The sequence below is a fragment of the Lelliottia sp. SL45 genome, assembly GCF_026672535.1.
Classification (GTDB): domain Bacteria; phylum Pseudomonadota; class Gammaproteobacteria; order Enterobacterales; family Enterobacteriaceae; genus Enterobacter; species Enterobacter nimipressuralis.
Genome location: NZ_JAPPRH010000002.1, coordinates 286,695 through 344,365 on the forward strand (window position 1 = coordinate 286,695; position 57,671 = coordinate 344,365).

Genomic DNA, 57,671 nt, shown 5'->3' on the forward strand with positions numbered 1-57,671 from the left:
AACCGCTCACCATCGAGGTGAAAGACACTTTCCCGGAAGGCTCCGTGGTACGGGATTTCTACAGTCAGCAGACGGCCACCGTACAGCAAGGGAAAATCACCCTGCAACCCGCCGCGAACAGTAACGGTCTGCTCCTGCTTGAACGGGCAGAAACCGACAAAGCCGCGCCATTCAGCTGGCAAAACGCCACCGTCTACTTTGTGCTGACTGACCGCTTCGTGAATGGCGATCCGTCTAATGACAACAGCTATGGCCGCCACAAAGATGGCATGCAGGAAATTGGCACCTTCCACGGCGGCGATCTTAAAGGACTCACCACTAAGCTCGATTATCTCCAGCAGCTTGGCGTCAACGCCCTGTGGATTAGCTCGCCGCTGGAGCAGATTCACGGCTGGGTTGGCGGCGGCACCAAAGGCGATTTCCCGCACTATGCCTATCACGGCTACTACACGCAGGACTGGACAAAACTCGACGCCAACATGGGCAGCGAAAACGATCTCCGCCACCTGGTCGACGAGGCGCACAAGCGCGGTATCCGCATTCTGTTTGACGTCGTAATGAACCACGTCGGCTACGCCACGCTTGCGGATATGCAGGAGTATCAGTTTGGCGCGTTGTACCTGCAGGGCGATGAATTGAAAAAAACGCTGGGCGAACGCTGGACCGACTGGAAGCCCGCGGCCGGGCAAAGCTGGCACAGCTTTAACGACTACATCAATTTCAGCGACAAAGCCGGGTGGGAAAAGTGGTGGGGCAAACACTGGATCCGCACCGATATTGGCGATTATGACAATCCTGGCTTTGACGATCTGACCATGTCGCTGGCCTTTTTACCCGATCTCAAAACCGAATCGACCACCCCTTCCGGTTTACCGAATTTCTACCGCCATAAGCCGGACAGCCACGCCGAAGCAATCTCCGGTTATACCCCGCGCAATTATCTTACCCACTGGCTCAGCCAGTGGGTGCGCGACTACGGCATTGACGGTTTCCGGGTGGATACGGCTAAACACGTTGAACTGCCCGCCTGGCAAGAGCTGAAGGATAAATCCACCCAGGCGCTGAAAGCGTGGAAGCACGCTAATCCGGACAAAAAGCTGGATGATGCCCCTTTCTGGATGACGGGTGAATCCTGGGGGCATGGCGTGATGCAAAGCGACTATTACCGCCATGGTTTCGATGCGATGATCAATTTTGACTATCAGGAGCAGGCCGCCAAAGCCGTCGATTGTCTGGCAGATATCGATCTCACCTGGCAGCAGATGGCGGAAAAATTACAGAGCTTCAATGTCCTGAGCTATCTCTCGTCTCACGACACGCGCCTGTTCCGCGAAGGTGGCCAACGCGCGGCAGAACTGCTGCTGCTCTCTCCGGGGTCGGTGCAGATCTATTACGGTGACGAATCAGCGCGGCCATTTGGCCCAACCGGTTCCGATCCGCTGCAAGGCACACGCTCAGACATGAACTGGCAGGACGTCACCGGTAGCCAGGCTTCGGGCGTCAAACACTGGCAAATTCTCGGGCAGTTCCGGGCGCGCCATCCGGCTATTGGCGAGGGTACGCAAACCACCCTCTCCCTCGCGCAAGGCTACGGTTTTGTGCGCCAGCACCAGGACGATAAAGTGATGGTGGTCTGGGCCGGAAATCACTAACGCCTGCGGCGTCCCCTTCAAGCGGAGGGGACGTTCTTTAATCAGAATAATTCACCACACAAATACAAATCAGCAAAACAAAACAACGATCCGCCCCTCTTCCCTCGATTTGCACCCGCACGATGCTAGCGTTATGGTTACCCACTTTCATTATAAGAATGCCAGATCACCTGTTATGACGTTTTCACTTTTCGGCGATAAATTCACCCGCCATTCAGGCATTACCCGCCTGATGGAGGATCTCAACGACGGGCTGCGCACACCGGGCGCCATCATGCTCGGCGGGGGAAATCCGGCCCAAATCCCGGCCATGAACGACTACTTCCACAACCTGCTGGCGGAGATGCTGCAAAACGGCAAAGCCACTGATGCGCTGTGCAATTACGATGGCCCGCAAGGCAAAACCGAACTGCTGACGCTGCTGGCAGATATGCTGCGCGACGAACTGGGTTGGGATATCGAACCACAGAATATTGCACTGACAAACGGCAGCCAGAGCGCATTTTTCTACTTGTTTAACCTTTTTGCAGGACGTCGCGCCGATGGCAGCACCAAAAAAGTGCTGTTCCCGCTGACGCCGGAGTACATCGGCTATGCCGACTCCGGGCTGGAAGAGGATCTATTCGTCTCCGCTCGTCCTAATATTGAGCTACTGCCCGAAGGCCAGTTCAAGTATCACGTCGATTTTGAACACCTGCACATCGGCGAAGAGACGGGCATGATTTGCGTCTCACGCCCGACCAACCCGACGGGCAACGTCATCACTGACGAAGAGCTGATGAAGTTAGACGTGCTGGCCAATCAGCACGGTATTCCGCTGGTTATCGATAACGCCTACGGTGTGCCGTTCCCCGGCATTATCTTTAGCGAAGCCCGTCCGCTGTGGAATCCGAACATCGTCCTGTGCATGAGCCTCTCGAAACTCGGCCTGCCGGGCAGCCGCTGCGGCATCATCATCGCCAATGAAAAAATCATCAGCGCCATCACCAATATGAACGGCATCATCAGCCTGGCGCCAGGTGGAATGGGCCCGGCCATGATGTGCGAAATGATTAAGCGCAACGATCTGCTGCGCCTGTCGAATGACGTGATAAAGCCGTTTTACTACCAGCGCGTTCAGGAAACCATCGCGACAATTCGCCGCTATTTGCCTGAAGATCGCTGCCTGATTCATAAACCTGAAGGGGCGATTTTCCTCTGGCTGTGGTTTAAGGATCTGCCGATCACCACCGAGCTGCTGTATCAGCGCCTGAAAAAGCGCGGCGTGTTGATGGTGCCGGGGGATTACTTCTTCCCGGGGCTTGATAAGCCGTGGCCGCATACGCATCAGTGTATGCGAATGAACTACGTGCCAGACCCAGAGAAAATCGAAGCCGGGGTGAAAATCCTGGCTGAAGAGATCGAGCTGGCCTGGAGTGAAGGCGGCCACTAACGGCGTACCCGCAGAACAACAAAAAAAAGCCAGATTCTCCATCTGGCCTTTTTTTTAGCACTTATCCGCGCACGGTGAACCCAAGCTCTTGTGAAATCGCTTCAGCGGTTTCGCGCAGCGGTTTAAGCAGATTCTTTTCCCCCACCTGCTTCATGCGTGAGGTCGAAAGGGAAATCGAGATGGCATACGGCACCCGCCCGTGAATATCGAACACCGGGACCGCAATGCAGGACACGCCCAGCTCGTTCTCTTCTTTATCCATCGCCATGCTGCGAGAGCGGATCTCCTCCAGCTCGTCGTACATCGCACTCAGCTCGGTGATGGTATTACGGGTCAGGGGCTGAATCTGCTCCTGATGGCTCTGCCAGTAGCTCGCCACGTAATCCTGATGGCCGAACGCCATGTAGATTTTCCCCATTGCAGAACAGTAGAGCGGCATGTGCTGGCCGATATAAGCGCGCGTGCGCAGCATCCCCGTCGTCGGTTCCAGCTTGTAGATCAGAATCGCATGGTCATCTTCCCGGCTGGAGAAGTTCACCGTTTCGCCCGTCACAATATTCAGATTTTCCAGATGGGGCGCCGCCACGTGAATGATATTGAGCGACGACAGCGCTTTTTGCCCCACGGCGATAAATTTCGTGGTCAGACGATAGCTGCCCGCCGCAGGCGCGGGGGTAACGTAGCCGCACGACTGCAAACCCTGCAGTAACCGATGCACGGTGCTTTTATTCAGGCCGGCAAGTTCAGATAAATGCGCAAGCGGACACCCGTTCGGATAGTTACTGAGAATTTCAATCAGCATCAGGCCGCGAAACAAGCTCTGGCTGCCTGCTGGCCTCTCTTTTTCTTGCGTCATCTCGCTCTCTTTCATGCTCATTACGTCGTTCTCCGTTAATCGCGTCCTGATGGTAGCGCAAAGTGTGGTTCAGTTCACGATCTCAGCATTAAAAACACAATTCGTTGATTTTACTACATTTTGAAAAACATGAATGTCGTTGATCTGACAAAAATTGATCGCTATATTTGAAATCAGATTTCGCAATGTGAAATTTAGAGATAAAAAAGCACTCACACACGCCCCTCATACGAACAGGAGAACAGGGATGAAAGTGACCTTTGACGAGTTGAAAGCAGCATTCAATCAGGTGCTGCTCAACCGTGGCGTCAAGGCAGAAACCGCCGATGCCTGCGCAGAGATGTTTGCGCGCACCACCGAATCAGGCGTCTATTCACATGGCGTTAACCGTTTTCCGCGTTTCATTCAGCAGCTGGACGCCGGGGACATCATTCCTGACGCGCAGCCGAAGCGCATCACCACGCTGGGAGCCATTGAGCAGTGGGACGCCCAGCGCTCCATCGGCAATCTGACGGCCAAAAAAATGATGGATCGCGCAACCGAGCTGGCCTCGGATCACGGAATTGGTCTGGTGGCGCTGCGCAATGCCAACCACTGGATGCGCGGCGGCAGCTACGGCTGGCAGGCCGCTGAAAAGGGCTATATCGGAATTTGCTGGACCAACTCTATCGCCGTCATGCCGCCGTGGGGCGCGAAGGAGTGTCGCATCGGCACCAACCCGCTGATCGTCGCCATTCCATCAAATCCCATCACCATGGTGGATATGTCGATGTCGATGTTCTCCTACGGCATGCTCGAAGTGAACCGTCTGGCAGGGCGCGAGCTGCCGGTAGACGGCGGGTTTGACGACGAAGGCCATCTGACCAAAGAGCCGGGTGTGATTGAGAAAAACCGCCGCATTTTACCGATGGGCTACTGGAAAGGTTCCGGTCTGTCTATCGTGCTGGACATGATCGCCACCCTGCTGTCCAACGGGTCCTCCGTGGCGGAAGTGACGCAGGACAATAGCGATGAATACGGTGTGTCGCAGATCTTTATCGCCATCGAAGTGGACAAGCTGATCGACGGCAAAACTCGTGATGCCAAACTGCAGCGCATTATGGATTTCATCACCACCGCTGAACGCTCTGACGACGACGTCGCCGTGCGCCTGCCGGGGCATGAATTCACCCGTCTGCTGGAAGAGAACCGTCGCAATGGCATCACCATTGATGACAGCGTATGGGCGAAGATCCAGTCGCTGTAAGGAGTGACGTATGATATTCGGACATATTTCACAGCCCAATCCTTGCCGTCTGCCGCAGGCAATAGAACGGGCGCTCGCGTTTCTACGCACCACGGATTTCACCACGCTAGAACCTGGCGTGGTGGAGATCGACGGGCGCGCTATCTTCGCGCAGGTTCTCGATCTCACCACCCGGCCGCATCACGAAAACCGCCCGGAAGTCCATCGCCGCTATCTGGATATTCAATTTCTGGCATGGGGCGAAGAGAAAATAGGTTTTGCGATCGACACCGGTAATAACGAAATAAGCGAATCATTACTGGAACAGCGCGATATTATTTTTTATCACCAGATGGAAAATGAATCACTGATTGAAATGATTCCGGGCAGTTACGCCATATTTTTCCCGCAGGATGTTCATCGCCCGCAATGTCATAAACACAAGGAGTCGGCCATTCGTAAAATTGTCGTCAAAGTGGCTGTCAGCGAATTAATGTAATTTTTCTGAATTAGACAGGAAAGCCAAATGACTCACACCGGTTTTATTATTGGTGCGTACCCCTGCGCACCCTCGTTTCACCAGAAAGGGGAACAGGAAGAGCGCGATTTCTGGCGTCAGTTAGCTGATACGCCCGATATTCGCGGTCTTGAACAACCGTGCCTGGACAACCTCCACCCGCTGGGGGATGAGTGGCTGTTTCGCCACACCCCAGGGGACTGGCAAATTGTGGTCACGGCGGTGATGGAAACCATGCGTCGGCGCGGCGCCAACGGCGGGTTTGGCCTAGCCTCCGCCGATGAAGATCAGCGTCGTGAAAGCGTGACATTTTATCGTCATCTGCTTGAGAAAATTGTCGCCGTTAACGCCCGCTTCCCCGGGAAAGTGATCGCCCTGGAAATGCAGGCCGCACCGCAGTCTGGCAACGCTTGCGTTGCGCAAGCCACCGAGGCGTTCTCTCGTTCGATGAAAGAGATCGCCGCCTGGGACTGGCCATGCGATCTGGTGCTGGAACACTGCGATGCTATGACAGGCCGCGCGCCACGAAAAGGGTTTCTCCCTCTTGAAAACGTTCTTGAGGTGCTGGACGACACGGATATCAGCGTTTGTATTAACTGGGCGCGCTCAGCCATCGAAGGGCGCGACACTGGACTGCCTGTCGCGCATGTTCAGGCCGCGCAGAAGGCAGGAAAGCTCGGCGCAGTGATGTTTTCTGGCACCACGGCGACGGGCGATTACGGCGACTGGCAGGATCTTCACGCGCCATTTTCGTCGTTCTGCCCTGACAGTTTAATGACGCCTGAAAAAGTCACTGAGCTATTTACTGCGGCGAGCGCCGCAACATTGAAATTCTCCGGTATCAAATTACTGGAAATAAATGCTAATGCTGACGTCAGCCATCGCATTGCCATTTTGCGCGACGGTATTAGCGTTATGAAAAAAGCAGCACAATAAAAATAAAAACCTGTATTCCCGAGCCGATTACCTTAATGAGACATTAATTATGACTATTTCTTCTCGTGCTCTACATGCGGATATTCCGCGCCAACGCTGGTTAAGAATAATTCCCCCTATTCTTATCGCCTGTATTATCTCTTATATGGACCGTGTCAATATTGCCTTCGCCATGCCAGGCGGTATGGATGAGGAATTAGGGATCACCGCCACCATGGCGGGGCTGGCAGGCGGAATATTCTTTATCGGGTATCTGTTCCTGCAAGTTCCCGGCGGCAAAATCGCGGTGCACGGCAGCGGTAAAAAATTCATCGGCTGGTCGCTGGTGGCCTGGGCGGTGATCTCCGTGTTGACGGGCATCGTCACCAATCAGTATCAGCTGCTGGCACTGCGCTTTTTACTCGGTGTCGCCGAAGGCGGAATGCTGCCGGTGGTACTGACCATGATCAGCAACTGGTTCCCGGACGCCGAGCGCGGTCGCGCCAACGCAATCGTGATTATGTTCGTACCCATTGCCGGGATCATTACCGCCCCGCTCTCCGGCTGGATCATTACGGCTCTCGACTGGCGCTGGCTGTTCATCATTGAAGGTCTGCTGTCCCTGGTGGTGCTGGTTCTCTGGACGCTGACCATCTATGACCGCCCGCAGGAGGCGAAGTGGATTTCCGCCGCCGAGAAAAACTATCTGGTTGAAACGCTGGCCGCCGAGCAGCGCGCTATCGCAGGCAAAGAGGTGAAAAATGCCTCGCTCAGTGCGGTGCTGTCGGACAAAACCATGTGGCAGCTGATCGCCCTTAACTTCTTCTACCAGACCGGTATTTACGGCTACACCCTCTGGCTGCCAACCATTCTGAAGGAGCTAACCCATTCGACGATGGGCCAGGTGGGGATGCTCGCCATTCTGCCGTATGTCGGCGCGATTGCCGGGATGTTCCTGTTCTCTTCCCTCTCTGACCGCACCGGCAAGCGCAAGCTGTTCGTCTCCCTGCCGCTGATCGGTTTTGCTCTGTGCATGTTCCTCTCCGTGGCGCTGAAAGAAAACATCTGGCTGGCCTACGCCGCGCTGGTGGGTTGCGGTTTCTTCCTGCAGTCGGCAGCGGGCGTCTTCTGGACCATTCCGGCACGTCTGTTCAGCGCAGAAATGGCCGGTGGTGCGCGCGGTGTGATCAACGCGCTTGGCAATCTTGGCGGCTTCTGCGGCCCTTACGCGGTAGGCGTGCTGATCACCCTTTACAGCAAAGATGCGGGAGTTTACTGCCTGGCGATCTCCCTGGCACTGGCCTCGCTGTTAGCGCTGCTGCTGCCGGCGAAATGCGATGCCGGCGCACAGCCCAATCCAACGGTGAATCCGCACAAACGTGTGGCCTGAAAACGCCGGGTGGGCTGCGCTCACCCGGCAACGACAGAGAATCGCAAAGATGAGTGAAAAAGAGCCCTTCTGGCTGGGTATCGATTGTGGCGGTACTTATCTGAAAGCCGGTCTGTACAACAGCCAGGGTAAAGAACAGTGCATCGAACGGTGCGCGGTCGCCACCCTTAGCCCACGTCCGGGCTATGCGGAGCGCGATATGTCCCTGCTCTGGCAGCGCTGCCACGAAACCGTCGCCGCACTGCTCAAACGCACGGGTGTTCGTGGCGATCAAATCAAAGGCGTAGGCATCTCCGCGCAGGGTAAGGGGCTGTTTCTGCTGGATAAACAGGATCGCCCCCTGGGCAACGCCATTCTCTCCTCCGACCGGCGGGCGCTTGCGATCGTGCAACGCTGGCAGCAGGACGAGATCCCCGAAAAGCTCTACCCGCACACGCGGCAAACCCTGTGGACCGGGCACCCGGCCTCGTTGCTGCGCTGGGTTAAAGAGCACGAGCCGAAGCGCTACCAGCAAATCGGCTGCGTAATGATGGCGCATGATTATCTGCGCTGGTGCCTGACGGGCAAAAAGGGCTGCGAAGAGAGCAACATTTCCGAATCCAATCTCTACAACATGAACACGGGTGCCTACGACCCGCAGCTCACCCGCTGGCTTGGGATCGCTGAAATCGACGGCGCCTTGCCGCCTATCGTCGGCTCAGCAGAAATTTGCGGTGAAATCACCTCTCAGGCAGCCTCCCTGACCGGTCTTGCGGCGGGTACGCCCGTCGTGGGGGGCCTGTTTGATGTGGTTTCCACCGCGATCTGCGCCGGGCTGCACGACGAGCACACGCTCAATGCGGTGATGGGCACCTGGGCTGTCACCAGCGGTATTGCGAATGGTATTCGCGATAACGAACCTTTCCCTTACGTCTATGGCCGCTACGTTCATCCGCAGCAGTACATCGTTCACGAAGCCAGCCCGACCTCCTCCGGCAATCTCGAGTGGCTCACGGCACAGTGGGGCGAACTCTCTTTTGATGAGATCAACCAGGCCGTCGCCAGCCTGCCGAAAGCGGCAAGCGACGTGTTTTTCCTGCCGTTTCTCTACGGCAGCAACGCCGGGCTTGAGATGACCAGCGGCTTCTACGGCATGCAGGCGATCCATACCCGCGCCCACCTGCTGCAGGCGGTGTATGAAGGGGTGGTGTTCTGTCACATGACCCACCTCAACCGCATGCTGGAGCGCTTTACCGATGTGTCTGCCCTGCGCGTCACCGGCGGCCCGACCCATTCCGATGTCTGGATGCAGATGCTGGCAGACGTCAGCGGCCTGGCGATTGAACTGCCTCAGGTCGAGGAGACCGGCTGCTCCGGCGCGGCGCTGGCCGCCCTCGTCGGCACCGGGGTTTATCCCGACTTCTTTACCGCGCAGCAAAATCTCAAACACGCCATCCGCGTCGTTGAGCCGGATATGCAGGCTCACGCCGCCTATCAGCATAAATATCACCGCTATCAGCAATTGATTTCAGCATTGCAGGGTTATCACGCCCGAATTAAGGAGCACGACCTATGAGCCGACCATTACTGCAGCTGGCGCTCGACCACACCAGCCTTCAGGCCGCCCAGCGCGATGTCTCGCTGCTGCACGACCATGTCGATATCGTCGAAGCGGGCACCATTTTGTGCCTGACGGAAGGCCTTTCAGCCGTCCGCGCATTGCGCCAGCAGTGCCCGGACAAAATCATCGTCGCCGACTGGAAAGTGGCTGACGCCGGTGAAACGCTGGCGCAGCAGGCCTTTGATGCGGGCGCAAACTGGATGACCATCATCTGCGCTGCACCGCTGGCAACCGTTGAAAAAGGCCACGCGGTGGCTGCCGCACGCGGATGTGAAATCCAGATGGAGCTGTTTGGCAACTGGACGCTGGACGACGCCCGCGCGTGGCACCGCGTTGGAGTTAAACAGGCGATTTATCACCGTGGGCGCGACGCCCAGGCCAGCGGCCAGCAGTGGGGAGAAGAGGATCTCGCGAGGATGAAAGCCCTGTCGGATATCGGCCTGCAGCTTTCTATCACCGGCGGCATCACCCCGGCGGATTTAACGCTGTTCCGGGAGATTAACGTCAAAGCCTTTATCGCCGGACGGGCACTGGCAGGGGCCGCTAACCCACCACAGGTGGCACAGGCGTTCCACACGCAAATCCGCGAAATCTGGGGAGAATAACCATGCGTCAGCATCCTTTAGGGATTTATGAGAAAGCGCTGTCGAAGGATCTCTCCTGGCCGGAGCGTCTGGTGTTAGCCAAAAGCTGCGGCTTTGATTTCGTCGAAATGTCGGTGGATGAAACCGACGAGCGCCTCTCACGGCTGGAGTGGAGCACCACGCAGCGCGCCTCGCTGGTCGAAGCCATGCTGGAAACCGGCGTCGCCATCCCGTCCATGTGCCTGTCGGCGCACCGCCGCTTTCCGTTTGGCAGCCGCGATGAAACCGTGCGCCAACGCGCCCGCGAGATCATGACTAAAGCGATCAAACTAGCGCGGGATCTGGGGATCCGCACCATCCAGCTGGCGGGTTACGACGTCTATTACGAAGAGCACGACGCGGGCACGCAGCAGCGTTTTGCCGAAGGGCTGGCGTGGGCGGTGGAACAAGCCGCCGCCGCGCAGGTGATGCTTGCAGTGGAGATCATGGATACCGCGTTCATGAACTCCATCAGCAAGTGGAAAAAGTGGGATGAGATGCTCGCCTCGCCGTGGTTTAGCGTCTATCCGGATGTGGGCAACCTGAGTGCCTGGGGCAACGATGTCACCGCCGAGCTGACCCTCGGCATCGACCGAATCGCCGCCATCCACCTGAAAGACACGCAGCCCGTTACCGAACAAAGCCCGGGACAGTTTCGCGATGTGCCGTTTGGCGAGGGCTGCGTCGATTTTGTCGGCGTGTTCAACACCCTGAATCAGCTCAACTATCGCGGGGCGTTTTTAATTGAAATGTGGACCGAAAAAGCGAAAGAGCCGGTCCTGGAAATTATCGAAGCGCGGCGCTGGATCGAAGCCCGCATGCAGGAAGGAGGCATGACATGCTAGAGCAACTCAAAGCGGAGGTCCTGGCCGCTAACCTGGCGCTGCCCGCCCACCAGCTGGTGACATTTACCTGGGGCAACGTCAGTGCAGTCGATCGCGAAAGCGGTCTGATGGTCATCAAACCCTCTGGCGTCGAATATGACGTCATGACCGCAGACGACATGGTGGTGGTGGAGATCGCCACCGGCAAAGTGGTGGAAGGCAGCAAAAAGCCATCGTCCGACACGCCGACGCATCTTGCGCTCTATCGCCGCTACCCGGAGATTGGCGGCATCGTCCACACCCACTCGCCTCACGCGACTATCTGGTCCCAGGCCGGGCTGGATCTCCCCGCCTGGGGCACCACCCATGCGGACTATTTCTATGGCGATATTCCCTGCACGCGGCTGATGACGCCCGCAGAAATTGCGGGCGAATATGAGTATCAGACCGGGGAGGTGATCATCAAAACCTTTGAAGAGCGCGATCTAAGCCCGATGCAGATCCCCGCCGTGCTGGTCCACTCTCATGGTCCGTTTGCCTGGGGTAAAGATGCCGCCGATGCGGTTCACAACGCCGTGGTGCTGGAGGAGTGCGCTTATATGGGCCTTTTCTCGCGCCAGCTGACGCCGCAGCTGCCGGTCATGCAACAAGAGCTGCTGGATAAACACTATCTGCGCAAGCACGGGGCGAATGCCTATTACGGCCAGTGATCAGCCGGAATTAATATGCTCCTTACAATACCGCCGTTTCCAGACGGCGGGTGTTAGCCCGGTGTGTTTGCGAAAGATCTGGCGAAAATACCCGACATCATTAAAGCCGCAGCGATTGGCCACCTCCGTGAGTGAGGACGCGTCATCAAGCAGCAGTTTCTCCGCTGAGCGGACGCGCTGGCGATGGATCGCCTCGGTCAACGTTAAATGAAAGGTGCGACGAAACACGCGCCCCAGATAATCCGCATTACAGTGCAGCTCTTTTGCCAGCTGCGAGGTCGAAAGGGGCAGATGAAATTGCGTGCGGATAATTTGTTTGGCTCTCCACGCGATCGACGTGCCTGCTTCGTCCTGAATTTCCTCGTTTCCCACCGAAAACGAAATTTGCTGCAAAATCAGCAGCAGCATTAATTCCAGCGCCACGCTTCGCTGTAATTTCTCCTGCTCCGTCAGGAACTGACGGAAAAGAGACACCACATAAGAAGCCTCACGAACACGGCAATGTTGTTCGATGGCGAGCTGCGTAAAAGCGTCTGGCCTGTGCGGCTCAGCCGCAACGTCAAAATGCAGCCAGTAAAACCGCAAATCGGCCGGGAAATCTTCGGTTCCCACGTGGCGACGGTTGGGCCATAAAACCAAACTCTCACCCGCTTTTACCTCGAAAACCGTATTTTCCTCCTGAATCGTTAACGTCCCTTTTTCGACAAAGATGATTTCCCACGAGGTTAATTTACGGGCGGGATGACGGCCAACGCCCCGGGAAATAAATAACCCGCCGTTTTGAACGTGAATCGGAAGCGCTATGGATAATTCGAGCATCGGTATTCAATTTCCCGCTTTAAATTCTATTGATAATCACCTTTCACATTGATTATTAATGAATAATTGTATTTGCGCCCGATCGAAATCACATTTTCATCATCAGGTCGGAATCGTCATCTTTTTATACTTTTCCCTTCCCTTGTTGGCGCTGACTTTCAGTGCAGAATGAATTGGGTACCTTGCAGAACATAATAAAATCCCCTTCACGAGGAGTTATCGAATGACTTCCACTCCGATTACGCAAACCGATGTCGTACAACAGGCCGCCGACGAGCGCCTGTCAGTGCGCGAGAAGATTGGCTACGGCCTGGGTGATGCTGGCGGGACGGTAATTACCTGCCTGATCATGAACTTCCTTACCTTTTTCTATACCGATGTCTTTGGCCTGACGCCGGCGCTGGTCGGTACGTTGTTTATTGCCCTGCGCGTATTTGATGCCGTTTCTGACCCCATCATGGGGGTGATTGCCGACCGTACCCAGAGCCGCTGGGGACGCTTTCGCCCGTGGCAGCTGTGGATCGCCTTCCCGATCGGGATTATCGGCGTCCTGACGTTCACCGTGCCGGAAGCCAGTATGGGGGTGAAAATCGCCTGGGCGTTCGGCACCTATCTGCTGCTTTCCGTCGGCTATACCGCCATCAACGTGCCCTACTGCGCACTGATCAACACCATGACCACCCGCCACAGCGAGGTGATCTCCTGCCAGTCATGGCGCTTTGTGCTGTGCGGCGTGGCAGGCTTTTTGGTCTCCGTGGGCCTGCCGTGGCTGGTCGCGGCGCTGGGCCAGGGTAACGTTGCGCAGGGCTATCAGCTGGGTGTCGGCGTGCTGTGCGCCATCGCGGTGGTGATGTTCCTGTGCTGTTTCTTCTGGGTACGCGAGCGCGTCCCGCTGGCCCTGATGGGGCGCTTTACCCTGCGCGAACATCTGGCCGGGCTGCGTAACAACGATCAGCTGCTATTGATGCTGGTGATGTCTTTCCTGCTGATTAACGTCTTTAACATTCGCGGCGGCGGATACATGTACTTCATCACCTACGTGCTGGAGGGCAGCACTGCCTATACGTCGCTGTTCTTCACCATGGTGACCTTTGCCGCCATTCTCGGCGCAGTGATCGTCAGCCCGCTCACCCGTCGTATTGATACGGTGAAACTGTACTACACCACCAACCTGGTGCTGGCCGCACTGGCATTCGCCATGTGGTTCCTGCCAACTGGCCCGGCGTATCAAACCCTGTGGCTGGCAGTGATTTTGGGCAACGGCGTGATCCTCGGCTTTACGCTGCCGTTGCACTTCTCGCTGATGGCTTTCGCCGACGACTACGGCGAATGGAAAACCGGCGTGCGCTCGTCAGGGATGAACTTCGCCTTTAACCTCTTTTTCATCAAGCTGGCGTGGGCCTCAAGTGCCGGGATCATCAGCCTGGTGTTTATCTTCGTCGCCTATCAGCCCGGTGCGGGCAACCAGACCCCGGCTTCGCTTTCTGGCATTACAACCATGGAAACGCTGCTGCCCGCCCTTTTCCACCTGCTGCTGGCCGTTTCAATACGCTGGTGCAAACTCACTAATCCGATGATGTCGCGCATCTCTACCGACCTGCGCCAGCGTCACGTTCAGTCCTGAGGAGAACAACATGTCCATCATGGAACCCGACCTGCATAAGCTCAAAATTAACGATCCGTTTCTCGGCCAGTATCAACAGCTGGTACGGGACGTGGTCATTCCCTATCAGTGGGATGCGCTGAACGACCGCATCGCCGAAGCGGAGCCGAGTCACGCCATCACCAATTTCCGGATCGCTGCCGGGCTGGAAGAAGGGGAATTTTACGGCATGGTTTTCCAGGACAGCGATGTCGCCAAATGGCTCGAAGCCGTGGCGTGGTCCCTGTGCCAGAAACCCGATCCTGAACTTGAGAAAACCGCCGACGAGGTCATTGAACTGGTGGCCGCTGCCCAATGCGACGATGGCTATCTGAATACCTATTTCACCGTGAAAGCACCTGGCGAACGCTGGACTAATCTTGCAGAGTGTCACGAACTGTACTGCGCAGGGCATATGATCGAGGCGGGCGTGGCGTACTTCCAGGGCACCGGAAAACGCGCGCTGTTAGACGTGGTCTGCAAACTGGCGGATCATATCGACCGCGTGTTTGGCCCCGGAGAAAACCAGCTGCACGGCTATCCCGGCCATCCGGAAATCGAGCTGGCGTTAATGCGCCTGTATGACGTCACCCAGGAGCCACGCTATCTGGCGCTGGTGAAATATTTCGTCGAAGAGCGCGGCGCGCAGCCGCATTTTTACGATATCGAATACGAAAAGCGCGGCAGAACATCGCACTGGCACAACTACGGCCCGGCGTGGATGGTCAAAGATAAAGCCTATAGTCAGGCGCATCAGCCTCTCGCGGAGCAGCAAACCGCCATCGGGCACGCCGTGCGTTTTGTCTATCTGATGACTGGCGTTGCGCACCTTGCGCGGCTGAGCGATGACGAAAGCAAACGTCAGGACTGCCTGCGTCTTTGGAATAATATGGTGCAACGGCAGCTCTATATTACGGGCGGAATTGGCTCGCAGAGCAGCGGCGAGGCCTTCAGCAGCGACTACGATTTGCCCAATGATACGGTCTATGCCGAAAGTTGCGCCTCGATTGGTCTGATGATGTTTGCCCGCCGGATGCTGGAGATGGAAGCGGATAGCCAGTATGCCGACGTCATGGAGCGCGCGTTATATAACACCGTGCTGGGCGGCATGGCGCTGGACGGTAAACACTTTTTCTACGTGAACCCGCTGGAGGTCCATCCAAAAACGCTGGCTTTCAACCATATCTATGATCACGTCAAACCGATTCGTCAGCGCTGGTTTGGCTGCGCCTGCTGCCCGCCGAATATCGCCCGCGTGCTGACTTCGCTTGGGCACTACATCTATACCGCACACCCCGAGGCGCTGTTTATCAACCTCTACGTCGGCAACAGCGCGGCCATTCCGGTCGGAGACCACGAGCTGCAACTGCGTATTAGCGGCAACTATCCGTGGCAGGAGCAGGTGAAGATCGACATCACCTCGCCGGTTGCGGTTGAGCACACTCTCGCCCTGCGTCTGCCCGACTGGTGCGCCAGCCCGCAGATAGCGCTGAACGGTGAAGCAATAACAGGCGACGTGCGTCGGGGATATTGTTATCTCACCCGTCGCTGGCAGGAGGGGGATTCTGTGACCCTCACGCTGCCGATGCCGGTGCGCCGGTTATACGGCAATCCACAGGTGCGCCAGCAGGCAGGCAAAGTAGCGTTGCAGCGCGGCCCGCTGGTCTATTGTCTGGAAGAGGCGGATAACGGCGCGGGGTTACATAACCTGTCGCTGCCCGCCGACAGCACCTTCCGCGTGTTCGAAGGGAAAGGATTGTTCTCGCATAAGATGCTAATTCAGGCTGACGGCATCTCACAACGCGCCGTTGAGACCGAGCCGCAACCGCTCTGGCAATACGACCGCACGCCCACTGCGCCACACACTCAGACATTAACGTTTATTCCGTGGTTTAGCTGGGCCAACCGCGGCGAGGGCGAGATGCGGATATGGGTGGATGAGGTGTAAATCTCATCGCTCATATATTTTATATTTTGAACCCGGTTACACCGGGTTCTTTTATTTTATCTTTCTGTACAACTGTGATCGCGCCCTCGGATTCGTTTTTTTAGCCTCAACCCACCGCGTACCTTATTGAATAACACTATGTTTAATGATATCCCATAATTACACACAGCTAAAAATAAGGATATCAAATGGATTTCACAGAAAGGCTCAATGCTTTATCAAATAAAATTAAGCAGCAAACGGGCGTTATTATTACAGAGGAAGCAACAAAAACTGCGTTTGTCATGCCCTTTATCCATAATGTTTTAGGTTACGATGTTTTCGATCCTTCAGAGGTCACTCCCGAGTTTATCTGTGATGTTGGAACAAAAAAAGGCGAAAAAATTGATTACGCCATAATGAAAAACAATGAAGTTCAGATACTTATTGAGTGCAAGAAAATTGGTGAACCGTTAAACATTAACCACGCCTCTCAACTTTTTAGATACTTCCACGTTACAAATGCACGTATCTCTATATTAACAAACGGTCAGATTTATCGGTTTTATACTGATCTCGACGCACCCAACAAAATGGACGAGAAACCATTTTTAGAAGTCGACCTTCTGGATATTGATGAAAATATTATCCCAGAACTGAATAAGCTAACCAAATCCTCTTTTGACCTCGAATCAATCATCAATGCTGCTGGCGAACTCAAATATGTTAGCCAAATTAAAAAGATACTTCACAACCAGCTAAATAATCCTGAAGATGATTTTGTGAAGTTCTTCGCATCCAGGGTTTACGATGGAATACTCACACAAAAAGTCAGGGAGTCTTTCCTCAATCTTACGAAGAAGGCAGCCAGCCAATACATTAACGATCAGGTTAACGAAAGACTTAAATCTGCCATCACAGGAGTTACTTCCCCTATCCCAGGTACGCAAAATGAGCAGCAAAGTACCGAGGAAGAAGTTCAAAAGGATGACAAAGATATAGAGACAACCCTTGAAGAACTTGAGGGCTACCATATTGTGAAAGCTATCACTCGGGCGGTACTTGATGCACCACGTATTACCCAGCGGGATACAAAAAGTTACTTCGGGGTGCTGGTTGACGATAACAACAGAAAACCTTTGTGCCGTCTGCATTTCAACCGTTCTCAAAAATACATTGGTCTCTTCGACATCGAGAAAAATGAAACACGCCATCCCATTGCATCTGTTGATGACATCTATTCCTTCGCGGATATCTTAAAAGCGACAGCAAATCTCTACATATGACGATGATCATCCAGGCAGCACACGCTGTGCTGCCTCGGCAAGAAAGGCGCTTCGGGTGCTGAACTGCGGATGCTCGCTAATAAACGCGTCGATTTTCACTAATAAACGGCGGGGGAGCGTGATATTGATGCGCTCTGCTCTGCCGTCAAATTGCTGCATATTGATCTCCACCAGCAAAAACACCCCGGTACAACCGGGAAAAAGCCGCTCGCGCGGCCATCGCGTCGGTATGAATATAAGCCGAGTAAAACATTACCACTCCTGCAAATTGACTGTTGGATATCCCTCGACTGTGACACACCCAGCCAGGCACTTGAGATCACGATAACCTATTGGCTAAGCGACTTCAGTGGAAAAAAATCAAAGCGGGAAAGGAGATCGCAAAGAGAACAGGCAAACGAGAGAGTTACAGCAGATTGTGGAGGCAGGCTCGTAATACCCGACGACGCTAAACCTGCCCGGTCTGGCTACCGCAGGCCGGGCAAGCACAGCACCACCGGGAAAGTAGGTGAAGCAGCCTCATCCTTGAGGCTACTTTTTAAACTTAGAAGCGCCAGCTCATGCCGGTCATCAGCACGAAACTGTCTTCGCGGTCGATCATTGGGCTGTTTTTAACGTCATCCGGCAACACGGTGTAAACCGCGCTGGCATTCAGGAACAGGTTATTGGTCAATTTGTATTTCGCGACCAGGCCCACGTACGGGTTCCAGCTATCGCCCGCGGTGTATTCGTTCATACCGCTGTGGCGAGACTCTTTGCCGGAAACACCGTAGTAGTAGTCGTTGAAGCTTTCGTCATAGTAAAACACACCCACGGACGGAATCAGGGTCAGACGCTCCATGCGGATCGGGTGGAAGTAGGAAATTTCACCCACCACGCCGCCACTTTCGTCCATGGCATCCGCCGCGACGCCAAACTTCAGGCTACCCCAGCGCTCGTGGCGATAGTAGGCGCCCCCCAGAAATGCAGATGCTTTGCGCTCATCGAGCTGCTTCATCGCGTGGTCGTCATTGTCATCGGGATCAAAATGCAGCGGCATCCAGGACGCCGTCAGGCTGAGTTCATTCTTACTGTCTTTCCACAACGCCCAACCGGCGGTGGTCTGGCGCACGTAGAAATTATCGCCTTCATAACTAATGAGTGGAACCGCAGTCGTATTTTCGTTATACCCTTTGTAAGGCGATTCATTGAAAACAGCGCCCGCACCCAATGAAAATTCACCCGCCATTGCTGATGAAGCGAAAAATAAGGTTGTGGTGATGAGCAAATTCTTTTTAGTAATCATTCCCTGTATCCATTAAACGCCTAACAAACGAGGCGAATAATAATGGTTACAAATTTGCCGATGCAATGAATGTGTTTATATAATATTATATATGAAATCATATAGATGAGCGTACGTGATGAATAATTTACAGATTAAGCCGCGTGAATTAAAAATTATTTCCGTTATTGCCGCCACCGGCAGTATCGGAGACGCCGCCGCGTTGTTAGGCATGGCGCAGGCCAATGTCAGTAAATATCTCGCAGATTTTGAAACCCGCGTGGGTTTGAAAGTTTTTGAACGTACCACCCGTCAACTGGCGCTCACGCAGTTCGGCGAGGTGCTGCTCCCTTATATCAACGCATCACTTGATAAAAATAATCAACTCATTAATTTTATTGCCGATTATAAACATGAAAAAAGCGGACGCGTCACGATTTACGCGCCTACAGGTATCAACACCTATCTCGCTCGCCATGTGATCCATCTTCTCGAAGAGATCGGTGATATTCGTATTTGTTTAAAAACCTATAACCCTAATCGTAATGAATTATCTGAAGGCGTCACGTTTCCTGACGACTGCGATATCTTAATTACCTATGCACAACCCAAAGATGAAAGCCTGGTGGCTTATCAGCTAACCAAATATTCCGTTACCGCCTTCGCCACGCCAGAATATATTAAAAAGCGTCCCATTAACGGACCCGATGATTTAATTAAACACTCCTGTATTTTGTTAGATTCCATATTAGTGGATGATGCTAATATCTGGCGTTTTCGCGTTCATGGCAGCGACGAAGTGCGCGATTATAAAGTCACCGGTAATTATATTTGTGATAATACACAAACGGCGCTGGAGCTTGCGCGCAACCACCTTGGTATCGTGTTTGCGCCAAAAGAGAGCCTGAAAAGCGAGATTGAGCAGGGCATCTTAATGCCCTGTTTTTCTCATCAGGAGGAGTGGTGGCTCGATCTGACGGCGATTTTCCGCAAGCGCGAATATCAGCCGTGGCGGGTTCAGTACATTCTGGATGGCGTGCTGAACAGTCTGCGAGAGCGAATTAAGCAGGCCGTCCCAGGGGCGACCCGCTCTGATTAATTAGAACAGTCCCAGCGGCTTGTCGGAATAACTCACCAGCAGGCATTTCGTCTGTTGATAGTGATCCAGCATCATCTTATGGGTTTCACGTCCGATGCCCGATTGTTTATATCCCCCAAATGCCGCGTGGGCCGGATAGGCGTGATAACAGTTAGTCCAGACACGCCCTGCCTGAATACCGCGTCCCATTTTGTACGCCAGATTACCGTTGCGACTCCAGACCCCGGCACCCAGCCCGTATTGCGTATCGTTGGCCAGCTCGAGCGCATCCTCCATGGTTTTAAAGGTCGTCACCGCCAGCACCGGGCCAAAAATCTCTTCCTGGAAAACGCGCATGTTGTTTTGACCAAACAGAATGGTCGGCTCCAGGTAATAGCCGTCCTTCAGATCGCCTTCCAGCACTTTGCGTCGGCCACCCGTCAGGACATCCGCGCCCTCTTTTTTGCCGATATCGATATAGTTCAGAATGGTTTCCAGCTGCCCATGAGAAACCTGCGCGCCCATCTGCGTCACGCTGTCCAGTGGGTTTCCACTGCGGATGGATTCCACACGCCGAATGGCGCGTTCCATAAAGCGTTCATAAATCGATTCCTGAACCAGCGCGCGGCTCGGGCAGGTGCAGACTTCGCCCTGGTTGAAGGCAAACAGCGCAAAGCCTTCCATCGCTTTATCAAAGAAGGCGTCCTCTTCGTCCATCACATCGGCGAAGAAGATGTTCGGCGATTTACCGCCCAGCTCCAGCGTCACTGGAATGATATTCTGCGTGGCGTACTGCATGATCTGCTGGCCGACTTCCGTGGAGCCGGTAAACGCCACTTTCGCGATACGTTTTGAGGTCGCCAGATATTCACCAATTTCGCCACCCGCGCCATTCACCACGTTTATCACCCCTGGCGGCACCAGATCGCCGATGATTTCCATCAGTAGCAAGACCGACAGCGGCGTTAAGCGCGCCGGTTTGAGCACCACGCAGTTACCCGCCGCCAGCGCGGGCGCCATTTTCCAGCTCGCCATCAGCAGCGGGAAGTTCCACGGAATGATTTGCCCGACCACGCCCAGCGGCTCCTGGAAGTGATAGGCCACGGTGTCGCTGTCTACTTCGCTGATCCCGCCCTCCTGGGCGCGAATACAGGAGGCAAAATAGCGGAAATGGTCAATTGCCAGCGGGACATCCGCGGCGGTGGTTTCGCGGATCGGTTTACCGTTATCCCAGGTTTCTGCCGCGGCCAGCAGCTCGAGGTTTTGCTCCATTCGGTCGGCGATTTTGAACAGGATCGCGGCGCGGTCCTGAACGGAGGTGTGTGCCCATTTCTCTTTCGCTTTGTGGGCCGCATCGAGCGCCAGATCGATATCTTTTTTGCCGGAACTGGCAATTTCGCACAGGGGCTGCCCGGTCACCGGGGTCAGGTTGGAGTAGTATTCGCCGTCGACCGGCGCGACCCAGCCTCCGCCAATGAAGTTGTCATACCGGGGTTTTAGCTTGAGAGGATAACCATACTCGCCAGGCTGCATACGCGTTGAGGGAGGATTGTTCGTCATGACCGTCTCCTTGCTGTTGGTGTCTAACAAGGGTAGTCACAGCTGGCGATTTTCTCGCCAGCCGCTTACAGCTTTACGACAGGTATCACGGATTATTTGCGCGGTTATTTTTCGATCTGCGGGAACAGCAGCGAATCGCGTAACAGGTGGTCATTACCCCGACGGCGCGTGAAGCCAATACGATTGAAATACTCCAGAATTTGTATCGCCAGTTTGCGGCCCACGTTCAGGCGATCGCGGAAGTCGGCAGCGCAGGTCGATCCCTTTTCCTGGTGCAGATCGCGGATCAAACTGGCAAAGGTGACGATGCGATCGTTACGGTAATAGCGATCTTTAACGATCGCGGTTATCAGCCCCTGCTGCGCGGCGTGGCGCAATACCTGACGCATCACCACTTCATCCGTCGCGGTTTCGCGGGCCAAATCGCGCACCCACCAGGGTTCATCGCCAAACAGCGGCGCGGCTTTTTGCCAGATGGCGTCCTGTTCCGGGGTAAATCCGGCTTTGTGATCCGGCAGATGTAACCAACCGTGATGGCTGTGGATCATGCCGCTCTCGCGCATTTTTTCTATCAGCAGCAGCACCAGTGCGTCGTCTTCCATCGGCAGCGCCATACGGCGCAGGCGTTCGCGGCCTGGGCCTGGCTCGTCCTGATGCTGTTCGTGGTAGGTCGCAAGCGTAGAGAGCACCTTGCGCTGCCAGTGGGCGGCAACCGGTGCGTTAAGCAGGCTGTAACCGGCCTGAATAAAGCCCGGCTGCTGCGTGAGCTGGCGCAAACCGTCACCGCTCAGCTGGCGCCCCCAGGCGAAATCGGCGAGATTCACTGCACCGCGCTCAAGATGCACCGCCAGCGCAGCCTGGTCGTCTTCTGCCTGTGCCAGTGCCGCCAGCCACTGCAGATATTCAGGCTTACGTTTACCACGACGCGGCGGATTGAGCGTCACCACGCGGGCGCCCGCCAGGGTAACGCGCGCAGAGATATCGCGCAGCACCAGCCGGTCGTTATCCGCCAGCCACAAAGGGGTGTCCAGCACCAGCTCAGCCAGATCGTTCTCCAGCAAAGAGACACGGCCGGTCACGTGGCTGGCGGCGTGGTGAATATGCAGCGGCTGCCACTGGGTGAGCGGCGCGTGGGTGTGCAGAGAAACAATCACCCGCGTGGAAGGCTCCGGCGGCGCGTCGGCCAGCAGCCAGTCACCGCGATTGAGCTGCTCTTTTTCCGCATCACCGGCGATATTCAGGGCGATACGCTGCCCGGCATGGGCCTGTTCCGTGGGCTGGTTCTGTGCGTGCAGCCCGCGCACGCGCATCGGTTTATTCACGCCCGTCAGCCACAGGCTATCGCCCACCTTCACTTCACCGCTGAGCGCCGTCCCGGTCACCACCAGTCCGGCCCCTTTCACGGTGAACGCGCGATCTATTGCCAGACGGAAGCTGTGATCGCTGGCCGGTTCGCGGGAGGAAAGATGCTGTAAATGGTCGCGTAATTCGTCGATTCCGCGACCTTCTGTCGCTACTGTGACAAAAACCGGCGCATCGGCGAAACCATACTCCAGAAGAGTAGAGCGAATCTCTTCGCGCACTTCGTCAATGCGGCTCTCGTCGACGCGATCCGCTTTGGTGAGCGCCACCGTCAGCTGCGGCTGGCCCGTCAGCTGTAAAATCGCCAGATGCTCACGCGTTTGCGCCATCACGCCATCGTCGCAGGCCACCACCAGCAGAGCGTGATCGATACCGCCGACCCCGGCCAGCATATTGGCGAGAAACTTTTCATGGCCTGGCACATCGATAAAGCCAAGTACCCGACCGTCTGGCAGCGGCCAGTAGGCGTAGCCAAGATCGATGGTCATGCCGCGCTTTTTCTCTTCCGGCAGACGATCGGCATTCACGCCGGTAATGGCATGTAACAGCGTCGTTTTTCCGTGGTCAACGTGACCGGCAGTGGCAATAATCATTTCAACAACATCTCCAGAAACCGTTCTTCATCTTCAAGGCAGCGCAGATCCAGCCACAGGCGACCATCGTAAATGCGCCCGATAATCGGCGTAGGCAGCGCACGCCAGTGCGCAGACAAGACGTCGAGCTGGCTTCCGCGCCCGTCGCGCGGCGTCAGTGTCAGCGCGGCGCTGGGCAGGCGGTCAACGGGCAGCGATCCGCTGCCAATCTGCGACTGGCAGGATTCCACGCGCACGTCGAAATCGGGGAAGTGTGCGGCGACTTGCGGCAGTAGCAGTTCCGCCTGAGCGCGAATCGAGGCCGCATCGCGCGACAGCAGACGCAGCGTTGGCAGACGTTCGGCCAGTTTCTCCGGATGGAGATAGAGCCGCAGCGTGGCGTCCAGCGCAGCGAGGGTCATTTTATCAGCGCGCAGGGCGCGTTTCAGCGGGTGCTGCTGGAGCTTCGCAATCAGTTCACGTTTACCAACCACAATTCCGGCCTGTGGGCCACCGAGCAGTTTGTCGCCGGAGAAGCTCACCAGGCTCACGCCTGCGGCGATCATCTCCTGCGGCATCGGCTCTTTCGGCAGACCGTAGAGACTCAAATTCACCAGCGAACCGCTGCCCAGATCGGCAATGACCGGCACGTTCAGTTCGCGGCCAATCTCCGCCAGCTCCGCCTCTTCCACCGTTTTGGTAAAGCCTTCAATGTGATAGTTGCTGGTGTGGACTTTCATCAGCAGCGCGGTGTTTTCGTTAACCGCCGCGCGATAATCTTTCGCATGCGTGCGGTTGGTGGTCCCGATTTCATGCAGCTCGCAGCCCGCCTGACGCATCACGTCAGGAATGCGGAACGCGCCGCCAATCTCCACCAGCTCGCCGCGCGACACCACTACCTCTTTGCCGCTGGCGGTGGCCGCCAGCATCAGCAGAACCGCCGCCGCGTTATTGTTCACAATGCAGGCATCTTCCGCGCCCGTTATCTGGCACAAAAGATCAGCCAGCGCGCGGTCGCGGTGTCCACGCCCGGCACCGTCCAGATCGTACTCCAGCGTCACCGGGGATCGCATCGCCTGCGTGACCGCCGTTATCGCCTCTTCCGCCTGTGGCGCGCGGCCTAAATTGGTGTGCAGCACCGTTCCCGTCAGGTTGATCACCGGGCGCAATGCGCTTTGCGTATGCGCTGTCAGCCGTTTTTCCACCTCGTTCGCCCAGTCCTCGCACCACTGCGGCAGCGTATTTTGCGTCTGAATGTGCAGGCGGGCTTCATCCTGCATCACATTCAGGAGCGCCACCATGTGGGTGTGCCCGGACCGTTCAAGAAGAGGGATGAATCGGGGATCGCGCAGCAGGCGATCGGTCGCAGGGATCTGGCTGTAGAGGGAACGATGAGTAGTCATTAACATGCCTGGCGGTTGGAGTTCTACCCCCCTCCCGACGGGAGAGGGAGTCAACGTGCAGAGGGATTGTACAGCGTACAGAGGTGAAGTGTTATAACCCGCGTCAAGCCTTTGGTGGTTCGGTGCGGGCAAAGCTTTCGCGGCTAAAGAGCGTTTCGGCCAGTTTGACCAGCAGCGGGCGATCCACGCACCAGCCGGGAGAAACGCGGCGGAAATTGAGATAGCCAATCGCGCAGGCGATGGCGATGGTCGCCAGATTCAGCGCGTCGGTTTTGAGTTTTCCGTCCTGAAGCAGCTGTTCGCACATATCAAGACTGCGGCTGATTTTTTCCCGCTGACGTACCAGCTCCGCTTCGGATTGCTGCGCGGCAGGTCGCGCCTGTTCACGCACCGACACCAGCGCCGCGTCCATGATGCCGTCGGCCAGCGCTTCGATCTGTTTAATCGCCAGCGCCGCTTTCGGCTCACGGGGCACCATCGCCGGGGCAATCCCGAGCAGCTCGATGTACTCGGCAATAATTGGAGAATCAAACCAGGTTTCGCCATCATCGGTTACCAGCGCCGGTACTTTCCCGAGCGGATTGTACTGTGCCACGCCGGTTTCCGCGTGATAGGGCTGTTCGTTCACAAACTCGAACGTGATGCCTTTTTCCAGCAGGAGAATCGAAATCTTACGTACGAAGGGGCTGGTGTAGCTGCCGATGAGTTTCATTGCCTGATCCTTTACGCCAACAAAAGTGTAAGTATGGATCAGGCAACAAAAAAAGCAGAACGTTAATGGTCGAGATAGAGGTAATGCATCCAGCTGGTCATGCGCAGCAGCACTTTCCTCATGACGGAGACGTGCGCGAAGTGGTCGGAATAGACCGCCACCTGGGCATAAATACCGTCAGGGAGGGCATCGACGTCCGCACTAGGGTCCAGATCGATAGTGGCAAGCACGCCGTCTGTGCCAGGTACCACCGTCAGGGATTGCAGCGAACCTTGCGCCTGGTATGAACCGCCCGGCACGACCGGCAGAATGCTGCTCAGTTTGCCGTGGAATACTTGCCCCGGTAGCGCGTTAAAGACTACTTCCGCGTCATCGCCCGGTTTCAGGCGCAGCAGAGAATTCTGGCGGAACTGAGCGACAATCTGGCGTTTTTGGTCAGGAATAAAGACCATCACCGGGCGCAGCGGAAGTGCAGCGGCATAGGTGCCGGGGCGAATCAGCACCTGAGTGACATAACCATCGCTCGGCGCACGCACCACCGTTTGTTCGAGGTTGTACTTCGCCTCGGTCAGCTGTGCCCGCAGGCTGGCAATCTGCGACTGCTCGCCGTTGACCATGCTGTCTAACTGGCTTTTGATTTGTGCCTGATCGGCCACCGAGGCTTTCACCATCGCATCCTGCGCCAGATAGTTTTGCTGTGCGTTGTCGATATCGCTTTCAGAAAACGGGTTTACCTTCGCCCGGCTGCCTTTCAGATAGCGCTGGTAATCCTTATACAGGCGGTCACGCTCTGCGGAGACGCGGGTGGTATTGGCCTGCGCTTCCGACAGCTGGCCTTTCAGCACGTCAATATTGTAGGTGGCGGTGACCAGATCAGCCTGCAGTCTGTCGACTCGGGCCTGATAGCGAACCGGATCGATTTTAAATAACACATCGCCTTTTTTAATTAGCTGGTTATTTTTATCCGTGACTTCACTTACCACCCCGGTCACTTGCGGCGTGATCGGAATAGAAATCACCGCTTTTTGCGCCGTAAATGTATAAGGGTGGTTATAGTTCATTAATAAGATCAAACCGGCGACGATAAATACCCCACCTAATGCGGCGGTGGCGAGCGTCCATTGGTTAACCGGAATACGGAAGATTTTAAAGATCGCCCAGGCAAACGCGACATAGGTCAGAATAATTAGCAGATCCATGATTAGCTCTCCGGCGTATTTTTTTCTGCGGGCGTTGGCTCCGCGCCAAGCCGGTGTTCCAGCTCGGTAACGCGTCTGGTGAGGACATCAATATCGGGTTGCTGCGGGGACTGCGCAATGTGATTTTGCATCCCCCATCCGCGCTCGGGCTGGTACAGCGTGGCCCAAATCCACAGGAATGGCCAGATAATATGCAGCGTAAACAGGCTGACCCAGCCCGCTGTATGGATCGCATCGGCATGGGGATGATTACGCTTTTTCGCCATCAAATAGGGGATATCATGAATCGCAATGATCCCATAAAAAATGACCAGAAAAACGAAAATCAATACGCCCAGCGCGAAATAGTTAAGGAACATATTTGCCTCACTAAAATAGCTTCAACTCTTTAAAAATATTAAATGGTAAGCAACCAAATTAATTTCTTACTGTGCAATTTCTTTGCACATATAAATTAGAGCCGTGGAGTATTATTATTAAAATATCTCCGCGCAAGTTTAATAGCGTGACAAAATATATCCTGACTAATAATCTACTTAATCTTACATTAGCAGATTAATCCTCATTACGCTTTTTCTCCATAACACTAAGGGATGAAAGCATGTTGAGGAAAATCAGTGACTGGATTACAGCCTGGCTGAATTGACAAAACAGAAGTGGGCGGCGATCACACCTGGAGAATTCTGCCTTCAAATTTATTGTGAAGATGATCACAAACATCCAACAAACCCGCCAACACAAATTGTGATTACGATCACATTAAAGCGTCAATCCTGGCGGATTTTTCCCCTGTGTATTTTTTTTACACACCACATTTGTGACGAAGATCACTTCAATTTTAGCCCCACCCCCTACATTTACGTGATTGAGATCACACAAAATTTCGCTGTCTGGACAGTTGAACGATTCAGTGCCAGATTTCACAGCATCAGAACAGGGCTCGGCTACCTCTGCCGCCGCACATTAACGATAAACCTCGGGCCGCAAGCCTAAGCGTAAACAGAAGAAGGGGTGTTTTATGTCATCCGATATCAAGATCAAAGTGCAAAGCTTTGGTCGTTTCCTGAGCAACATGGTGATGCCAAATATCGGCGCGTTTATCGCGTGGGGTATCATCACTGCGTTATTTATTCCGACAGGGTGGTTGCCGAACGAAACGCTGGCGAAACTCGTTGGCCCTATGATTACCTATCTGCTGCCACTGCTCATCGGTTATACCGGTGGTCGCCTGGTTGGCGGCGATCGCGGCGGTGTGGTCGGTGCTATCACCACCATGGGCGTTATCGTCGGTGCGGATATGCCGATGTTCCTCGGTGCGATGATTGCAGGTCCTTTAGGCGGCTGGGCAATTAAGAAATTTGACGTCTGGGTTGATGGCAAGATCAAATCCGGCTTCGAAATGCTGGTGAACAACTTCTCCGCTGGCATCATCGGTATGATCCTGGCGATTCTGGCGTTCCTGGGTATCGGCCCTGCGGTTGAAGTGCTGTCGAAAGTGCTGGCTGCGGGCGTTAACTTCATGGTCGTTCACGACATGCTGCCGCTGGCCTCTATCTTTGTAGAACCAGCGAAAATCCTGTTCCTGAACAACGCGATCAACCACGGTATCTTCTCACCGCTGGGTATTCAGCAGTCCCATGAACTGGGCAAATCCATCTTCTTCCTGATTGAAGCTAACCCAGGTCCGGGTATGGGTGTTCTGCTGGCGTACATGTTCTTCGGTCGCGGCAGCGCTAAACAGTCTGCTGGCGGCGCGGCTATCATCCACTTCCTGGGCGGTATCCACGAAATTTACTTCCCATACGTGCTGATGAACCCACGTCTGATCCTGGCCGTTATCCTCGGCGGTATGACTGGCGTGTTCACTCTGAGCGTGCTGGGCGGCGGTCTGGTTTCTCCTGCATCTCCAGGTTCTATCCTGGCGGTTCTGGCGATGACGCCAAAAGGTGCCTACTTCGCTAACATCGCGGCAATCTGCGCGGCAATGGCAGTCTCCTTCGTGGTTTCCGCTATCCTGCTGAAAACCAGCAAAGTGAAAGAAGAAGACGATATCGACGCTGCGACCCGTCGTATGCAGGATATGAAAGCCGAATCTAAAGGCGCTGCAACGCCGCTGACTGCGGGTGACGTCTCTAACGACCTGAGCCACGTGCGTAAAATCATCGTAGCCTGTGATGCCGGTATGGGTTCAAGCGCAATGGGTGCTGGCGTGCTGCGTAAAAAAGTCCAGGATGCGGGCCTGACCAACATCTCCGTGACCAACAGCGCAATCAACAGCCTGCCACCGGATGTCGACCTGGTCATCACGCACCGCGATCTGACAGAACGTGCGATGCGTCAGGTTCCACAGGCACAACACATTTCACTCACGAACTTCCTCGACAGCGGCCTGTACTCTAGCCTGACCGAGCGTCTGGTGGCGGCACAGCGTCACACCGACAACGAAGTGAAAGTCCGTGATAGCCTGAAAGACAGCTTTGATCCAAACGACAGCCACCTGTTCCGTCTGGGCGCTGAAAACATCTTCCTCGGCCGCACCGCGAGCCACAAAGAAGAAGCGATTCGCTTTGCGGGTGAGCAGCTGGTGAAAGGCGGTTACGTCGAGCCAGAATATGTTGATGCGATGCTGGCGCGTGAGAAACTGACGCCAACGTATCTGGGTGAATCCATCGCAGTGCCACACGGTACGGTTGAAGCGAAAGATCGCGTTCTGAAAACCGGCGTGGTGTTCTGTCAGTACCCGGCAGGCGTGCGCTTCGGTGAAGAAGAAGACGACATCGCCCGTCTGGTGATTGGTATCGCCGCTCGCAACAACGAGCACATCCAGGTGATTACCAGCCTGACCAACGCTCTGGATGATGAATCCGTCATCGAGCGCCTGGCACAGACCACCAGCGTTGAAGAAGTGCTGGCGCTGCTGAACAAGTAACAGCGTCCTATCCCCTCTCCCTTTCGGGAGAGGGTTAGGGTGAGGGAAATGCCTCACCCCAGCCCTCTCGGGTAAAAACATTGATGAAGGTTAATACTATGAAAGCATTACATTTTGGCGCAGGTAATATCGGTCGTGGTTTTATCGGCAAACTGCTGGCAGACGCGGGCATTACGCTGACATTCGCCGATGTGAATCAAGTGGTGCTCGACGCCCTGAATGCCCGTCATAGCTACCAGGTTCACGTCGTGGGCGAAAACGAGCTGGTGGAAACCGTCTCGGGTGTGAATGCCGTCAGCAGCATTGGCGACGACGTTATTGACCTGATCGCCAGCGTTGATCTGGTGACCACCGCCGTCGGTCCGGTTGTGCTTGAGCGTATCGCCCCTGCCGTCGCGAAAGGTCTGTCAAAACGTAAAGCCCAGGGCATCACCACGCCGCTGAATATCATCGCCTGTGAAAACATGGTGCGCGGTACCACGCAGCTGAAAGGCCACGTTCTGGCCGCCGTCGCCGACGAAGATAAAGCCTGGGTCGAAGAGCACGTTGGCTTTGTCGATTCCGCCGTGGACCGTATCGTCCCGCCGTCTGAATCCGCCACTCACGATCCGCTGGAAGTAACCGTTGAAACCTTCAGCGAGTGGATTGTTGATAAAACCCAGTTCAAAGGCCCGCTGCCGACGATCCCGGGTATGGAATTAACCGATAACCTGATGGCATTTGTCGAACGCAAACTCTTCACGCTGAACACCGGGCATGCTATAACCGCGTACCTCGGAAAATTGGCCGGTCATCAGACCATTCGTGATGCGATTCTCGATGAGAAAATCCGTGCGGTGGTAAAAGGTGCGATGGAAGAGAGCGGCGCGGTCCTGATCAAACGCTACGGTTTTGATGCCGAGAAGCATGCGGCATACATTCAGAAAATCCTCGGCCGTTTTGAAAACCCGTATCTGAAAGATGACGTTGAGCGCGTCGGTCGTCAGCCGCTGCGTAAACTGAGCGCCGGCGATCGCCTGATCAAACCGCTGCTGGGCACGCTGGAGTACGACCTGCCGCACGCCAACCTGGTAAAAGGGATTGCGGGTGCCATGCACTATCGCAGCGAGCAGGACCCACAGGCGCAGGAGCTGGCTCAATTGATCGATACCAAAGGCCCGCAGGCGGCACTTGCCGAGATTTCAGGGCTTGAGGCCAATAGTAGCGTGGTTGTGGAGGCGGTTAACGCATATAACGCAACCAAATGATTCAGGATCAGGCGCAGGTTCTCCTGCGCCCGAACGACAGATTGTCAGATATGCAGGCAATAATGGAACAAACCCAGGCCTTTGAAAACCGTGTGCTTGAGCGTCTGAATGCTGGCAAAACCGTACGAAGTTTCCTGATTGCCGCCGTCGAGTTACTCACCGAGGCGGTGAATATTCTGGTACTTCAGGTGTTCCGCAAAGACGACTACGCGGTAAAATATGCTGTAGAACCGTTACTGGACGGCGACGGACCGCTGGGCGATCTGTCGGTTCGCCTGAAGCTCATTTATGGTCTCGGCGTCCTCAGCAGGCCCGAGTATGAAGACGCGGAACTGCTGATGGCCCTGCGCGAAGAGCTAAATCACGACGGTAATGAGTACGCTTTTACCGACGATGAAATTCTCGGGCCGTTTGGCGAATTACACTGCGTCACCGCCCTGCCGCCGGCACCGCATTTTGATAACAGCGATCCTGAACTGTATGCGATGCAAAAGCTTCGTTATCAACAGGTTGTGCGTTCTACGATGGTCCTTTCCCTGACTGAGCTGATTTCACGAATCAGCTTAAAAAAAGCGTTTCAGAAGTAACCCTGCGCACATTGGTGTATCCTTCCCTTAATTCCCCCGTTTTTAGAGCTATATGTGATGAAAGAAGTCGAAAAGAACGAAATTAAACGCCTGAGCGATCGCCTGGATCTGATCCGCCACCAGCAGGCTGATATGTCGCTGGTTGAGTCCGCTGAGAAATACGCTGAGCTGGAAAAAGAGAAAGCGACGCTGGAAGCAGAAATCGATCGTCTGCGTGCCGTGAAAGGCCACAAGCTGAGCAAAGAAGCGCAGAAGCTGATGGACATGCCGCATCGCCGTGCGATCACCAAAAAAGAACAGGCCGACATGGGCAAGCTGAAAAAAAGCGTGCGCGGCCTGGTGGTTGTGCACCCGATGACCGAACTGGGCCGTGAAATGGGCCTGAAAGAGATGACCGGCTTTTCGAAGACGGCGTTCTGATTTAGCTGCCGGGTGGCGCCATGCTTACCCGGCCTGCCCCCTCCCCTTAAAATTGGCCCAACCAATCCCCTGACCAATACTTCCCTGGTTCACACTTCCATTATTTCTGCTCACAAAATCATTGCCCATCCATAACATTTGATTAACCATTTGTTGTCATTACCCCTACATCACACTATTGGCAGGACCACTTTTACACAGACTGTGACGCTGAGATGAGCGCAGACTCACCGCGAAGCGGAATGTGTGGTCCTCAGGAGACCTGCAATGAGCCTCTGGCAACAAAACTACGATCCGGCCGGTAACATCTGGCTGTCGAGCCTGATCGCATCGCTACCGATTCTGTTCTTCTTCTTCGCGCTGATTAAGCTCAAGCTGAAGGGCTATCTCGCCGCCACCTACACCGTCGCGATTGCGCTGGTGGTGGCGCTGTTCTTCTACAAAATGCCGGTCGATCACGCCCTGGCGTCGGTGGTGTATGGTTTCTTCTACGGATTGTGGCCAATCGCCTGGATCATCATCGCGGCGGTGTTTGTTTATAAAATCTCGGTGAAGACCGGGCAATTCGACATCATTCGCTCGTCGATTCTCTCCATTACCCCGGATCAGCGCCTGCAAATGCTGATTGTCGGTTTCTGCTTCGGCGCGTTCCTCGAAGGGGCCGCAGGCTTTGGTGCGCCGGTGGCGATCACCGCTGCGCTGCTGGTGGGTCTCGGCTTTAACCCGCTGTATGCTGCGGGCCTGTGTCTGATCGTTAACACCGCCCCGGTAGCCTTCGGCGCGATGGGGATTCCCATTCTGGTCGCCGGGCAGGTCACCGGTTTAGACAGCTTCGAAATCGGCCAGATGGTGGGGCGTCAGCTGCCGTTCCTGACCATTATTGTACTGTTCTGGATTATGGCGATTATGGACGGCTGGCGCGGCGTGAAAGAGACCTGGCCTGCGGTGGTGGTTGCAGGTGGTTCGTTTGCTATCGCCCAGTATCTCAGCTCGAACTTTATCGGCCCGGAACTGCCGGACATCATCTCGTCGCTGGTATCGCTGGTCTGCCTCACCCTGTTCCTGAAGCGCTGGCAGCCGGTGCGCATCTTCCGCTTTGGCGATATGGGCGCGGCGCAGGTCGATCAGACTTTGGCACGCACCCGTTACAGCGTCGGCCAGATTGTGCGTGCCTGGTCGCCGTTCCTGTTCCTGACCGCGACGGTCACCCTCTGGAGCGTCCCGCCGTTCAAAGCGCTGTTCGCCCCTGGCGGCGCGCTGTACGACATGGTGATTAACATCTCCGTGCCGTTCCTCGACAAAATGGTTGCCCGCATGCCGCCGGTCGTTCACGAAGCGACGCCGTATGCTGCGGTCTATAAGTTCGACTGGTTCTCTGCAACCGGCACGGCGATCCTGTTTGCGGCGATTCTTTCTGTGGTGTGGCTGCGCATGAAACCGGCGGCGGCTATTCAGACCTTTGCCAGCACGCTGAAAGAGCTGGCGCTGCCGATTTACTCTATCGGTATGGTGCTGGCGTTCGCGTTTATCTCGAACTACTCCGGTTTGTCATCGACGCTGGCGTTAGCCCTGGCCCATACGGGGCACGCATTCACCTTCTTCTCGCCGTTCCTCGGCTGGCTGGGCGTGTTCTTGACCGGTTCCGATACGTCATCCAACGCCCTCTTTGCCGCGCTTCAGGCGACTGCCGCGCAGCAGATTGGTGTTTCGGACGTGCTGCTCGTCGCGGCGAACACCACTGGCGGCGTGACCGGCAAAATGATCTCCCCGCAGTCCATCGCCATTGCCTGTGCAGCGGTGGGACTGGTGGGTAAAGAGTCGGACCTGTTCCGATTTACCGTCAAACACAGCCTGATTTTCACCTGCATGGTGGGCGTGATTACCACGCTTCAGGCCTACGTCTTAACCTGGATGATTCCATGATAGTGATGCCCAGACGCCTGTCCGACGAGATTGCCTCTCGCGTGCGGGCGCTGATTGAAGAACAACAGCTGGAAGCGGGCATGAAATTGCCCGCAGAACGCCAGCTGGCGGCGCTGCTTGGCGTGTCGCGTAATTCACTGCGCGAAGCGCTGGCGACGCTGGTCAGCGAGGGCGTGCTGCTCAGCCGTCGCGGCGGCGGGACCTTTGTCCGCTGGCAGCATGACGACTGGTCCGAGCAAAACATCGTTCAGCCTCTTAAAACGCTGATGGAGAACGATCCGGATTACAGTTTCGATATCCTCGAAGCCCGCCATGCCATTGAAGCCAGCACCGCCTGGCACGCGGCGATGCGCGCCACGGACGCCGACAAAGAGAAGCTCAAAGCCTGCTTTGAGGCGACGCAGAGCGATAACCCGGATATCGCCTCGCAGGCGGACGTGCGTTTTCATCTCGCCATTGCCGAGGCCTCACACAACGTGGTGCTGCTGCAAACCATGCGCGGCTTTTTCGATCTGCTGCAATCCTCTGTTAAGCAGAGCCGCCAGCGCATGTATCTCGTCCCACCGGTCTTTGCCCAGCTCACGGAGCAGCATCAGGCCGTGCTCGACGCCATTCTGAAAGGCGACGCCGACGCCGCGCGTAAAGCGATGATGGCCCATCTCGGTTTCGTCCATACCACCATCAAACGATTCGATGAAGATCAGGCCCGACAGGCGCGCATTACCCGCCTGCCCGGCGATCATGATATTTCCAGGGAGAACAAAGCATGATTATTTCCGCAGCCAGTGACTATCGCGCAGCGGCGCAGCGCATCCTGCCACCATTCCTGTTCCACTACATCGACGGCGGGGCGTATTCCGAATACACCCTGCGCCGCAACGTGGAGGATCTGTCCGAAGTGGCGCTGCGCCAGCGTGTGCTGAAAAACATGTCCGATCTGAGTCTGGAAACGAAGCTGTTCAACGAGACGCTGTCGATGCCTGTGGCTCTGGCACCCGTTGGCCTGTGCGGCATGTATGCTCGTCGCGGTGAGGTGCAAGCGGCGGCGGCGGCTGATGCAAAAGGTATCCCGTTTACGCTCTCGACAGTCTCCGTGTGTCCGATTGAAGAGGTGGCACCGACCATTAAGCGCCCGATGTGGTTCCAGCTGTACGTCCTGCGCGACCGCGGCTTTATGCGTAACGCCCTGGAGCGTGCCAAAGCGGCAGGCTGTTCAACGCTGGTGTTTACGGTCGATATGCCGACGCCGGGCGCCCGCTATCGCGATGCCCACTCGGGTATGAGCGGCGCGAACGCGGCCATGCGTCGCTACTGGCAGGCGGTCACCCATCCGCAGTGGGCGTGGGATGTGGGCGTCAACGGTCGGCCACACGATCTGGGGAATATTTCGGCGTACCTCGGTAAACCGACCGGGCTGGAGGATTATATCGGCTGGCTGGCGAATAACTTTGATCCGTCGATCTCGTGGAAAGATCTGGAATGGATACGCGAGTTCTGGGACGGCCCGATGGTCATCAAAGGCATTCTCGATCCGGAAGATGCACGCGATGCGGTGCGTTTTGGCGCAGATGGTATTGTGGTGTCGAACCACGGCGGGCGTCAGCTTGACGGCGTGCTCTCCTCCGCGCGCGCGCTGCCGGCCATCGCCGACGCGGTGAAAGGCGATATTGCGATTCTGGCCGACAGCGGCATCCGCAACGGGCTGGACGTGGTGCGCATGATTGCCCTCGGCGCTGACAGCGTGCTGCTGGGCCGGGCATATCTGTATGCGCTGGCGACGCATGGCCAGGCTGGCGTGGCTAATCTGCTGAACCTTATCGAAAAAGAGATGAAAGTGGCGATGACGCTGACCGGGGCTAAAACCATCGGTGAGATCAGCAAGGATTCGCTGGTGCAGGAGCTGAGTAAATTACCGGCGGCTCTGGCACCATTGGCGCGAGGGGACGCGGCGTAGGGAAAGTGGTATCCTGCCCCCGCATTTTAAGGGGGCAGCATGCTTAACATCGTTTTATTCGAACCAGAAATTCCACCGAATACCGGGAATATCATCCGCCTGTGCGCCAACACCGGTTTTCGTTTGCATATTATCGAGCCAATGGGTTTTGCGTGGGATGATAAACGCCTGCGCCGTGCCGGGCTGGATTATCACGAATTTACCGCCGTGGTCCGCCATCACGATTACGCCGCGTTTTTGGAAGCAGAAAAGCCGCAACGTATGTTTGCCCTGACGACGAAAGGCACGCCTGCACACAGTGCGGTGAGCTATCAGGAAGGCGATTATCTGATGTTTGGTCCGGAGACACGCGGGCTGCCTGCCACTATTCTTGACGCCCTGCCTGCTGAGCAAAAAATCCGTATTCCGATGATGCCGGACAGCCGGAGCATGAACCTGTCGAATGCGGTGTCGGTGGTGGTGTACGAAGCCTGGCGCCAGCTGGGGTATGCTGGCGCGGTATTACGAAGCTGATGTTGTCGGGTAGCGATTCGCTTACCCGCGCAAGGTTTTAAATCCCGTCGCCATACTCAAAGGTATGGTGAATACCGTTGAAGTGCTGATCCATATCCATCGCGGGTTTATCGCTCTCTGGCTTGCCAACGATACGCGCTGGCACGCCAGCGGCGGTGGTATGCGGTGGAACAGGTTGCAGCACCACGGAACCGGCGCCGATTTTGGCACCGCGCCCCACTTCGATATTGCCGAGAATTTTCGCGCCCGCGCCAATCATCACCCCTTCACGGATCTTCGGATGGCGATCGCCGCTGGTTTTACCGGTACCCCCGAGGGTGACGGACTGCAGAATCGACACGTCATCTTCGATCACCGCCGTTTCCCCGACGACAATCCCCGTGGCGTGGTCGAGCATGATCCCGCGACCAATTTTCGCCGCCGGGTGGATATCGACCTGGAAAGTGACGGAAACCTGGTTCTGCAAGAAGATCGCCAGCGCGCGGCGGCCCTCATTCCACAGCCAGTGGCCAATACGGTAGGCCTGCAAGGCGTGGAAGCCTTTCAGGTACAGCAGCGGCGTTGAATATTTATCGACGGCAGGGTCACGCGTGCGCACGGCCTGAATATCACAGGCGGCGGAGGCGATCATTTCAGGGTCAGCGGCATACGCCTCTTCCACCACTTCGCGAATAGCGATCGCGGGCATAATGGAGGACGCCAGTTTATTGGCGAGCATATAGCTCAGGGCGCTGCCGAGGTTTTCATGCTTGAGTAGCGTCGCGTGGTAGAAACTGGCCAGCATTGGCTCGCAGTCGGCCAAAGCCCGGGCTTCGGCTTTAATATTGTTCCAGACGATATCCAGTTCTTCACACGGCATTGCATACTCCAGGCGGTATCATAATGACCGGCCAGTTCTGCGCCAGCCGGGTCATTCAGGTGACTAAGGTTCCCTGCGATTAATTACTACTGCGCTCGTCCTTGCGTGAGCGACCTAACAGCGTTAATGCTGCCTCGCGCGCATTTTTTCCGCAATACAATACCTGATAAATTTCCTCGGTTATTGGCATTTCGACACCAAAACGGTGCGCCAATTCCCGAACTTCTTTGGTATTGCGATAGCCTTCAACCACCTGACCAATCTTCTCCTGTGCGCCGATCACGTCCATGCCCTGTCCAAGCATCATGCCGAAACGGCGGTTGCGAGACTGGTTATCAGTGCAGGTCAGCACCAGATCGCCTAAACCGGCCATCCCCATAAAGGTGGCAGGATCGGCGCCCAGCGCGGTCCCGAGACGAGACATTTCAGTCAGCCCACGGGTGATCAGCGCTGTACGCGCGTTGGCGCCAAAGCCGATACCGTCGGACATCCCGGCACCAATCGCGATGACGTTTTTCACCGCGCCGCCCAGCTGAACACCGATAAAATCGGGATTGCTGTAGACGCGGAAGCTCTTACCGCAGTGCAGCAAATGCTGGAGATCGTCGGAGAAGGTCTGATCGGTCGATGCCAGAGAGATGGCCGTTGGCAGGCCTGCGGCCAGCTCTTTGGCAAACGTCGGCCCGGAGATCACCGCGAGCGGAATGTCATCACCCAGAATTTCGCGGGCGACATCCTGCAAGAGACGTCCGGTTTCCGCTTCCAGCCCTTTCGTCGCCCACACAATGCGCGCATCCGGGCGCATCAGCGCCTTGATCTGGTGCAGCACCTGGCCAAAGACATGGCTCGGCACAACCACGAGAATATTGCGGCTGGCGGCAAGCGCGGTGGCAAGATCGCTTTCGAGATGCAGCGAATCAGGGAAAGGCACGTCAGGAAGAAACGCCACGTTGCAGCGGTCGTGTTGCAACGTCGCGATATGTTTGGGATCGTGGCCCCAGAGAACCACTTCGTGACCATTTCTTGCCAGAGTGATGGCAAGAGCGGTGCCGTAAGAGCCGGCACCGATCACAGTCATTGACGCATTAACTGTACTCATCAGGCATCCTGATGTTGGTCAGTACCTTCGCCAGCTTGCTGCTGCAGATAGTTCATGAACAGCGCATCAAAGTTTACTGGCGCAAGGTTCAGTTGCGGGAATGTACCGCGGGATACCAGGCTGGTGATGCATTCGCGAGCATACGGGAACAGGATGTTCGGGCAGTATGCACCCAGGCAATGCGCCAGCTGATTACCTTCGATACCGCCAACGGAGAAGATACCGCCCTGCTGTACTTCGCACAGGAATGCAGTTTCTTCGCCCAGCGCAGCGGTAACGGTCACGCGCAGCACAACTTCATACACGTCTTCTGCCAGTTGGGTAGAAGCAGTATCAAGATCAAGTTTAACCTCTGGCTGCCAATCTTTCTGGAAAACGTGTGGCGCATTTGGAGCTTCGAAAGAGACATCTTTGGTATAGATGCGCTGGATCTGGAAACTCATTTCGTTGTTGTTTTGTTCTGACATGGAAATACCCTTTTTAATTGTCCTAAAACGCTATCACAGCAGGGGATCGAGCCCGCCGCGTGCATCCAGCGCATACAAGTCATCACAGCCACCAATGTGCTGCGCATCAATAAAAATCTGCGGAACCGTCGTGCGGCCACTACGTTTGATCATCTCTTCACGTTTTGCCGCATCGCCATCAATGGGCAGTTCCTGGAAAGTTACCCCTTTGCTGTTTAGCAGCGCTTTTGCACGATGGCAAAACGGGCAGGTCGCTTTGGTGTAGATTTCAATATTGGCCATCACGTCGTTCCTCTTATTTACCGCGAACTAAAGGCAGATTCTCACCGCTCCAGCCAGAGACGCCGTCTTTCAGTACGAAGACTTTATCGAAGCCAGCTTTGGTGAGTGCGCTCGCTGGGTCCTGAGCCTGCATGCCGGTACCGTCAACCACGATAATTGGTTTGTCTTTATGCTTTTCCAGCTCGCCAAGATTGTTGGCTTTGATTTCTGTTGGCAGCAGGTTAATAGACCCTGCAATGTGCCCTTTACGGAAATCATCACGCTGGCGCAGATCCACAACGACCGCGTCTTCTTTGTTGATGAGGCGCGTTGCTTCGCCACGGGTAATAACCTTAACTTTAGACGTAAGGCCTTTAAACGTGGTGAATAGCACAGCGGCCAGTAAACCAATCCACGCGATACTGAGTACTGGGTGGCGGCTAACAAATTGCATAATTTCTTGCATAGGGGGTAACAACTCCCGACGTAGTGATTAAAAAAACCAGGACAGGAGTATACCTGTGCGTTGTGGCAAATACAGCCAGCGAGAATAAGCTAATCCATTTTCTGCGGCATGCCACGAAAAAAAAGCGTCAAAATGAGCACACCCGCCGCCTGTCCCCTCCCTTTCTTTGATCTTCTGAGGCTATTTTATCGATTCAGCTGTAGTAAAATTACGCAAATTTTTTGTCTCTTGAGCATGAGGTTGTCGCAATGTCGGTTTCTAAAAAACCTATGGTACTGGTGATTCTGGATGGTTATGGCTATCGTGAGGACAGCCAGGATAACGCCATTTTCAACGCTAAAACCCCGGTCATGGATGCGCTGTGGGCAAAACGTCCGCATACCCTGATTGACGCTTCTGGCCTGGAAGTTGGCCTGCCAGACCGTCAGATGGGCAACTCCGAAGTGGGACACGTCAACCTGGGCGCCGGTCGTATCGTCTATCAGGACCTGACTCGCCTGGACGTTGAAATTAAAGAACGTACTTTCTTCACCAACCCGGTGTTGACCACCGCCGTTGATAAAGCGGTCAACGCGGGCAAAGCCGTCCACATCATGGGCCTGCTCTCTGCCGGTGGTGTTCACAGCCACGAAGATCACATCCTGGCGATGGTTGAGATGGCTGCCGAACGCGGCGCAGAAAAAATCTATCTGCACGCTTTCCTCGACGGCCGCGACACCCCACCGCGCAGCGCGAAATCCTCCCTGCAAACCTTTGAAGAGAAATTTGCTGAACTGGGCAAAGGCCGCGTGGCGTCTATCATTGGCCGCTACTTCGCAATGGACCGCGACAACCGCTGGGACCGCGTTGAGAAAGCCTACGACCTGATGACCCAGGCAGCAGGCGAATTCCAGTTTGATACCGCTGTTGCCGGTCTGGAAGCCGCTTACGCGCGCGATGAAAACGACGAATTCGTGAAAGCGACCGTGATCCGTGCTGAAGGCCAGGACGATGCCGCAATGGAAGACGGCGATGCGCTGATCTTCATGAACTTCCGCGCTGACCGTGCGCGCGAAATCACCCGCGCTTTCGTGAACGCGGATTTCGACGGTTTTGCCCGTAAAAAAGTCGTGAACCTCGACTTCATCATGCTGACCGAATACGCCGCAGACATTAAAGTCCCTTGCGCGTATCCACCGGCATCGCTGGCAAACACCTTCGGCGAGTGGATGGCGAAGAACGACAAAACGCAGCTGCGTATTTCTGAAACCGAAAAATATGCGCACGTGACCTTCTTCTTCAACGGCGGTGTTGAAGAGCCGTTCAAAGGCGAAGACCGCATTCTGATCAACTCTCCGAAAGTGGCGACCTACGATCTGCAGCCAGAAATGAGCTCTGCTGAACTGACCGAGAAACTGGTTGCGGCAATCAAAAGCGGTAAATACGACACCATCATCTGTAACTACCCGAACGGCGATATGGTCGGGCATACGGGCGTGATGGAAGCCGCGGTGAAAGCGGTTGAAGCGCTGGACCACTGCGTTGACGAAGTGACCAAAGCGGTCGAATCCGTCGGTGGCCAACTGCTGATTACAGCTGACCACGGTAACGCAGAACAGATGCGCGATCCGTCTACCGGACAGGCGCACACAGCACATACCAACCTGCCTGTTCCGCTGATTTACGTGGGTGAGAAATCTCTGAAAGCAGTGGAAGGCGGCAAGCTTTCTGACATCGCGCCAACCATGTTGACGCTGATGGGTATGGAAATCCCGCAAGAGATGACTGGCAAGCCGCTGTTCATCGTGGAATAATCCCTCCCCATGAGGGGAAAGGCGATTTTTTCAATCACATGGGTCGTGAAGCCGTTACGGTTATCAGTCAGGCCTCTGCTTTACGCCAGCGCACTCAGCGCTGGCGTATTGCTGTGCGCCGCATCCGCCCACGCTGACGATCGCGATCAGCTCAAATCTATTCAGGCCGATATCGCCGCCAAAGAGCGCGCGGTACGCCAGCAGCAACAGCAACGCGCCTCTCTGCTTGCCCAGTTAAAGCAGCAGGAGGAAGCGATCTCCGCCGCCGCGCGCAAACTGCGCGAAACGCAGAACACCCTTTCCGTGCTGAACAAGCAAATCGATGAGATGAATGCGTCGATTGCCAAACTGGAACTCCAGCGAGCCACTCAGGAACGTAACCTTGCAGCACAGCTCGACGCTGCGTTTCGTCAGGGCGAGCACACCGGTATTCAGCTGATTCTCAGCGGGGAAGAGAGCCAGCGCGGGCAGCGCCTGCAGGCCTATTTCGGCTATCTGAACCAGGCACGCCAGGAGACCATCGCGCAGTTGAAACAGACGCGCGAAGAGGTCACCTCGCAGAAAGCCGAGCTGGAAGAGAAGCAAAGTCAGCAGCAGACCCTGCTTTACGATCAGCAGGCGCAGCAGGCGAAGCTGGAACAGGCGCGGAACGAACGTAAGAAAACCCTCTCCGGGCTGGAATCTTCCATTCAGGAAGGCCAGGCGCAGCTGGGTGAAATGCGCGCCAACGAATCAAAACTGCGCAACAGTATTGCTCGCGCAGAAGCCGCCGCCCGGGCACGCGCCGAGAAAGAGGCCCGCGAAGCACAAGCCGTAAAAGACCGTCAACAGGAAGCCTCCCGCAAAGGCTCGACCTACAAGCCAACGGAAAGCGAGCGCTCGCTTATCTCACGTACCGGCGGATTAGGCGCCCCACGCGGACAAGCCTACTGGCCCGTGCGCGGCTCTATTTTGCATCGCTATGGCGAACAGCTGCAGGGTGAGCTACGTTGGAAGGGTATCGTGATTGGCGCGTCGGAAGGCAGTGAAGTCAAAGCGATCGCCGATGGCCGCGTGATCCTCGCCGACTGGCTGCAAGGCTACGGCCTGGTGGTGGTGGTTGAGCACGGGAAAGGCGACATGAGTCTTTACGGCTACAACCAAAGCGCGCTGGTCAGCGTCGGCACTCAGGTCCGTGCAGGACAACCCATCGCCCTTGTGGGCAGCAGTGGCGGTCAGGGCCGCCCGTCACTCTATTTCGAAATTCGTCGCCAGGGTCAGGCGGTCAATCCACAGCCGTGGTTGGGAAGATAAGTTTTGCTTCAATTTCGTCGTCTTGTTCTCTCCGTCGTCAGTGCACTGGCGCTGGCTTCACCGGTTTACGCAGGCAAATTAGCCATCGTCATTGATGACTTTGGCTATCGTCCGCACAACGAGAATCAGGTGCTGGCGATGCCGTCGGCCATCTCCGTCGCCGTTTTACCCAATGCACCGCACGCGCGTGAAATGGCGACCAAAGCCCACAACAGCGGGCATGAAGTGCTTATCCACCTGCCGATGGCGCCGCTGAGCAAACAACCGCTGGAAAAAGGCACCCTGCGTCCGGAGATGAGCAGCGACGAGATCGAGCGCATCATTCGCGACGCCTACGGCAAAGTGCCGTTTGCAGTCGGGCTGAATAACCACATGGGCAGCGCCATGACCTCGAGCCTGTTCGGGATGCAGAAAGTGATGCAGGCGCTAGAGCGCTACAACCTCTATTTTCTCGACAGTATGACCATCGGCAATAGCCAGTCTATGCGCGCCGCGCAGGGCACGGGCGTGAAAGTGATTAAGCGCAAAGTGTTCCTTGATGACACCCAGAACGAAGCCGATATTCGCTTCCAGTTTAATCGCGCCGTCCAGTTGGCTCGCCGCACGGGCTCCGCGATCGCCATTGGCCACCCGCACCCGTCCACGGTGCGTGTCTTGCAGCAAATGCTGCCGACGCTGCCCTCAGACATCACGCTGGTCAGCCCAAGCAGCCTGCTGAACGAACCGCAGGTGGATACGTCACGGCCAGACACTTCCACGCCAGGCAGCAAGCCACGCACGGAGCCTAAAAATCCATTCCGTGGCGTACAGATTTGCAAACCGAAACAGCCGCCTGAGCCGGTCTATGCGACCCGATTCTTCACAGTGATTGGTGAGAGCGTCAGCCAAAGCTCGCTGGTGACTTACTTCCAGCACCAGTGGCAGGGCTGGGGTAAGAAAGCGTAATTATTCCGTGAGATGAGAGTCCGCCGGCTTTTTCGCCACGGACTCTTTTTGATCCTGGTGCTGATACCAGGCTTTGAAATATTTCAGGAAGCTGTACGAACTGGCATACAACCCCGTCACGATCCCCACTTTTCCTTGCCGCCATGCGCCGCTCAGCAGATACCATTTAAAGAACGCGCCGATACCGCTGACCACTCCGCGCACGATAGAAGGCCGCACATTCTGATATTTCACCAGCCGGGACGTGTAGCTATTCAGCTTATTGAACACTTCATGAAGAGTGTAAAACGTGTCGTGACGAACCCGTCCTGGCATTTTGATTGCCTTAAGCGCGCCTTCCACTTTATCATCGACCGGACGGTGATTAAACCGGGCATGTGTACGATTGAACAGACGCACCGGGAAGTCTGGTGAAGAGACGGGATAAATGGTCCGAACTTCTTCACCCAGTACGTGCCAGTAGCGCGGAATACGCCAGGCCTGATCTGCGGCAGGTTCATCGCCCGCTTTGAGCGCCAGAATGAAATCAACCAGCTCAGTGTCGAGGATCTCATCGCTGTCCATGCACAGCACCCAGTCGTTTGTCGCCAGATCAATCGCATGATTCATCTGCGCGCCGTGCATTGCATAGGGGTGGTAGTGGGTGGTAAGGCCGTATTCACGGCAGATATCCAGCGTGGCATCCGTACTCCCGGAATCAACCACGACGAATTCATCCGCCACGGTGAGCAGCGGTGGCAGGACTTCACGCAGCAGACGCGCTGAGTTACAGGTCAATAAACAAACGGTAAGCTTGAACATAGGCACTGTAAAAGTAAATGAAACCTAAACAAACTTTATAAGCGTGTGGTTAAAAAAGCGAAGTAAAAATCGAAATAATCTGATTGCGGATACAAGAAGTGTGAATGAGTCGAAAAAAAAGCGCCCGCAGGCGCTTTCATGGTTAATCCCAGCTCAGGATCACTTTCCCGGACTGGCCCGAGCGCATCGCGTCGAAGCCTTTCTGGAAATCATCGATGCCGAAATGGTGCGTAATGATTGGCGTCAGATCCAGACCGGACTGGATCAGCGCGGCCATTTTGTACCAGGTTTCAAACATCTCGCGGCCATAAATGCCTTTGATGAACAGACCTTTAAAGATGACTTTGTTCCAGTCGATAGACATATCTGACGGCGGAATACCCAGCATCGCGATACGGCCACCGTGGTTCATGGTATCGAGCATAGTGCGAAACGCAGGCGGTGCGCCGGACATCTCCAGCCCCACATCGAAGCCTTCGGTCATGCCAAGCTCGGCCATCACGTCGCTCAGGTTCTCTTTCGAGACATCCACTGCGCGAGTCACGCCCATTTTGCGCGCCAGAGACAGGCGGTATTCGTTCACATCGGTGATCACGACGTTACGCGCACCCACATGTTTCGCCACCGCTGCGGCCATAATGCCGATCGGGCCTGCGCCTGAGACCAGCACATCCTCGCCCACTAAATCAAACGACAGCGCTGTGTGAACCGCGTTGCCGAACGGGTCGAAGATCGAAGCCAGGTCGTCAGAGATGTTGTCCGGAATTTTGAAAGCATTAAACGCCGGGATCACCAGATATTCAGCGAAACAGCCCGGACGGTTAACGCCTACGCCCACGGTGTTACGACACAGATGGGTGCGTCCACCGCGACAGTTACGGCAATGACCGCATGTGATATGGCCTTCACCGGAGACGCGATCGCCGATTTTAAACCCCTTCACTTCCTGGCCGATACCCACTACTTCGCCGACGTATTCATGACCAACCACCATCGGAACCGGAATGGTTTTTTGCGACCACTGATCCCAGTTGTAGATGTGAACGTCGGTACCGCAAATGGCGGTTTTACGAATTTTGATCAGCAGATCGTTATGACCGACTTCCGGCTCCGGCACGTCGGTCATCCAAATCCCTTCTTCCGCTTTCAGTTTGGATAACGCTTTCATCACACGTCCTCAGGCAATCACGCCCAGTTGTTTGCCGATGCGGGTAAAGGCTGCTACCGCACGCTCGATTTGCTCAGGTGAGTGCGCCGCAGACATCTGGGTGCGGATACGCGCCTGACCTTTTGGCACCACCGGGAAGAAGAACCCAGTGACGTAAATCCCCTCTTTTTGCAGCTCGCGGGCAAAGTTTTGCGCCACAACCGCGTCGCCTAACATCACCGGGATAATCGCGTGATCGGCACCTGCCAGCGTAAAGCCTGCAGCGGTCATTTTTTCGCGGAACAGACGCGCGTTAGACCACAGGCGATCGCGCAGCTCAGCGCCCGATTCCACCATCTCCAGCACTTTAATGGAGGCAGAGACAATCGCCGGTGCCAGGGAGTTAGAGAACAGATACGGACGGGAGCGCTGGCGCAACCATTCGACCACTTCCTTGCGCGCTGCGGTATAGCCGCCGGACGCGCCGCCGAGCGCTTTGCCCAGCGTACCGGTGATGATGTCCACGCGACCCATCACGTCACAATATTCGTGGGAACCGCGACCGTTTTCACCGACAAAACCGACCGCGTGTGAGTCATCGACCATCACCAGCGCATCGTATTTGTCTGCCAGGTCGCACACGCCTTTCAGGTTGGCGATCACGCCGTCCATGGAGAACACGCCGTCGGTGGCGATCAGCACATGACGCGCACCGGCTTCACGCGCCTCTTTCAGACGCGCTTCCAGCTCCTGCATGTCGTTGTTGGCATAGCGGAAACGCTTCGCTTTACACAGACGCACGCCGTCGATAATCGAAGCATGGTTCAGGGCGTCAGAGATAATCGCGTCTTCCGCACCCAGCAGGGTCTCAAACAGACCGCCGTTGGCGTCGAAGCAGGAAGAGTAGAGAATTGCATCTTCCATCCCGAGGAACGCCGCCAGCTTGCTCTCAAGCTGTTTGTGGCTGTCCTGCGTGCCACAGATAAAGCGCACGGAGGCCATACCAAAACCGTGGGTGTCCATGCCGTTTTTGGCAGCGGCAATCAGCTCAGGGTGATTCGCAAGACCTAAGTAATTGTTCGCGCAAAAGTTGATCACCTTGCTGCCATCAGCGACGGTGATATCCGCCTGCTGCGCAGAAGTGATAATACGTTCTTCTTTGAACAACCCTTCCGCGCGGGCGGTCTCCAGGTCGTTGTTTAACTGTTTGTAAAAATCACCACGCATTGCAATTCTCCAGACTCGGCAAATTTCGGCACATATTACCCAAACCTATACGTCGATACGAGATGACGCATCATCAGTTATCGTTTTTGCAGCATAAATCACGTGTACCCCTGCTGCATATCGGTGAATGGCTGAAGGGGCGCCATACTAATGATATGATATGAATATTAGTGTTCGGGACTGGCCCCGAACTCCACACTACAAAGGTTACCGTTATGATCATCGTTACCGGCGGCGCGGGCTTTATTGGCAGCAATATTATCAAGGCCCTCAATGACAAAGGCATCACCGACATTCTGGTCGTGGACAACCTGAAAGACGGCACCAAGTTCGTGAACCTGGTCGATCTGAACATCGCCGACTACATGGATAAAGAAGATTTCCTGATCCAGATTATGGCAGGTGAAGAGTTCGGCGAGATCGAAGCCATCTTCCACGAGGGTGCCTGCTCCTCCACCACCGAGTGGGACGGCAAGTACATGATGGATAACAACTATCAGTACTCCAAAGAGGTTCTGCACTACTGCCTGGAGCGTGAAATTCCGTTCTTGTACGCCTCTTCTGCGGCGACCTACGGCGGCCGTACCTCCGACTTTATTGAATCACGCGAATACGAACAGCCGCTGAACGTCTACGGCTACTCCAAATTCCTGTTCGACGAATACGTGCGTCAGGTTCTGCCGGAAGCCAACTCCCAGATCGTGGGCTTCCGCTATTTCAACGTCTACGGACCGCGTGAAGGCCATAAAGGCAGCATGGCGAGCGTGGCGTTCCACCTGAACACGCAACTGAACAACGGCGAAAGCCCGAAACTGTTCGAAGGCAGCGACGGCTTCAAACGCGATTTCGTCTATGTGGGTGATGTGGCGGCAGTGAATCTGTGGTTCTGGGAAAACGGCGTCTCCGGCATCTTCAACCTGGGTACCGGCCGTGCGGAATCCTTCCAGGCGGTAGCTGACGCGGCGCTGGCCTACCATAAAAAAGGCAGCCTCGAGTACATTCCGTTCCCGGAAAAACTGAAAGGCCGTTACCAGGCGTTCACTCAGGCCGATCTGACCAATCTGCGTGCTGCGGGCTACGATAAGCCGTTCAAGACCGTTGCCGAAGGCGTAACGGAATATATGGCCTGGTTAAACCGCGATTCACAAACTCATTAAGCGGTAACAAGGCTGCATCTGAGTGCATCCCCAGGAACATAGGATAACTATGTGACTGAGGTGAATGCAGGCAGCCAACGCTGAGACCGTTTGAAGGATGAAGTGAATGAAAATACTGGTGATTGGCCCGTCATGGGTGGGCGACATGATGATGTCGCAAAGTTCTCTATCGCACGCTCAAGGCGCGCTATCCCCAGGCGATAATCGACGTGATGGCACCCGCGTGGTGCCGTCCGTTATTGTCGCGGATGCCGGAAGTGAACGAAGCGATCCCCATGCCGCTCGGCCATGGGGCGCTGGAAATTGGCGAGCGTCGCAAGCTCGGGCATAGCCTGCGCGAGAAACGCTACGACCGCGCGTTTGTTCTGCCGAACTCTTTTAAATCTGCCCTCGTGCCTTTCTTTGCGGGCGTCCCGCACCGCACCGGCTGGCGCGGCGAGATGCGCTACGGTCTGCTCAACGATGCCCGTGTGCTGGATAAAGAGGCCTGGCCGTTAATGGTCGAGCGTTACGTGGCGCTGGCGTATGACAAAGGCGTGATGCGCACAGCGAAAGATCTGCCGCAGCCGCTCCTGTGGCCGCAGTTGCAGGTGCACGACGGCGAAAAATCGCAAACGTGTAATGCGTTTGACCTTTCGGCGGAACGCCCGATGATCGGCTTCTGCCCTGGGGCAGAATTCGGCCCGGCAAAGCGCTGGCCGCACTATCACTACGCCGAGCTGGCAAAACAGCTGATCGACGAAGGCTATCAGATCGTGCTGTTCGGTTCGGCGAAAGACCACGAAGCGGGCAACGAAATTCTCGCCACCCTGAGTAACGAACAGCAGGCCTGGTGCCGCAATCTGGCAGGGGAAACTCAGCTGGAGCAGGCGGTTATCCTGTTGGCGGCCTGTAAAGCGGTTGTCACCAACGATTCGGGGCTGATGCACGTCGCCGCCGCGCTAAACCGCCCGCTGGTCGCGCTGTACGGCCCAAGCAGCCCGGATTTCACGCCGCCTCTGTCCCATAAAGCGCGTGTGATTCGCCTGATCACCGGCTATCACAAGGTCCGCAAAGGCGATGCGGCAGAAGGCTATCACCAGAGTCTGATCGATATTACGCCCCAGCGTGTCCTCGATGAACTCAACGATCTGCTGTTGAACGATGAAGGATAACGAATGCGGGTCTTGATCGTGAAAACCTCTTCTATGGGCGATGTCCTGCACACGCTGCCGTCTCTGACGGACGCGATGCGCGCCATCCCCGGTATTCGTTTTGACTGGGTGGTGGAAGAGGGCTTCGCGCAAATCCCCACCTGGCACGAGGCGGTAGACCGCGTTATCCCGGTGGCGATTCGCCGCTGGCGCAAAGCCTGGTTCTCCGCACCGATTAAAGCTGAACGCAAAGCCTTTCGCGAGGCGGTGCAGGCCCAGCGCTACGATGCAATCATCGACGCCCAGGGCCTGGTTAAAAGCGCCGCACTGGTGACGCGCCTGGCGCATGGCGTCAAACACGGTATGGACTGGCACAGCGCCCGCGAACCGCTGGCGAGCCTGTTCTACAACCGCCGCCACGCCATCGCTAAACAGCAGCACGCCGTTGAGCGCACGCGCGAGCTGTTCGCTAAAAGCCTCGGCTACGCCAAGCCTGAAATCCAGGGCGATTACGCTATCTCGCAGCACTTCTTAACGGGATCGCCGCATGACGCTCAGCCCTACCTGATTTTCCTCCACGCCACAACGCGCGACGACAAGCACTGGCCAGAATCTCACTGGCGGGAACTGATCGGGCTGCTCGGCCACACAGGCTTACGGATAAAACTCCCGTGGGGCGCGCCACACGAAGAGGCGCGGGCCAAACGGCTGGCGGAAGGGTTTGATTACGTCGAGGTTCTGCCACACATGAAACTCGATGGCGTCGCACAACAGCTGGCGGGGGCGATCGCGGTGGTTTCTGTGGATACGGGGCTAAGTCACCTGACGGCGGCACTCGATCGTCCTAATATTACGCTTTACGGCCCAACCGATCCGGGCCTTATCGGCGGCTACGGAAAAAATCAAACTATCTGCCGCCCGGAACATTCATTGCAGCTGAGCGACCTCAGCGCCGCTGCGGTTTTTGCGCAATTAGAGCCTTTGCTGGCAGCAGAGAGAGCCTATGTCTGATTTTTTCTCAGCGGAGCGTCCGCCAAAACGCGTGCTGATCATTAAGCTGCGTCACCACGGTGACGTCCTGCTGACCTCACCGGTCTTTACCGTATTGAAAAAAAACTGGCCGGACGTGGAAGTCGATGCCCTGGTGTATGACGATACCCAGGCGATGCTCACCAGCCATCCGTATATTGACCAGGTGCATACCATTGGCCGCAACTGGCGCAAGCAGGGGTGGTTTGCCCAGCTCCGCCTGTACCGTGCGCTGCTCAAAACGCTGAAGGCGCGCCACTACGACGTGCTGATTAACCTCACCGAACACTGGCACGGCGCGCGTCTGGCGCGTCGTCTGAAACCGCGCGTCTCCGTGGGCTTTAAGCCGGAGAAACGCAGCGGGCTGGCGCGTCGTCGCTGGGTGAAATCCTTCACCACGCTGTATCCGGCGATTCAGGACAACAGCCGTCACATGGTGGAGGTGAACCTCGACGCCCTGCGTCGGATCGGGATTCACCCGCAAAACGATGACGATAAACATACGCTGTTTGTGCCAGGCGACGCGGCGGAAGCCTCAATCGCGGAAAAACTGGCCGGTTTTGGCCTTGCCAGCAAATCCTATATTCTGGTGCACCCGACCTCCCGCTGGATGTTCAAAGCCTGGGATATCAAAAAGCTGGCGGCCACCATCGACAACCTCGCCTCGCGCGGGCTGCCGATTATCCTCTCGGCTGCACCGTCGAAAGAGGAGTCGGCCTATATGGATGAGCTGCGGGCTGCGCTCAGACAACCGGTGTTTGATTTAAGCGGGCAGCTGAATCTGAAAGAGTTGGGCGCCCTGATGAAACACGCGCGGATCTACTTCGGCGTCGACTCAATGCCGATGCACCTCGCGAGCGCCGTCGGCACGCCAACCGTGGCGATTTTCGGCCCGACGGGGGCGATCAAATGGGCGCCGTGGGGCGTGAACTATCGCGTCATCACCGCCGGAATGACCTGCCAGCCGTGTGGCAAAGCAGGTTGTGGCGATGGCGGCGTGTCGGACTGCATTACGGCGATTACGCCTCAGCAGGTCCTGAGCGCCATCGATACGCTGCTGCTGGACTCTCCGGCATGAAACTGGCGATCGTCCGACAAACCTATAACCCCAACGGCGGCGCGGAGCGTTTTGTCTCCCGCGCGCTGAACGTACTGGCGCAGAATACGGCGCTGGATGTGACGCTGATTGCCCGCCAGTGGGAAGACGCTGCCGGCTGGAACACGCTGACGGTAAACCCGCCGTTTCGTAACCGTCTGACCCGCGAATCCGGCTTTGCTGACGCTGCCGCCGCCCAGTTTGCGCAATTCGATATCGTGCAGAGCCATGAGCGCATTCCGGGCGCGACGATTTTCCGCGCGGGCGATGGTGTTCACGCCACCTGGCTTGAGCAATACAGTCGCATTTTGTCGCCGCTGGCGCGCTGGGCGCAGTCCCTGAGCCGCTATCATCGCTATATTTTGCAGGCAGAAACGCAGATGTTTACCCATCCGCAGCTGCACAAAGTAATTTGCAACTCGAAGATGGTGCGCGACGATATTGCCCACCGCTTTGCGTTGCCGGACGATAAATTGACGGTGATTTATAACGGCGTCGATACCCAACATTTCTCGCCCGACGTGCGCGCGCTGTCCCAGCGTGATGCGTGGGGCATTCCACGTCATGCGCCTGTGCTGGCGTATGTCGGGTCCGGCTTCAGTCGCAAAGGAGTGGCTACCGCCTTGCGGGCCATTGCGCCGCATCCTGACGTCTGGCTGGTGATCGCCGGGCGCGATAAACATGCCCGTAAATTCGAAAAGCTGGCTCAGACCCTCGGTGTGGTATCCCGCGTACGTTTTCTGGGACCGGTGGCCGATGTTCGCCAGGTATACGGCACCGCCGATGCGCTGATCCTGCCGACCCTTTACGATCCGTTCCCGAATGTCTGCGTCGAAGCGCTGGCCTGCGGTCTGCCGCTAATGACCAGCCACGGCTGCGGTGCGGCGGAGTGGATCGAAGAGGGCGTTAACGGCTGGGTACGTGATGCCCTCGACAGTAACGGCTATCAACAGGTCGTCGGCGAATGGCTTAAAGGGCGAGAACTCGGGCGGGACTATTCAGCAGCGGCGCGTGCCACTGCTGAACCTTACACCCTTGAGAGAATGGCGAAAGAGCTACAGTCGCTCTATCACGATTTGCTGCGCTGAGCGGCATCGGAAAAAACCTTCTCCATCGCATCCAGCATGCATTCGCGCGTAAAATGGGCGCACAGGTAGTCATATCCCTGCTGCGCCAGCGTCTCGCGAAGAGACGCGTCGTTATACAGTTTCTCAATCGCCCCTTGTAGCGCAGACTCATCACGCTGAGCAATCAATAATCCCGTTTTGCCGTCGATCACCGCATCCGCTGTACCACCCGCATCGGTGGCTATGGTCGCGATACGTGAGGCCAGCGACTGCAATACTCCCTGCGGCACCCCTTCCATATCGTGCGATGGGCTAAGGGCAATATCAAATGCCGGGAACCAGCGCTCCGGGTCGCTGCGATGCCCGGCCATGAGCACGCGCTGCTGCAACCCCAACGCGGTGATTTCCTGCTCCAGCGTCGCCTTGTGTGGCCCCTCACCGACGATCGCCAGTTTAATACGCGGGTTATCAATCTTCGCCAGAGCGCGCAGCAACACGCTGTGGCCTTTGTTCGGGCGCAGATGCGAAACCACGCCGAGCCAGAAATCATCCTGCGTTAAACCGCAATGCTCACGGGACTGCTGTTTATCAGCAGGATGAAAACGCTGAGTATCTACCCCACTGGGCACCGATGTGCTCTGTGCCATCGGCACACCAATATCAGCCACCTGATGGCGAAGCGCCTCGCCCGTGGTCACAATATGGGCGCAGGCTTTGCGAAACAGCCAGCGGGTCGTCCAGTTGTTACGTGGAACGCCCGACGCATGGCGAGTACGTACCAGCGGGACAGGATTCGAGAGAGTCAGGTTGGCGAGCGCCACCAGCCAGGTATCGGCAGAATTGTGACTATTGATAACATCTATAGATTTTCGGTTGTCTTTCAACCAACGACGCAGCAACTGCAGATTTTTGAAATTTTTGCGCTTCAGCGGCATTGTCACTACCGTCAGCCCAGCTTCACGGGCCAGGGCGTGCAGCGGCGCTGTTTCCGGGCAGAGAATGGTCACCTGATGGCCGCGATGAATAAGCCCTAATGATTCGTTGATAATGCGCAGCGGCTGCCCGCCTTTGCCACCATCTGCTTCAGTGTGAACAATATGCATACATTTCCTGTGTTTGGGCTGTAACCGGACTTATACGGGCATTATATACATTGCCGGCAACGGAATGCACAAAGTCAGCATTAAGCGGGAAATCACGGATTATTCTTGCTTACAAACATAGTCCTTCTGTAGTTAAGGTATTTGTGGTACTTTTCCCACGCTTTTATTCCCATCGGATATCCGTGGAATTATCGTATAGCATTGTTAACTAACCGGTATAAAAGCCTAAATCCTTAACCAGTACCATAAATATGACAAATATTCGCAACATCCTGACGGGCCTTTTAGTACCGGCTGTACTGGCTTTGTGTTTTGTCTGGCCAATCCCGAATGACCAGCTTCCTTTTCACCGCAATGGCCTGATCTATCCCATCATCGCTGTGACCCTGGGTCTCTTTTTTAGCTCAAGCTCGGCGAAGAAAAACCTTGACGTCAGCAAAATCAAGTTCGTTCTCATCGCGATATGGGTATTAACTTTCTATATCTTGATTAACGGCTTTTTTGTCGCGCCTGATATAAAAGAGATGGTATCGACGTGGGATGGGCAATGGTTGCGCCCGGTATTACTTTTCTGCGCAGGTCTGGTGTTAATCCCGGCCATTCAAACCCAGTATCCTTCTATTTCAGCCGCACGCTATTTCACGCTGATCGTTCTCTTTTTCTGGGGCGTAGTCTGTATTCATTTACTGGATACGATCTGGCTCTACTGGCGCGACGGTGTGATCCATTGGGGCGAAACGCGGATTGTATACAACCGCACGCGTATGAGTTTCCAGGTGAACATGATCACTGGATTCCTGATAGCGGAACTGTTAGCGCGCGGCTTACTGCATCAGCGTTTTTTACGCCTCAAAACACCGTTCCTGGCCTTCATGCTGGTCTGCAACCTCATCTGCACAGCGCTGGTTGATACGCGTTGGGGCACCATCGGCCTGGTCGGCAGTCTCTTCTCGACCTTTGTCCTGCTGAGCCTGCACAGCATGCGTCGTAGTCGGGTGATACTCACTGCGGGGATTTTAGGCATCATTGTCGCCTCCTCGGCCTTACTGGGCTATGCATCCTGGAAAACCGATCCTCGCTGGCAAAGTCTGGAAACCGATGCAGTCACCGGCTGGAACGCTCCCTTCACCAGTTTCTGCTACAACAAGACTAACGGGACCGTCCCACGTAACGAACTGGGCCGCCCGATGAACCATTCCAATGGTTGTCGCGCCAGCTTCTTCCATCAGGGCTGGAAACTGGTTGCTGAGCATCCGGCAGGAATGGGACCGCGCAAAGAAGCGTTCCGCTACGTGCTGCGCCGCGATACCCAGGACAACCGCATTAACATTCCTCACAGCCACTACGGTCTCATTGAATTCGGCATCCAGAACGGGATTGCCGGGATTGCGGGCTGGCTGATTCTGCTGGCAGGCTGCTGGTACGTTGGCTGGCGTGAATTCCGTCATGGCAATACCATGGTCGGGATGTTCTTGCTGCTGTTCACTATCGGTTTCTTCTCCCGAACCATGGTCGATCACAACCTGAAAGATCACTATCTGGAGCAATATCTACTCTTGACCGGGCTGCTTATCGGGATGTGCGCACTGCGTACGACTAAAGGCACAGAGCCCCTCTCCTGAGTACAAATATCGTGCGCCAGTGCCAGTCCGCACTGGCGCACGTATTTCCACCCGAACTCTTTAGCCTGTCGGCTGTCGAATTGCCATCGCACGTTACGGTTGAATACGCTGATCGCTGCAGCACCGCAGAATAATACGGAGTAAGCATGTCTGGAACGCCTCAATTAAGCCTCATTGTCGCCGTATATAATGGTGAATCTTTCCTGAGCGCTTTTTTTGACAGCATTAAGAAACAGAATCTGGAAAGCCTGGAATTGATCGTGGTGAATGACGGTTCCACCGATAATTCTGCGGACATTATCGCGCGCTACGCCAGTGAATTTAGCGATTTTCAGGTCATCGATCAGCCCAACGGCGGCGTCTCTGCCGCCCGTAATACCGGTCTTGCGGTCGCGAAAGGTGAGTATGTCGCTTTCCCGGATATCGACGATGTAATCTATCCCGGCATGTACCCGCGACTGCTGGAGCTCGCCTTTGCCGGAAACCTCGACGTTGCCACCTGTAACGGCACCTACATTTACGATGATGGCCGCCCGTCGAAGAAGATTTTTCCATCCGATAAGCTCGCCTCCACGGACGTTCTCGATGGCCCTACATGGCTACAAATGGCGCTGGAGTCGCGTAAATTCCTGCATGTCACCTGGTTGAATATCTATCGCCATGCCTTTATCAAAGAGCAAGGGTTTACCTTCGAGCACGGTCTGCGCCATCAGGATATTCCGTGGACAACGGAAGTGCTGCTGACCGCCAAACGCGTTCAGTATGTGGATGAAGTCTTTTACGATTATCTGATTCACTCAGCGTCGGTTTCCCATACGCCGGGCACCGACGATACGCGGATGCGCTCATCTCGCCATTACATGAAAATACTGGAGATGCTGGAGGCGATTAATCAGCGCCATCCAGAACAGGTTAAGCGCGTCCCGGCCTGTCACTGGCAAATCGCCAAAGAGGGTTTGGGCATTCTGCACAGTATTAACAATATCGAAGACAAGGCGAAAAAGCGCGAGATTACCCAGGAGCTGTTCGATCGCGGTATCTGGTCAATGATCTGGAAAAACGCGCGCGGCTTGCGTCAACGCTGGCGTCTGGGACGTCGCTACTTCCGTCTTAAAAAAATTCTCGGCTAACGGACATTATGAGCAAACTCAAACTACACGCGGTCTCCCGCGCTGATTTTATTGCTAAAAATTACGCAGATTTCCAGACATTGCTGGATAACCGCGTAAACCCGGACAGCATCCCTGAGCGTTTTTATTGTGGTGGCCGCGGCGGATGGACTTTCCAGACGACGCTGGCGCTGAAACACTATTACGGCGATGACATTGAGTGCTCGTTTGGCTCAGAGTGTCGGGCTGATGCCATCAACCTGATGCATAACGATGACTTTGGCTCACGCGTAAAACCGTGGCGCGGTGTGACCGTGGTAGCGCGTGCCGACCGTCCGCCGGTCATCGGTGCTGATGTCGTGGTGGATCAGAACCCTGAAGTCGATGGTCACAGCAATCGTATTTTCGTACCGTACTGGCCACAGCCCGGTGTAAAACCTCGCGAACGCACGGATGAAACCGTCAAAACCGTGGCCTTCTTTGGTCGCGTCGACAGCTTCCCGGAAGCGTATCGCGAAGGCAACTTCAAACAGCGTCTGGCGGAACAAGGTATCGAATTGCGCATTTCATTCGATAACTGGACGAACTACCAGGATGTGGATGTGTGCATCAGTTTCCGCAAATCGCACGATCACAAACTCGCCCGCAAACCTGCCAGTAAGCTCATCAACAACTGGCTGGGTAAAACGGTCATGGTCTGTGACGACGAGCCCTCTTACCGCGCTATCCGTGAGTCTGAACTGGACTATCTGATCGCTAAAACCCCGGACGAAGCGTTCGAGGCCATTATGCGCTTAAAAAATTCTCCTGAGCTGTATCGTCAGATGCGTGAACAGGGTGATAAACGTCTGCAGGTCTATTCCCGCGAAGCGGTTGCCGCCCGCTGGTATGCCCTGTTTGAGGATATCTGGCGTAAAGGATTGCACAATCGCCCCACACTGGTTCGCGCACTGCGCTTTGGATTTGGTAAAGCCATTCGTCCGCTGACTAAAAAGTTCTGAGTTAGATTGAGTCTGAACATGTTTAAAACATCTACACAATCATCACTCACACCGCGCCGCAATCTCCTGCGCACGCTGGTGTTGACGCTGGCTTTCCTGGTGCTGTTTTCGCTTTCCGAAATCATCATTCTGTTAAAAGACCACGTTTACCAACCCAAAGCCGGGGACATCTCGCTATATCTGATCATTTCGCTGTTAGCGGCGGTGAGCGCTCGATTCTTCCTCACGCGCCTGCTGCTGGCGGTGACGTTTATCGTTCAGATCTCAGAAGCGGTCTACTATCAGTTTTACGGTCAATTCTATGGCCCAAGCGAAGTCTGGCTGGCGTTCGTTGAAACGAAAGATATCGCCAGCGGGATCACCGACAGCCTCGGCTCGCTGGGCATCTACTTTGCGATCATGATCGTGGCGGTTGTGTTTGCTCTGGTCTTTACCCGCCGGATGGCACCGCAGTGGCATAAATGGCTGGCAATGCCGTGCCTGCTGGCTATCGTGGTGATGTTCGCGGGCCAGTTCTACAAAGCGATCGACGGGCAGATGTATAAATTCAACCCGGATCTCCGCCACTCGCTGCTGCGTAATGGTCTGTCTGCCATGAGCTTCAGCGCCATACGCCTGATACCGGAAGCCCTTTCCGGTGAAAACCAGAGCGTCACCCATTATGAGCCGTACCAGGTTACACCGGTAGAAGGTTCCCAGGCGGGCAAATACTCCATCATTCTGGCGATTGGCGAGAGCCTGAACCCGCACCACGTTAGCGCGCTGGGTTACGATCGTGATACCACGCCGGAACTGAAAGCGCTGATGCAGCAGTATCAGGGGTCTGGTCGTTTGATCGTCTCCAACGCCGTCTCG

The 57,671-nt window shown here is 55.6% G+C and carries 51 protein-coding genes and 2 pseudogenes (2 of these 53 cut by a window edge); 34 read left to right on the plus strand and 19 right to left on the minus strand.

Annotated features, from left to right (window positions below; genetic code table 11):
• A protein-coding gene (locus OVA10_RS05220) for an alpha-amylase (protein ID WP_268195540.1) crosses the window boundary here: on the plus strand, nt 1–1,652 show its 3' portion. Its footprint begins 379 nt before the window's first position; the window shows 1,652 of its 2,031 coding nt (coding positions 380–2,031); its start codon lies off the left edge, out of view; the stop codon is at nt 1,650–1,652.
• A 175-nt stretch (nt 1,653–1,827) separates the two neighbouring features.
• Nucleotides 1,828–3,084, plus strand: coding sequence for a valine--pyruvate transaminase (gene avtA / locus OVA10_RS05225; RefSeq protein WP_100778148.1), 1,257 nt, complete (start codon nt 1,828–1,830; stop codon nt 3,082–3,084).
• 61 nt (nt 3,085–3,145) lie between these two features.
• Here avtA and yiaJ read toward each other — a convergent pair whose 3' ends face one another.
• Nucleotides 3,146–3,961, minus strand: coding sequence for an IclR family transcriptional regulator YiaJ (gene yiaJ / locus OVA10_RS05230; RefSeq protein WP_100778149.1), 816 nt, complete (start codon nt 3,959–3,961; stop codon nt 3,146–3,148).
• A 226-nt stretch (nt 3,962–4,187) separates the two neighbouring features.
• On the opposite strand from yiaJ, the gene yiaK reads away from it, so the two are divergent.
• Genes yiaK through araD form a run of 8 tightly spaced genes read left to right on the plus strand, consistent with a single transcriptional unit; the run spans nt 4,188 to nt 11,744 of the window.
• The gene (yiaK, locus tag OVA10_RS05235) at nt 4,188–5,186 is read left to right on the plus strand and encodes a 3-dehydro-L-gulonate 2-dehydrogenase (RefSeq protein WP_107702506.1); all 999 of its coding nucleotides are present in this window, start codon (nt 4,188–4,190) and stop codon (nt 5,184–5,186) included.
• A 10-nt stretch (nt 5,187–5,196) separates the two neighbouring features.
• Nucleotides 5,197–5,664: a YhcH/YjgK/YiaL family protein gene (locus tag OVA10_RS05240; RefSeq protein WP_102105034.1), complete on the plus strand. Its 468-nt coding sequence runs from the start codon at nt 5,197–5,199 to the stop codon at nt 5,662–5,664.
• Nucleotides 5,665–5,691: 27 nt separating this feature from the next.
• Nucleotides 5,692–6,618, plus strand: coding sequence for a DUF4862 family protein (locus OVA10_RS05245; protein ID WP_268195541.1), 927 nt, complete (start codon nt 5,692–5,694; stop codon nt 6,616–6,618).
• A gap of 49 nt (nt 6,619–6,667) precedes the next feature.
• Nucleotides 6,668–7,987, plus strand: a complete 1,320-nt coding sequence (locus tag OVA10_RS05250; protein ID WP_268195542.1) for an MFS transporter — start codon at nt 6,668–6,670, stop codon at nt 7,985–7,987.
• 49 nt (nt 7,988–8,036) lie between these two features.
• Nucleotides 8,037–9,542: an FGGY-family carbohydrate kinase gene (locus tag OVA10_RS05255; RefSeq protein ID WP_268195543.1), complete on the plus strand. Its 1,506-nt coding sequence runs from the start codon at nt 8,037–8,039 to the stop codon at nt 9,540–9,542.
• Nucleotides 9,539–10,192 carry a 3-keto-L-gulonate-6-phosphate decarboxylase UlaD gene (gene ulaD, locus OVA10_RS05260; RefSeq protein WP_268195544.1) on the plus strand — a complete coding sequence of 218 codons (654 nt, stop codon included), beginning with the start codon at nt 9,539–9,541 and terminating at the stop codon, nt 10,190–10,192. Before OVA10_RS05255 ends, ulaD begins: the two co-directional genes overlap by 4 nt.
• 2 nt (nt 10,193–10,194) lie before the next feature.
• The gene (locus tag OVA10_RS05265; RefSeq protein WP_100778156.1) at nt 10,195–11,055 is read left to right on the plus strand and encodes an L-ribulose-5-phosphate 3-epimerase; all 861 of its coding nucleotides are present in this window, start codon (nt 10,195–10,197) and stop codon (nt 11,053–11,055) included.
• Nucleotides 11,049–11,744, plus strand: coding sequence for an L-ribulose-5-phosphate 4-epimerase (gene araD / locus OVA10_RS05270; protein ID WP_268195545.1), 696 nt, complete (start codon nt 11,049–11,051; stop codon nt 11,742–11,744). The genes OVA10_RS05265 and araD overlap by 7 nt, the downstream gene beginning before the upstream one ends.
• Here the strand turns inward: araD and OVA10_RS05275 are convergent, their stop codons facing one another.
• Complete coding sequence (locus OVA10_RS05275; RefSeq protein WP_181827128.1) at nt 11,745–12,563, minus strand: AraC family transcriptional regulator; 819 nt, start codon at nt 12,561–12,563, stop codon at nt 11,745–11,747. It abuts the gene before it with no gap.
• A 223-nt stretch (nt 12,564–12,786) separates the two neighbouring features.
• Here OVA10_RS05275 and OVA10_RS05280 point away from each other — a divergent pair, with 223 nt between their 5' ends.
• From OVA10_RS05280 to OVA10_RS05290, 3 genes are all read left to right on the plus strand, one after another.
• Entirely contained in the window at nt 12,787–14,187 is a 1,401-nt protein-coding gene (locus OVA10_RS05280) for an MFS transporter (RefSeq protein WP_268195546.1), read from the plus strand.
• A 10-nt stretch (nt 14,188–14,197) separates the two neighbouring features.
• Entirely contained in the window at nt 14,198–16,153 is a 1,956-nt protein-coding gene (locus OVA10_RS05285; protein WP_268195547.1) for a glycoside hydrolase family 127 protein, read from the plus strand.
• Between the two features lie 188 nt (nt 16,154–16,341).
• Entirely contained in the window at nt 16,342–17,418 is a 1,077-nt protein-coding gene (locus tag OVA10_RS05290; RefSeq protein ID WP_123429687.1) for a type I restriction endonuclease, read from the plus strand.
• 6 nt (nt 17,419–17,424) lie between these two features.
• On the opposite strand, the pseudogene OVA10_RS05295 reads toward OVA10_RS05290, so the two are convergent.
• Nucleotides 17,425–17,671 (minus strand): annotated as a pseudogene (locus OVA10_RS05295) (type II toxin-antitoxin system HicB family antitoxin).
• Nucleotides 17,672–17,962: 291 nt separating this feature from the next.
• Nucleotides 17,963–18,703, minus strand: a complete 741-nt coding sequence (locus OVA10_RS05300; protein ID WP_100778161.1) for a MipA/OmpV family protein — start codon at nt 18,701–18,703, stop codon at nt 17,963–17,965.
• A gap of 118 nt (nt 18,704–18,821) precedes the next feature.
• Here OVA10_RS05300 and OVA10_RS05305 point away from each other — a divergent pair, with 118 nt between their 5' ends.
• The gene (locus OVA10_RS05305; RefSeq protein WP_100778162.1) at nt 18,822–19,781 is read left to right on the plus strand and encodes a LysR family transcriptional regulator; all 960 of its coding nucleotides are present in this window, start codon (nt 18,822–18,824) and stop codon (nt 19,779–19,781) included.
• On the opposite strand, the gene aldB is transcribed toward OVA10_RS05305, so the two are convergent.
• From aldB to OVA10_RS05335, 6 genes are all read right to left on the minus strand, one after another.
• Entirely contained in the window at nt 19,782–21,320 is a 1,539-nt protein-coding gene (gene aldB, locus OVA10_RS05310) for an aldehyde dehydrogenase AldB (RefSeq protein WP_102105043.1), read from the minus strand.
• 104 nt (nt 21,321–21,424) lie between these two features.
• A complete protein-coding gene (selB, locus tag OVA10_RS05315) occupies nt 21,425–23,275 on the minus strand; it encodes a selenocysteine-specific translation elongation factor (protein WP_194513209.1) in 1,851 nt (616 codons plus the stop codon).
• Nucleotides 23,272–24,657: an L-seryl-tRNA(Sec) selenium transferase gene (selA, locus tag OVA10_RS05320; RefSeq protein ID WP_268195548.1), complete on the minus strand. Its 1,386-nt coding sequence runs from the start codon at nt 24,655–24,657 to the stop codon at nt 23,272–23,274. Before selA ends, selB begins: the two co-directional genes overlap by 4 nt.
• Nucleotides 24,658–24,760: 103 nt before the next feature.
• Nucleotides 24,761–25,369: a glutathione S-transferase gene (locus OVA10_RS05325; protein ID WP_102105046.1), complete on the minus strand. Its 609-nt coding sequence runs from the start codon at nt 25,367–25,369 to the stop codon at nt 24,761–24,763.
• A gap of 62 nt (nt 25,370–25,431) precedes the next feature.
• Nucleotides 25,432–26,568, minus strand: coding sequence for an HlyD family secretion protein (locus tag OVA10_RS05330; protein ID WP_100778167.1), 1,137 nt, complete (start codon nt 26,566–26,568; stop codon nt 25,432–25,434).
• Between the two features lie 2 nt (nt 26,569–26,570).
• Entirely contained in the window at nt 26,571–26,927 is a 357-nt protein-coding gene (locus OVA10_RS05335; RefSeq protein ID WP_268195549.1) for a DUF3302 domain-containing protein, read from the minus strand.
• A 659-nt stretch (nt 26,928–27,586) separates the two neighbouring features.
• On the opposite strand from OVA10_RS05335, the gene OVA10_RS05340 reads away from it, so the two are divergent.
• From OVA10_RS05340 to trmL, 8 genes are all read left to right on the plus strand, one after another.
• A complete protein-coding gene (locus OVA10_RS05340) occupies nt 27,587–29,497 on the plus strand; it encodes a PTS mannitol transporter subunit IICBA (protein ID WP_102105050.1) in 1,911 nt (636 codons plus the stop codon).
• A gap of 83 nt (nt 29,498–29,580) precedes the next feature.
• Entirely contained in the window at nt 29,581–30,744 is a 1,164-nt protein-coding gene (gene mtlD, locus OVA10_RS05345) for a mannitol-1-phosphate 5-dehydrogenase (RefSeq protein ID WP_268195550.1), read from the plus strand.
• Nucleotides 30,741–31,331, plus strand: coding sequence for a mannitol operon repressor MtlR (mtlR, locus tag OVA10_RS05350; protein ID WP_102105052.1), 591 nt, complete (start codon nt 30,741–30,743; stop codon nt 31,329–31,331). Before mtlD ends, mtlR begins: the two co-directional genes overlap by 4 nt.
• A gap of 57 nt (nt 31,332–31,388) precedes the next feature.
• The gene (locus OVA10_RS05355; protein ID WP_100778172.1) at nt 31,389–31,751 is read left to right on the plus strand and encodes a YibL family ribosome-associated protein; all 363 of its coding nucleotides are present in this window, start codon (nt 31,389–31,391) and stop codon (nt 31,749–31,751) included.
• A gap of 267 nt (nt 31,752–32,018) precedes the next feature.
• A complete protein-coding gene (gene lldP, locus OVA10_RS05360; protein ID WP_268195551.1) occupies nt 32,019–33,674 on the plus strand; it encodes an L-lactate permease in 1,656 nt (551 codons plus the stop codon).
• Nucleotides 33,671–34,444: a transcriptional regulator LldR gene (gene lldR, locus OVA10_RS05365; protein ID WP_100778174.1), complete on the plus strand. Its 774-nt coding sequence runs from the start codon at nt 33,671–33,673 to the stop codon at nt 34,442–34,444. The genes lldP and lldR overlap by 4 nt, the downstream gene beginning before the upstream one ends.
• On the plus strand, nt 34,441–35,628 hold the full coding sequence (gene lldD, locus OVA10_RS05370; RefSeq protein WP_100778175.1) for an FMN-dependent L-lactate dehydrogenase LldD: 1,188 nt from the start codon (nt 34,441–34,443) through the stop codon (nt 35,626–35,628). The genes lldR and lldD overlap by 4 nt, the downstream gene beginning before the upstream one ends.
• A 39-nt stretch (nt 35,629–35,667) precedes the next feature.
• The gene (trmL, locus tag OVA10_RS05375) at nt 35,668–36,141 is read left to right on the plus strand and encodes a tRNA (uridine(34)/cytosine(34)/5-carboxymethylaminomethyluridine(34)-2'-O)-methyltransferase TrmL (RefSeq protein WP_181827119.1); all 474 of its coding nucleotides are present in this window, start codon (nt 35,668–35,670) and stop codon (nt 36,139–36,141) included.
• A gap of 37 nt (nt 36,142–36,178) precedes the next feature.
• Here the strand turns inward: trmL and cysE are convergent, their stop codons facing one another.
• The 5 genes from cysE to OVA10_RS05400 form a co-directional block, all read right to left on the minus strand.
• The gene (cysE, locus tag OVA10_RS05380; RefSeq protein ID WP_059180464.1) at nt 36,179–37,000 is read right to left on the minus strand and encodes a serine O-acetyltransferase; all 822 of its coding nucleotides are present in this window, start codon (nt 36,998–37,000) and stop codon (nt 36,179–36,181) included.
• Between the two features lie 79 nt (nt 37,001–37,079).
• A complete protein-coding gene (gpsA, locus tag OVA10_RS05385) occupies nt 37,080–38,099 on the minus strand; it encodes an NAD(P)H-dependent glycerol-3-phosphate dehydrogenase (RefSeq protein WP_100778177.1) in 1,020 nt (339 codons plus the stop codon).
• Complete coding sequence (gene secB / locus OVA10_RS05390) at nt 38,099–38,566, minus strand: protein-export chaperone SecB (protein WP_100778178.1); 468 nt, start codon at nt 38,564–38,566, stop codon at nt 38,099–38,101. The genes gpsA and secB overlap by 1 nt, the downstream gene beginning before the upstream one ends.
• 33 nt (nt 38,567–38,599) lie before the next feature.
• On the minus strand, nt 38,600–38,848 hold the full coding sequence (gene grxC / locus OVA10_RS05395) for a glutaredoxin 3 (protein WP_100778179.1): 249 nt from the start codon (nt 38,846–38,848) through the stop codon (nt 38,600–38,602).
• A 13-nt stretch (nt 38,849–38,861) separates the two neighbouring features.
• Nucleotides 38,862–39,293 (minus strand): rhodanese-like domain-containing protein, encoded by a 432-nt coding sequence (locus tag OVA10_RS05400; RefSeq protein ID WP_095280187.1) that lies wholly within the window; start codon nt 39,291–39,293, stop codon nt 38,862–38,864.
• Between the two features lie 248 nt (nt 39,294–39,541).
• Between OVA10_RS05400 and gpmM the strand changes: the two genes are divergently transcribed.
• From gpmM to OVA10_RS05415, 3 genes are read left to right on the plus strand one after another with little or no spacing between them, the layout of a single operon-like run.
• Nucleotides 39,542–41,086: a 2,3-bisphosphoglycerate-independent phosphoglycerate mutase gene (gpmM, locus tag OVA10_RS05405; protein ID WP_268195552.1), complete on the plus strand. Its 1,545-nt coding sequence runs from the start codon at nt 39,542–39,544 to the stop codon at nt 41,084–41,086.
• A gap of 33 nt (nt 41,087–41,119) precedes the next feature.
• Nucleotides 41,120–42,379: a murein hydrolase activator EnvC gene (envC, locus tag OVA10_RS05410; protein WP_231275396.1), complete on the plus strand. Its 1,260-nt coding sequence runs from the start codon at nt 41,120–41,122 to the stop codon at nt 42,377–42,379.
• 3 nt (nt 42,380–42,382) lie between these two features.
• On the plus strand, nt 42,383–43,324 hold the full coding sequence (locus OVA10_RS05415) for a divergent polysaccharide deacetylase family protein (RefSeq protein WP_268195553.1): 942 nt from the start codon (nt 42,383–42,385) through the stop codon (nt 43,322–43,324).
• Here OVA10_RS05415 and OVA10_RS05420 read toward each other — a convergent pair whose 3' ends face one another.
• The 3 genes from OVA10_RS05420 to kbl all read right to left on the minus strand — a co-directional run bounded on the left by OVA10_RS05420 (nt 43,325) and on the right by kbl (nt 46,499).
• Nucleotides 43,325–44,125: a glycosyltransferase family 2 protein gene (locus OVA10_RS05420; RefSeq protein ID WP_123429696.1), complete on the minus strand. Its 801-nt coding sequence runs from the start codon at nt 44,123–44,125 to the stop codon at nt 43,325–43,327.
• A 142-nt stretch (nt 44,126–44,267) separates the two neighbouring features.
• Nucleotides 44,268–45,293 (minus strand): L-threonine 3-dehydrogenase, encoded by a 1,026-nt coding sequence (tdh, locus tag OVA10_RS05425; RefSeq protein ID WP_100778184.1) that lies wholly within the window; start codon nt 45,291–45,293, stop codon nt 44,268–44,270.
• Nucleotides 45,294–45,302: 9 nt separating this feature from the next.
• Nucleotides 45,303–46,499, minus strand: coding sequence for a glycine C-acetyltransferase (kbl, locus tag OVA10_RS05430; RefSeq protein WP_107702526.1), 1,197 nt, complete (start codon nt 46,497–46,499; stop codon nt 45,303–45,305).
• Nucleotides 46,500–46,714: 215 nt separating this feature from the next.
• On the opposite strand from kbl, the gene rfaD reads away from it, so the two are divergent.
• From rfaD to OVA10_RS05455, 5 genes and pseudogenes are all read left to right on the plus strand, one after another.
• A complete protein-coding gene (gene rfaD / locus OVA10_RS05435) occupies nt 46,715–47,656 on the plus strand; it encodes an ADP-glyceromanno-heptose 6-epimerase (RefSeq protein WP_102105062.1) in 942 nt (313 codons plus the stop codon).
• 106 nt (nt 47,657–47,762) lie between these two features.
• Nucleotides 47,763–48,810, plus strand: a pseudogene (gene rfaF, locus OVA10_RS05440) (ADP-heptose--LPS heptosyltransferase RfaF).
• Nucleotides 48,811–48,813: 3 nt separating this feature from the next.
• Nucleotides 48,814–49,800: a lipopolysaccharide heptosyltransferase RfaC gene (gene rfaC, locus OVA10_RS05445; RefSeq protein WP_268195554.1), complete on the plus strand. Its 987-nt coding sequence runs from the start codon at nt 48,814–48,816 to the stop codon at nt 49,798–49,800.
• On the plus strand, nt 49,793–50,896 hold the full coding sequence (gene rfaQ / locus OVA10_RS05450) for a putative lipopolysaccharide heptosyltransferase III (protein ID WP_100778189.1): 1,104 nt from the start codon (nt 49,793–49,795) through the stop codon (nt 50,894–50,896). Before rfaC ends, rfaQ begins: the two co-directional genes overlap by 8 nt.
• A complete protein-coding gene (locus OVA10_RS05455; protein WP_268195555.1) occupies nt 50,893–52,002 on the plus strand; it encodes a glycosyltransferase family 4 protein in 1,110 nt (369 codons plus the stop codon). The genes rfaQ and OVA10_RS05455 overlap by 4 nt, the downstream gene beginning before the upstream one ends.
• Here OVA10_RS05455 and OVA10_RS05460 read toward each other — a convergent pair.
• Complete coding sequence (locus OVA10_RS05460; RefSeq protein ID WP_181827113.1) at nt 51,984–53,084, minus strand: glycosyltransferase family 4 protein; 1,101 nt, start codon at nt 53,082–53,084, stop codon at nt 51,984–51,986. The genes OVA10_RS05455 and OVA10_RS05460 overlap by 19 nt on opposite strands.
• A gap of 251 nt (nt 53,085–53,335) precedes the next feature.
• Here OVA10_RS05460 and OVA10_RS05465 point away from each other — a divergent pair, with 251 nt between their 5' ends.
• From OVA10_RS05465 to OVA10_RS05480, 4 genes are all read left to right on the plus strand, one after another.
• Nucleotides 53,336–54,706, plus strand: coding sequence for an O-antigen ligase family protein (locus OVA10_RS05465; RefSeq protein WP_181827112.1), 1,371 nt, complete (start codon nt 53,336–53,338; stop codon nt 54,704–54,706).
• Nucleotides 54,707–54,852: 146 nt separating this feature from the next.
• Nucleotides 54,853–55,836, plus strand: a complete 984-nt coding sequence (locus tag OVA10_RS05470) for a glycosyltransferase (protein ID WP_142503664.1) — start codon at nt 54,853–54,855, stop codon at nt 55,834–55,836.
• Nucleotides 55,837–55,844: 8 nt separating this feature from the next.
• A complete protein-coding gene (locus OVA10_RS05475) occupies nt 55,845–56,816 on the plus strand; it encodes a glycosyltransferase (protein ID WP_100778193.1) in 972 nt (323 codons plus the stop codon).
• 18 nt (nt 56,817–56,834) lie between these two features.
• Nucleotides 56,835–57,671, plus strand: partial view of a sulfatase-like hydrolase/transferase gene (locus OVA10_RS05480; RefSeq protein ID WP_100778194.1) — the 5' portion only. Its footprint extends 798 nt past the window's final position; the window shows 837 of its 1,635 coding nt (coding positions 1–837); its start codon is at nt 56,835–56,837; the stop codon falls past the right edge of the window.

What these genes read in the sequence shown, in the direction of transcription:
- avtA (WP_100778148.1), top strand. Translation starts at nt 1,828, where the DNA reads ATGACGTTTTCACTTTTCGGCGATAAATTCACCCGCCATTCAGGCATT.
- yiaJ (WP_100778149.1), bottom strand. Translation starts at nt 3,961, where the DNA reads ATGAGCATGAAAGAGAGCGAGATGACGCAAGAAAAAGAGAGGCCAGCA.
- yiaK (WP_107702506.1), top strand. Translation starts at nt 4,188, where the DNA reads ATGAAAGTGACCTTTGACGAGTTGAAAGCAGCATTCAATCAGGTGCTG.
- OVA10_RS05240 (WP_102105034.1), top strand. Translation starts at nt 5,197, where the DNA reads ATGATATTCGGACATATTTCACAGCCCAATCCTTGCCGTCTGCCGCAG.
- OVA10_RS05245 (WP_268195541.1), top strand. Translation starts at nt 5,692, where the DNA reads ATGACTCACACCGGTTTTATTATTGGTGCGTACCCCTGCGCACCCTCG.
- OVA10_RS05250 (WP_268195542.1), top strand. Translation starts at nt 6,668, where the DNA reads ATGACTATTTCTTCTCGTGCTCTACATGCGGATATTCCGCGCCAACGC.
- OVA10_RS05255 (WP_268195543.1), top strand. Translation starts at nt 8,037, where the DNA reads ATGAGTGAAAAAGAGCCCTTCTGGCTGGGTATCGATTGTGGCGGTACT.
- ulaD (WP_268195544.1), top strand. Translation starts at nt 9,539, where the DNA reads ATGAGCCGACCATTACTGCAGCTGGCGCTCGACCACACCAGCCTTCAG.
- OVA10_RS05265 (WP_100778156.1), top strand. Translation starts at nt 10,195, where the DNA reads ATGCGTCAGCATCCTTTAGGGATTTATGAGAAAGCGCTGTCGAAGGAT.
- araD (WP_268195545.1), top strand. Translation starts at nt 11,049, where the DNA reads ATGCTAGAGCAACTCAAAGCGGAGGTCCTGGCCGCTAACCTGGCGCTG.
- OVA10_RS05275 (WP_181827128.1), bottom strand. Translation starts at nt 12,563, where the DNA reads ATGCTCGAATTATCCATAGCGCTTCCGATTCACGTTCAAAACGGCGGG.
- OVA10_RS05280 (WP_268195546.1), top strand. Translation starts at nt 12,787, where the DNA reads ATGACTTCCACTCCGATTACGCAAACCGATGTCGTACAACAGGCCGCC.
- OVA10_RS05285 (WP_268195547.1), top strand. Translation starts at nt 14,198, where the DNA reads ATGTCCATCATGGAACCCGACCTGCATAAGCTCAAAATTAACGATCCG.
- OVA10_RS05290 (WP_123429687.1), top strand. Translation starts at nt 16,342, where the DNA reads ATGGATTTCACAGAAAGGCTCAATGCTTTATCAAATAAAATTAAGCAG.
- OVA10_RS05300 (WP_100778161.1), bottom strand. Translation starts at nt 18,703, where the DNA reads ATGATTACTAAAAAGAATTTGCTCATCACCACAACCTTATTTTTCGCT.
- OVA10_RS05305 (WP_100778162.1), top strand. Translation starts at nt 18,822, where the DNA reads ATGAATAATTTACAGATTAAGCCGCGTGAATTAAAAATTATTTCCGTT.
- aldB (WP_102105043.1), bottom strand. Translation starts at nt 21,320, where the DNA reads ATGACGAACAATCCTCCCTCAACGCGTATGCAGCCTGGCGAGTATGGT.
- selB (WP_194513209.1), bottom strand. Translation starts at nt 23,275, where the DNA reads ATGATTATTGCCACTGCCGGTCACGTTGACCACGGAAAAACGACGCTG.
- selA (WP_268195548.1), bottom strand. Translation starts at nt 24,657, where the DNA reads ATGACTACTCATCGTTCCCTCTACAGCCAGATCCCTGCGACCGATCGC.
- OVA10_RS05325 (WP_102105046.1), bottom strand. Translation starts at nt 25,369, where the DNA reads ATGAAACTCATCGGCAGCTACACCAGCCCCTTCGTACGTAAGATTTCG.
- OVA10_RS05330 (WP_100778167.1), bottom strand. Translation starts at nt 26,568, where the DNA reads ATGGATCTGCTAATTATTCTGACCTATGTCGCGTTTGCCTGGGCGATC.
- OVA10_RS05335 (WP_268195549.1), bottom strand. Translation starts at nt 26,927, where the DNA reads ATGTTCCTTAACTATTTCGCGCTGGGCGTATTGATTTTCGTTTTTCTG.
- OVA10_RS05340 (WP_102105050.1), top strand. Translation starts at nt 27,587, where the DNA reads ATGTCATCCGATATCAAGATCAAAGTGCAAAGCTTTGGTCGTTTCCTG.
- mtlD (WP_268195550.1), top strand. Translation starts at nt 29,581, where the DNA reads ATGAAGGTTAATACTATGAAAGCATTACATTTTGGCGCAGGTAATATC.
- mtlR (WP_102105052.1), top strand. Translation starts at nt 30,741, where the DNA reads ATGATTCAGGATCAGGCGCAGGTTCTCCTGCGCCCGAACGACAGATTG.
- OVA10_RS05355 (WP_100778172.1), top strand. Translation starts at nt 31,389, where the DNA reads ATGAAAGAAGTCGAAAAGAACGAAATTAAACGCCTGAGCGATCGCCTG.
- lldP (WP_268195551.1), top strand. Translation starts at nt 32,019, where the DNA reads ATGAGCCTCTGGCAACAAAACTACGATCCGGCCGGTAACATCTGGCTG.
- lldR (WP_100778174.1), top strand. Translation starts at nt 33,671, where the DNA reads ATGATAGTGATGCCCAGACGCCTGTCCGACGAGATTGCCTCTCGCGTG.
- lldD (WP_100778175.1), top strand. Translation starts at nt 34,441, where the DNA reads ATGATTATTTCCGCAGCCAGTGACTATCGCGCAGCGGCGCAGCGCATC.
- trmL (WP_181827119.1), top strand. Translation starts at nt 35,668, where the DNA reads ATGCTTAACATCGTTTTATTCGAACCAGAAATTCCACCGAATACCGGG.
- cysE (WP_059180464.1), bottom strand. Translation starts at nt 37,000, where the DNA reads ATGCCGTGTGAAGAACTGGATATCGTCTGGAACAATATTAAAGCCGAA.
- gpsA (WP_100778177.1), bottom strand. Translation starts at nt 38,099, where the DNA reads ATGAGTACAGTTAATGCGTCAATGACTGTGATCGGTGCCGGCTCTTAC.
- secB (WP_100778178.1), bottom strand. Translation starts at nt 38,566, where the DNA reads ATGTCAGAACAAAACAACAACGAAATGAGTTTCCAGATCCAGCGCATC.
- grxC (WP_100778179.1), bottom strand. Translation starts at nt 38,848, where the DNA reads ATGGCCAATATTGAAATCTACACCAAAGCGACCTGCCCGTTTTGCCAT.
- OVA10_RS05400 (WP_095280187.1), bottom strand. Translation starts at nt 39,293, where the DNA reads ATGCAAGAAATTATGCAATTTGTTAGCCGCCACCCAGTACTCAGTATC.
- gpmM (WP_268195552.1), top strand. Translation starts at nt 39,542, where the DNA reads ATGTCGGTTTCTAAAAAACCTATGGTACTGGTGATTCTGGATGGTTAT.
- OVA10_RS05420 (WP_123429696.1), bottom strand. Translation starts at nt 44,125, where the DNA reads ATGTTCAAGCTTACCGTTTGTTTATTGACCTGTAACTCAGCGCGTCTG.
- tdh (WP_100778184.1), bottom strand. Translation starts at nt 45,293, where the DNA reads ATGAAAGCGTTATCCAAACTGAAAGCGGAAGAAGGGATTTGGATGACC.
- kbl (WP_107702526.1), bottom strand. Translation starts at nt 46,499, where the DNA reads ATGCGTGGTGATTTTTACAAACAGTTAAACAACGACCTGGAGACCGCC.
- rfaD (WP_102105062.1), top strand. Translation starts at nt 46,715, where the DNA reads ATGATCATCGTTACCGGCGGCGCGGGCTTTATTGGCAGCAATATTATC.
- rfaC (WP_268195554.1), top strand. Translation starts at nt 48,814, where the DNA reads ATGCGGGTCTTGATCGTGAAAACCTCTTCTATGGGCGATGTCCTGCAC.
- rfaQ (WP_100778189.1), top strand. Translation starts at nt 49,793, where the DNA reads ATGTCTGATTTTTTCTCAGCGGAGCGTCCGCCAAAACGCGTGCTGATC.
- OVA10_RS05455 (WP_268195555.1), top strand. Translation starts at nt 50,893, where the DNA reads ATGAAACTGGCGATCGTCCGACAAACCTATAACCCCAACGGCGGCGCG.
- OVA10_RS05460 (WP_181827113.1), bottom strand. Translation starts at nt 53,084, where the DNA reads ATGCATATTGTTCACACTGAAGCAGATGGTGGCAAAGGCGGGCAGCCG.
- OVA10_RS05465 (WP_181827112.1), top strand. Translation starts at nt 53,336, where the DNA reads ATGACAAATATTCGCAACATCCTGACGGGCCTTTTAGTACCGGCTGTA.
- OVA10_RS05470 (WP_142503664.1), top strand. Translation starts at nt 54,853, where the DNA reads ATGTCTGGAACGCCTCAATTAAGCCTCATTGTCGCCGTATATAATGGT.
- OVA10_RS05475 (WP_100778193.1), top strand. Translation starts at nt 55,845, where the DNA reads ATGAGCAAACTCAAACTACACGCGGTCTCCCGCGCTGATTTTATTGCT.